At 52.8% G+C, this 57,671-nt stretch carries 53 protein-coding genes, 3 tRNA genes and 1 pseudogene (1 of these 57 running past the window's edge); 42 read left to right on the top strand and 15 right to left on the bottom strand.

Features of this window, described 5'->3' with window-relative positions:
• The 14 genes from ftsA to IM700_RS04040 all read left to right on the top strand — a co-directional run.
• On the top strand, nucleotides 1–949 hold the 3' portion of the coding sequence (gene ftsA / locus IM700_RS04105) for a cell division protein FtsA (protein WP_155607747.1). Its footprint begins 302 nt before the window's first position; only the last 949 of its 1,251 coding nucleotides appear in the window; its start codon lies beyond the left edge, outside the window; the stop codon is at nucleotides 947–949.
• Nucleotides 950–1,005: 56 nt separating this feature from the next.
• The gene (ftsZ, locus tag IM700_RS04100) at nucleotides 1,006–2,121 is read left to right on the top strand and encodes a cell division protein FtsZ (protein ID WP_155607746.1); all 1,116 of its coding nucleotides are present in this window, start codon (nucleotides 1,006–1,008) and stop codon (nucleotides 2,119–2,121) included.
• 192 nt (nucleotides 2,122–2,313) lie between these two features.
• A complete protein-coding gene (spoIIGA, locus tag IM700_RS04095) occupies nucleotides 2,314–3,279 on the top strand; it encodes a sigma-E processing peptidase SpoIIGA (protein WP_239483609.1) in 966 nt (321 codons plus the stop codon).
• Between the two features lie 19 nt (nucleotides 3,280–3,298).
• Nucleotides 3,299–4,021: an RNA polymerase sporulation sigma factor SigE gene (gene sigE / locus IM700_RS04090; RefSeq protein ID WP_009225609.1), complete on the top strand. Its 723-nt coding sequence runs from the start codon at nucleotides 3,299–3,301 to the stop codon at nucleotides 4,019–4,021.
• A 104-nt stretch (nucleotides 4,022–4,125) separates the two neighbouring features.
• On the top strand, nucleotides 4,126–4,908 hold the full coding sequence (gene sigG, locus IM700_RS04085) for an RNA polymerase sporulation sigma factor SigG (RefSeq protein WP_036621413.1): 783 nt from the start codon (nucleotides 4,126–4,128) through the stop codon (nucleotides 4,906–4,908).
• A gap of 124 nt (nucleotides 4,909–5,032) precedes the next feature.
• Nucleotides 5,033–5,851 (top strand): MerR family transcriptional regulator, encoded by an 819-nt coding sequence (locus IM700_RS04080; protein WP_193416347.1) that lies wholly within the window; start codon nucleotides 5,033–5,035, stop codon nucleotides 5,849–5,851.
• 106 nt (nucleotides 5,852–5,957) lie between these two features.
• The gene (locus IM700_RS04075) at nucleotides 5,958–7,904 is read left to right on the top strand and encodes an FAD-dependent oxidoreductase (protein WP_193416346.1); all 1,947 of its coding nucleotides are present in this window, start codon (nucleotides 5,958–5,960) and stop codon (nucleotides 7,902–7,904) included.
• A 184-nt stretch (nucleotides 7,905–8,088) separates the two neighbouring features.
• A complete protein-coding gene (locus IM700_RS04070) occupies nucleotides 8,089–8,424 on the top strand; it encodes a YlmC/YmxH family sporulation protein (protein ID WP_193416345.1) in 336 nt (111 codons plus the stop codon).
• A gap of 126 nt (nucleotides 8,425–8,550) precedes the next feature.
• Complete coding sequence (pgeF, locus tag IM700_RS04065; RefSeq protein WP_193416344.1) at nucleotides 8,551–9,402, top strand: peptidoglycan editing factor PgeF; 852 nt, start codon at nucleotides 8,551–8,553, stop codon at nucleotides 9,400–9,402.
• Nucleotides 9,403–9,410: 8 nt separating this feature from the next.
• Nucleotides 9,411–10,103: a YggS family pyridoxal phosphate-dependent enzyme gene (locus IM700_RS04060; RefSeq protein WP_193416343.1), complete on the top strand. Its 693-nt coding sequence runs from the start codon at nucleotides 9,411–9,413 to the stop codon at nucleotides 10,101–10,103.
• The gene (locus IM700_RS04055; protein ID WP_155607739.1) at nucleotides 10,103–10,552 is read left to right on the top strand and encodes a cell division protein SepF; all 450 of its coding nucleotides are present in this window, start codon (nucleotides 10,103–10,105) and stop codon (nucleotides 10,550–10,552) included. The genes IM700_RS04060 and IM700_RS04055 overlap by 1 nt, the downstream gene beginning before the upstream one ends.
• Before the next feature lie 7 nt (nucleotides 10,553–10,559).
• On the top strand, nucleotides 10,560–10,835 hold the full coding sequence (locus IM700_RS04050) for a YggT family protein (protein WP_155607738.1): 276 nt from the start codon (nucleotides 10,560–10,562) through the stop codon (nucleotides 10,833–10,835).
• A 1-nt stretch (nucleotide 10,836) separates the two neighbouring features.
• On the top strand, nucleotides 10,837–11,619 hold the full coding sequence (locus tag IM700_RS04045; protein WP_155607737.1) for a YlmH family RNA-binding protein: 783 nt from the start codon (nucleotides 10,837–10,839) through the stop codon (nucleotides 11,617–11,619).
• 237 nt (nucleotides 11,620–11,856) lie between these two features.
• Nucleotides 11,857–12,363, top strand: coding sequence for a DivIVA domain-containing protein (locus IM700_RS04040; protein ID WP_155607736.1), 507 nt, complete (start codon nucleotides 11,857–11,859; stop codon nucleotides 12,361–12,363).
• A 49-nt stretch (nucleotides 12,364–12,412) separates the two neighbouring features.
• Here IM700_RS04040 and IM700_RS04035 read toward each other — a convergent pair whose 3' ends face one another.
• Both IM700_RS04035 and IM700_RS04030 read right to left on the bottom strand, forming a co-directional pair.
• On the bottom strand, nucleotides 12,413–13,336 hold the full coding sequence (locus tag IM700_RS04035) for an AraC family transcriptional regulator (protein ID WP_193416342.1): 924 nt from the start codon (nucleotides 13,334–13,336) through the stop codon (nucleotides 12,413–12,415).
• A gap of 61 nt (nucleotides 13,337–13,397) precedes the next feature.
• On the bottom strand, nucleotides 13,398–16,433 hold the full coding sequence (locus IM700_RS04030; RefSeq protein ID WP_193416341.1) for a family 78 glycoside hydrolase catalytic domain: 3,036 nt from the start codon (nucleotides 16,431–16,433) through the stop codon (nucleotides 13,398–13,400).
• Nucleotides 16,434–17,147: 714 nt separating this feature from the next.
• On the opposite strand from IM700_RS04030, the gene ileS reads away from it, so the two are divergent.
• Nucleotides 17,148–20,243, top strand: a complete 3,096-nt coding sequence (gene ileS / locus IM700_RS04025; RefSeq protein WP_193416340.1) for an isoleucine--tRNA ligase — start codon at nucleotides 17,148–17,150, stop codon at nucleotides 20,241–20,243.
• Between the two features lie 132 nt (nucleotides 20,244–20,375).
• A complete protein-coding gene (locus IM700_RS04020; RefSeq protein ID WP_155607732.1) occupies nucleotides 20,376–20,726 on the top strand; it encodes a DUF5665 domain-containing protein in 351 nt (116 codons plus the stop codon).
• Here the strand turns inward: IM700_RS04020 and IM700_RS04015 are convergent.
• Nucleotides 20,713–21,450 (bottom strand): TraR/DksA C4-type zinc finger protein, encoded by a 738-nt coding sequence (locus tag IM700_RS04015; RefSeq protein ID WP_155607731.1) that lies wholly within the window; start codon nucleotides 21,448–21,450, stop codon nucleotides 20,713–20,715. The two genes, IM700_RS04020 and IM700_RS04015, sit on opposite strands and share 14 nt — an antisense overlap.
• A gap of 211 nt (nucleotides 21,451–21,661) precedes the next feature.
• Between IM700_RS04015 and lspA the strand changes: the two genes are divergently transcribed.
• From lspA to pyrE, 10 genes are all read left to right on the top strand, one after another.
• Nucleotides 21,662–22,156 carry a signal peptidase II gene (gene lspA / locus IM700_RS04010; RefSeq protein WP_193416339.1) on the top strand — a complete coding sequence of 165 codons (495 nt, stop codon included), beginning with the start codon at nucleotides 21,662–21,664 and terminating at the stop codon, nucleotides 22,154–22,156.
• Between the two features lie 11 nt (nucleotides 22,157–22,167).
• Complete coding sequence (locus IM700_RS04005; protein ID WP_418888763.1) at nucleotides 22,168–23,100, top strand: RluA family pseudouridine synthase; 933 nt, start codon at nucleotides 22,168–22,170, stop codon at nucleotides 23,098–23,100.
• 168 nt (nucleotides 23,101–23,268) lie between these two features.
• Nucleotides 23,269–24,522: an LL-diaminopimelate aminotransferase gene (locus tag IM700_RS04000; protein WP_193416338.1), complete on the top strand. Its 1,254-nt coding sequence runs from the start codon at nucleotides 23,269–23,271 to the stop codon at nucleotides 24,520–24,522.
• A gap of 722 nt (nucleotides 24,523–25,244) precedes the next feature.
• Nucleotides 25,245–25,790 (top strand): bifunctional pyr operon transcriptional regulator/uracil phosphoribosyltransferase PyrR, encoded by a 546-nt coding sequence (gene pyrR, locus IM700_RS03995; protein ID WP_193416337.1) that lies wholly within the window; start codon nucleotides 25,245–25,247, stop codon nucleotides 25,788–25,790.
• A gap of 1 nt (nucleotide 25,791) precedes the next feature.
• Entirely contained in the window at nucleotides 25,792–26,703 is a 912-nt protein-coding gene (locus IM700_RS03990; protein ID WP_193416336.1) for an aspartate carbamoyltransferase catalytic subunit, read from the top strand.
• Between the two features lie 81 nt (nucleotides 26,704–26,784).
• Nucleotides 26,785–28,092, top strand: coding sequence for a dihydroorotase (locus IM700_RS03985; protein WP_193416335.1), 1,308 nt, complete (start codon nucleotides 26,785–26,787; stop codon nucleotides 28,090–28,092).
• A 52-nt stretch (nucleotides 28,093–28,144) separates the two neighbouring features.
• Nucleotides 28,145–29,281: a glutamine-hydrolyzing carbamoyl-phosphate synthase small subunit gene (gene carA / locus IM700_RS03980; protein WP_193416334.1), complete on the top strand. Its 1,137-nt coding sequence runs from the start codon at nucleotides 28,145–28,147 to the stop codon at nucleotides 29,279–29,281.
• 4 nt (nucleotides 29,282–29,285) lie between these two features.
• Nucleotides 29,286–32,498: a carbamoyl-phosphate synthase large subunit gene (gene carB, locus IM700_RS03975; RefSeq protein ID WP_193416333.1), complete on the top strand. Its 3,213-nt coding sequence runs from the start codon at nucleotides 29,286–29,288 to the stop codon at nucleotides 32,496–32,498.
• A 114-nt stretch (nucleotides 32,499–32,612) separates the two neighbouring features.
• Nucleotides 32,613–33,347 carry an orotidine-5'-phosphate decarboxylase gene (gene pyrF, locus IM700_RS03970; RefSeq protein WP_239483581.1) on the top strand — a complete coding sequence of 245 codons (735 nt, stop codon included), beginning with the start codon at nucleotides 32,613–32,615 and terminating at the stop codon, nucleotides 33,345–33,347.
• The gene (gene pyrE, locus IM700_RS03965; protein WP_193416332.1) at nucleotides 33,344–33,991 is read left to right on the top strand and encodes an orotate phosphoribosyltransferase; all 648 of its coding nucleotides are present in this window, start codon (nucleotides 33,344–33,346) and stop codon (nucleotides 33,989–33,991) included. Before pyrF ends, pyrE begins: the two co-directional genes overlap by 4 nt.
• An 82-nt stretch (nucleotides 33,992–34,073) precedes the next feature.
• Here pyrE and IM700_RS03960 read toward each other — a convergent pair whose 3' ends face one another.
• Complete coding sequence (locus IM700_RS03960; RefSeq protein ID WP_193416331.1) at nucleotides 34,074–35,675, bottom strand: S-layer homology domain-containing protein; 1,602 nt, start codon at nucleotides 35,673–35,675, stop codon at nucleotides 34,074–34,076.
• A 233-nt stretch (nucleotides 35,676–35,908) separates the two neighbouring features.
• Here IM700_RS03960 and IM700_RS03955 point away from each other — a divergent pair, with 233 nt between their 5' ends.
• The 8 genes from IM700_RS03955 (at nucleotide 35,909) to IM700_RS03920 (ending at nucleotide 43,644) form a co-directional block, all read left to right on the top strand.
• Nucleotides 35,909–36,754, top strand: a complete 846-nt coding sequence (locus tag IM700_RS03955) for an ABC transporter ATP-binding protein (protein WP_193416330.1) — start codon at nucleotides 35,909–35,911, stop codon at nucleotides 36,752–36,754.
• A complete protein-coding gene (locus IM700_RS03950; protein WP_193416329.1) occupies nucleotides 36,717–37,826 on the top strand; it encodes an efflux RND transporter periplasmic adaptor subunit in 1,110 nt (369 codons plus the stop codon). The genes IM700_RS03955 and IM700_RS03950 overlap by 38 nt, the downstream gene beginning before the upstream one ends.
• Complete coding sequence (locus tag IM700_RS03945) at nucleotides 37,826–40,726, top strand: ABC transporter permease (protein WP_193416328.1); 2,901 nt, start codon at nucleotides 37,826–37,828, stop codon at nucleotides 40,724–40,726. Before IM700_RS03950 ends, IM700_RS03945 begins: the two co-directional genes overlap by 1 nt.
• Nucleotides 40,727–40,729: 3 nt before the next feature.
• Nucleotides 40,730–41,617 carry an ABC transporter ATP-binding protein gene (locus IM700_RS03940; protein ID WP_155607717.1) on the top strand — a complete coding sequence of 296 codons (888 nt, stop codon included), beginning with the start codon at nucleotides 40,730–40,732 and terminating at the stop codon, nucleotides 41,615–41,617.
• Nucleotides 41,614–43,116, top strand: coding sequence for an ABC transporter substrate-binding protein (locus IM700_RS03935; protein WP_193416327.1), 1,503 nt, complete (start codon nucleotides 41,614–41,616; stop codon nucleotides 43,114–43,116). Before IM700_RS03940 ends, IM700_RS03935 begins: the two co-directional genes overlap by 4 nt.
• A gap of 142 nt (nucleotides 43,117–43,258) precedes the next feature.
• On the top strand, nucleotides 43,259–43,423 hold the full coding sequence (locus IM700_RS03930; protein WP_167521270.1) for a hypothetical protein: 165 nt from the start codon (nucleotides 43,259–43,261) through the stop codon (nucleotides 43,421–43,423).
• A gap of 60 nt (nucleotides 43,424–43,483) precedes the next feature.
• Nucleotides 43,484–43,557: transfer RNA gene (locus IM700_RS03925), tRNA-Met, on the top strand.
• Nucleotides 43,558–43,570: 13 nt separating this feature from the next.
• Nucleotides 43,571–43,644, top strand: a tRNA-Ile gene (locus IM700_RS03920).
• 153 nt (nucleotides 43,645–43,797) lie between these two features.
• Here the strand turns inward: IM700_RS03920 and IM700_RS03915 are convergent.
• The 6 genes and pseudogenes from IM700_RS03915 to IM700_RS03895 all read right to left on the bottom strand — a co-directional run bounded on the left by IM700_RS03915 (nucleotide 43,798) and on the right by IM700_RS03895 (nucleotide 46,323).
• A complete protein-coding gene (locus tag IM700_RS03915; protein WP_155607715.1) occupies nucleotides 43,798–44,106 on the bottom strand; it encodes an SH3 domain-containing protein in 309 nt (102 codons plus the stop codon).
• 245 nt (nucleotides 44,107–44,351) lie between these two features.
• Nucleotides 44,352–44,499, bottom strand: a pseudogene (locus tag IM700_RS23060) (YkvA family protein); the annotation flags it as partial.
• 43 nt (nucleotides 44,500–44,542) lie between these two features.
• Nucleotides 44,543–44,755, bottom strand: coding sequence for a DUF6199 family natural product biosynthesis protein (locus tag IM700_RS23425; RefSeq protein WP_336244879.1), 213 nt, complete (start codon nucleotides 44,753–44,755; stop codon nucleotides 44,543–44,545).
• Nucleotides 44,756–44,966: 211 nt separating this feature from the next.
• Nucleotides 44,967–45,125, bottom strand: a complete 159-nt coding sequence (locus IM700_RS03905; RefSeq protein ID WP_204801116.1) for an aspartyl-phosphate phosphatase Spo0E family protein — start codon at nucleotides 45,123–45,125, stop codon at nucleotides 44,967–44,969.
• 264 nt (nucleotides 45,126–45,389) lie between these two features.
• Nucleotides 45,390–46,052 carry an S-layer homology domain-containing protein gene (locus IM700_RS03900; protein WP_155607712.1) on the bottom strand — a complete coding sequence of 221 codons (663 nt, stop codon included), beginning with the start codon at nucleotides 46,050–46,052 and terminating at the stop codon, nucleotides 45,390–45,392.
• Between the two features lie 67 nt (nucleotides 46,053–46,119).
• Nucleotides 46,120–46,323: a hypothetical protein gene (locus tag IM700_RS03895; protein ID WP_239483580.1), complete on the bottom strand. Its 204-nt coding sequence runs from the start codon at nucleotides 46,321–46,323 to the stop codon at nucleotides 46,120–46,122.
• Nucleotides 46,324–46,488: 165 nt separating this feature from the next.
• Here IM700_RS03895 and IM700_RS03890 point away from each other — a divergent pair.
• The 5 genes from IM700_RS03890 to IM700_RS03870 all read left to right on the top strand — a co-directional run bounded on the left by IM700_RS03890 (nucleotide 46,489) and on the right by IM700_RS03870 (nucleotide 50,867).
• A tRNA-Leu gene (locus IM700_RS03890) sits at nucleotides 46,489–46,574 on the top strand.
• A gap of 172 nt (nucleotides 46,575–46,746) precedes the next feature.
• A complete protein-coding gene (locus IM700_RS03885) occupies nucleotides 46,747–49,029 on the top strand; it encodes an Ig-like domain-containing protein (protein ID WP_193416324.1) in 2,283 nt (760 codons plus the stop codon).
• Nucleotides 49,030–49,164: 135 nt separating this feature from the next.
• Nucleotides 49,165–50,070, top strand: coding sequence for a ComEC/Rec2 family competence protein (locus tag IM700_RS03880; protein WP_155607709.1), 906 nt, complete (start codon nucleotides 49,165–49,167; stop codon nucleotides 50,068–50,070).
• Between the two features lie 8 nt (nucleotides 50,071–50,078).
• Nucleotides 50,079–50,294 (top strand): DUF3006 domain-containing protein, encoded by a 216-nt coding sequence (locus IM700_RS03875; RefSeq protein WP_193416323.1) that lies wholly within the window; start codon nucleotides 50,079–50,081, stop codon nucleotides 50,292–50,294.
• Nucleotides 50,295–50,342: 48 nt separating this feature from the next.
• Nucleotides 50,343–50,867: a DinB family protein gene (locus tag IM700_RS03870; protein WP_193416322.1), complete on the top strand. Its 525-nt coding sequence runs from the start codon at nucleotides 50,343–50,345 to the stop codon at nucleotides 50,865–50,867.
• Between the two features lie 81 nt (nucleotides 50,868–50,948).
• On the opposite strand, the gene manA is transcribed toward IM700_RS03870, so the two are convergent.
• Together manA and IM700_RS03860 are read right to left on the bottom strand one after the other, a co-directional pair.
• Nucleotides 50,949–51,896, bottom strand: a complete 948-nt coding sequence (manA, locus tag IM700_RS03865) for a mannose-6-phosphate isomerase, class I (protein ID WP_193416321.1) — start codon at nucleotides 51,894–51,896, stop codon at nucleotides 50,949–50,951.
• Nucleotides 51,897–51,922: 26 nt separating this feature from the next.
• On the bottom strand, nucleotides 51,923–52,837 hold the full coding sequence (locus IM700_RS03860; protein WP_155607705.1) for an ROK family protein: 915 nt from the start codon (nucleotides 52,835–52,837) through the stop codon (nucleotides 51,923–51,925).
• Nucleotides 52,838–52,954: 117 nt separating this feature from the next.
• Between IM700_RS03860 and IM700_RS03855 the strand changes: the two genes are divergently transcribed.
• Complete coding sequence (locus IM700_RS03855) at nucleotides 52,955–53,980, top strand: LacI family DNA-binding transcriptional regulator (protein ID WP_193416320.1); 1,026 nt, start codon at nucleotides 52,955–52,957, stop codon at nucleotides 53,978–53,980.
• Nucleotides 53,981–54,097: 117 nt separating this feature from the next.
• Here the strand turns inward: IM700_RS03855 and IM700_RS03850 are convergent, their stop codons facing one another.
• On the bottom strand, nucleotides 54,098–54,715 hold the full coding sequence (locus IM700_RS03850) for a superoxide dismutase (RefSeq protein WP_155607703.1): 618 nt from the start codon (nucleotides 54,713–54,715) through the stop codon (nucleotides 54,098–54,100).
• Nucleotides 54,716–54,909: 194 nt separating this feature from the next.
• On the opposite strand from IM700_RS03850, the gene IM700_RS03845 reads away from it, so the two are divergent.
• A complete protein-coding gene (locus tag IM700_RS03845; protein WP_193416319.1) occupies nucleotides 54,910–55,161 on the top strand; it encodes a YuzB family protein in 252 nt (83 codons plus the stop codon).
• Between the two features lie 35 nt (nucleotides 55,162–55,196).
• Here IM700_RS03845 and IM700_RS03840 read toward each other — a convergent pair whose 3' ends face one another.
• Nucleotides 55,197–55,835, bottom strand: a complete 639-nt coding sequence (locus IM700_RS03840; RefSeq protein ID WP_155607702.1) for a helix-turn-helix transcriptional regulator — start codon at nucleotides 55,833–55,835, stop codon at nucleotides 55,197–55,199.
• 39 nt (nucleotides 55,836–55,874) lie between these two features.
• Nucleotides 55,875–56,768: an oxygen-dependent tRNA uridine(34) hydroxylase TrhO gene (gene trhO / locus IM700_RS03835; RefSeq protein ID WP_193416318.1), complete on the bottom strand. Its 894-nt coding sequence runs from the start codon at nucleotides 56,766–56,768 to the stop codon at nucleotides 55,875–55,877.
• Between the two features lie 230 nt (nucleotides 56,769–56,998).
• Here trhO and IM700_RS03830 point away from each other — a divergent pair, with 230 nt between their 5' ends.
• Nucleotides 56,999–57,607, top strand: coding sequence for a phosphatase PAP2 family protein (locus IM700_RS03830; RefSeq protein ID WP_193416317.1), 609 nt, complete (start codon nucleotides 56,999–57,001; stop codon nucleotides 57,605–57,607).
• Nucleotides 57,608–57,671 lie beyond the last annotated feature (64 nt).

Genomic DNA, 57,671 nt, shown 5'->3' with positions numbered 1-57,671 from the left:
GATCGGTGAAGAGGACATTGAACGTGTCCTGAAGGCAGCCGAAGTTATTGCGCTGCCGCCGGAACGCGAAATCATCGATGTTGTAGCCAAACAGTATATCGTAGACGGGTTGGAAGGCATTTCGGATCCGCGCGGTATGATCGGCGTGCGACTGGAAGTTGAAGCGACGATTGTCACGGGATCCAAAACGGCGATTCATAACTTGCTTCGCTGTGTGGAGAAGGCCGGACTTAAAATTCGCGATCTGGTTTTGCTGTCGTTAGCATCGGGACAATTGGCGTTGTCAAAGGACGAAAAAACGATGGGATCCGTCTTGGTGGACATCGGTGCGGGTTCCACAACGATCGCTGTATTCGAAAGCGGCACGATCGTAGCGACATCCACGCTTCCGATTGGGGGAGAATTTATAACGAACGACATTGCTTACGGACTTCGGACGTTAACGGACCACGCGGAAAAAGCGAAGCTGAAATACGGCTGTGCTGCGATCGAGGACGCGGCGTCGGACGTGACCTTCAAGGTGACGCGGATCGGAAGCAATGTGGACAAGGAGTTTACGCAGGAGGATCTGGCCGCTATTGCGGAGCCACGTGTACAGGAGATTTTCCAACTGATTCGTCAGGAAGTGAAACGTCTTGGCTACAGCGAGCAGCCGGGGGGATATATCCTCATCGGCGGAACCGTATCTATGCCGGGACTGCTCAAGATTGCCCAGCAGGAGCTGGAAGCTTCCGTACGGATTGCCGTGCCCGATTTCATCGGCGTTCGCGATCCGGCTTTTACCGGCGGGGTAGGGATTTTGCATAAGGTCATCAAGAACATACGCGTCCGCAGCAGCGCAAGTCCCAAGAAGAACGCGAACCGGAGCAAGGCTCCGGGACCGCAGGAAACCGCTCGGAAGACGGGCTTGATGGAACGACTTAAGAACTTGTTTAGCGAATTTATATAGTGGTTTAGGAATGATGCACGGGCCATCCATGCATATTGAGGGGGAGATGGAAGAGTATGTTGGAATTTGATTTCGAAATGGAGAGCTTGGCACAGATCAAGGTAATCGGGGTTGGCGGCGGCGGTAGCAACGCCGTAAACCGGATGATCGAGAACGGTGTGCAGGGCGTGGAATTTATTACGGTCAACACGGACGCGCAAGCGCTGCATTTAGCCAAGTCTGAGCATAAATTGCAAATCGGGGACAAGCTTACCCGCGGTCTAGGCGCCGGTGCTAATCCGGATGTCGGTAAGAAAGCGGCGGAAGAATCCCGCGATTTGATCGCCAATACGTTAAAGGGCGCGGACATGGTGTTCGTAACCGCTGGCATGGGCGGCGGAACCGGGACCGGTGCTGCACCGGTCATCGCCGAGATCGCCAGAGAATGCGGCGCGCTGACGGTTGGCGTCGTAACCCGTCCGTTTACCTTTGAGGGCCGTAAGCGCTCTTCGCAAGCAGAACTCGGTATCGAAGCCTTGAAAGAGAAGGTCGATACCCTGATCGTGATTCCGAACGACCGTTTGCTTGAGATTGTGGATAAGAAAACGCCGATGCTGGAAGCGTTCCGCGAAGCGGACAACGTATTGCGTCAGGCGGTTCAAGGGATTTCCGACCTGATCGCTGTGCCGGGTCTGATCAACCTCGACTTTGCCGACGTGAAGACGATCATGACCGAACGCGGCTCCGCCTTGATGGGTATCGGTCTTGCGACCGGCGAGAACCGTGCAGCTGAAGCTGCGCGTAAAGCGATCATGAGTCCGCTGCTCGAGACTTCGATCGAAGGCGCGCGCGGTGTCATTATGAACATTACCGGCGGGGGCAACTTGTCACTGTACGAGGTAAATGAAGCCGCCGAGATCGTAATTTCCGCTTCCGATCCAGAAGTGAACATGATCTTTGGTGCGATCATTGACGAGAACATGAAGGAAGAGATCAAAGTGACGGTGATCGCCACGGGGTTCGAGAACAAGCCGTTGCCTAACCGCAAGCCGGCGGCATCCGCTCCTGGCGCGCCAGAACCGCAGGATTCCCGTCAAGCTTCCACGCTGAGACCTTTTGGCAACCAGCCTAGCGGCGACCAACTGGATATTCCGACGTTTCTCCGTAACCGTTCGCGGAACAATAACGAATAGGTTATCAATCTTTAGATGTCTTCCCCAAGACCTTGTCCCGAAGTTGGACAAGGTCTTTTTTCTACGCCTCGATTATGCGAATCTCTTCGGTTATGTCGACAAAAATAGTGGCATTCTACTTTCAATTTTAGACAGACTTTCTCGTTCGTTCTCTTTATACTGATAACCATCTACCCAGGCAGGTGAATGCCGTTGATTGTCTATATCGATCTCCTATTCCTCATGAACCTATTGATCGATGCAAGCTTACTCCTGGTCACGGCTTGGATGCGAAAGCAAAAAATCATCTTCTGGCGTCTGGCCTTGTCGGCAGGCGTTGGAGCGATGTACGTCGTGATGATGTTTTTGCCGGAGCTCTCGTTTCTGTACACGTTTCTGGTGAAGTTTCTATTCTCTGTCGTGATGCTTTGGATCGCATTCGGATTTGGAAGTTTGCAAAATTACTTAAGGAATATGGGAGCTTTTTATATTGTCAATTTTGCGGCGGCCGGCGGGATACTGGGAGTGCATTATTTGCTGCAGGACTCCGGTGAAATCTGGAGTGGGATTTGGTATTCGGCGTCCGGCGGGCTTTCGTTTTCGATCAAAATCGGAGCGTTCTTTATCCTGGTATGTTTTTTTGTCGTTTTGTTTTGGTTTAAACGGGTGATCGCTGCACGCCAGCGTCAGGAGCGGATTCACTCCTTTCTGGCCGAGATGGAGGTGCGTATCGGAGATACGACGATTGCCTGCACGGGATTGATCGACACAGGCAATCAGTTAACGGATCCGCTCAGCCGGCTTCCGGTAACGGTGATGGAAGCTTCGCTTTGGGAGCGGGTTCTCCCCCCATCGTATCGGGGGAAGCTGGCTGACGAGCGTGCGGACAACCTCATCCTGGAGTTGACGGAAGCCGGTGATTTTCCTTGGCCGGAGCGGTTGCGGCTGGTTCCTTATCGGGGCATCAACAAAGGCACGCAATTTATGCTGGCGCTCAAACCCGATGAGGTGACGGTGCGTCTGGAAGGACGGGAACATCGTACGACTCGAGTGCTGATCGGCTTGGACGGGGGGCGATTATCGACGGAAGGGACTTACCGGGCGATCGTTCATCCCGCCCTGATTGAGTCAGCGGAGACGAAGGATAACTCAGACACCATCAGTAAAACGGGAACGTAACTTAGGAGGACATGAAACCATGCATGTTAAGTGGAAAATGATGCTGCAGCTCCAGTATTACCGGCTGCTGTTTCTTTTTGGGCTAAAAAGCGAAGAAATCTATTATATCGGGGGTAGCGAAGCGCTGCCACCTCCCTTAACGCGCGAAGAGGAAGAATACTTGCTTCAGCGACTGCCTAGCGGCGATTCGGCGATTCGGGCCATGTTGATCGAGCGCAACCTGCGACTCGTCGTATATATCGCCCGGAAGTTCGAGAATACGGGAATTAACATTGAGGACTTGGTATCCATCGGTGCGATCGGGTTGATCAAGGCGGTCAACACTTTTGACCCTGAGAAGAAGATCAAGCTGGCCACCTACGCTTCTCGATGCATCGAGAACGAAATTCTGATGTATTTGCGCCGGAACAGCAAAATTCGCACCGAGGTGAGCTTTGATGAGCCGCTTAACATCGATTGGGACGGCAACGAGCTGCTACTCTCCGACGTCTTAGGCACGGAGAACGATACGATCTATCGTAACATCGAAGAGCAGGTAGACCGCAAGCTGCTGCACAAAGCGCTCGACAAATTGACCGAGCGGGAACGCATGATCATGGAGCTGCGGTTCGGTCTGGTCGACGGAGACGAAAAGACGCAAAAGGATGTGGCCGATCTGCTAGGCATCTCGCAATCCTACATTTCGCGCTTGGAGAAACGAATCATTAAACGGCTGCGCAAGGAATTTAACAAGATGGTCTAAATCGGCGTCGAGATTTTGCTTGGTCATGGAAGGATGGCTGCGGAATAAAAATACAGTCCCGGGAGATACTGTTCATTAGTTTCTCCTTGGGAGGTTTAGACACGATGACCCGAAACAAAGTCGAAATTTGCGGTGTCGATACCGCAAAATTGCCCGTTCTAACCAATGCGGAAATGCGTGAATTGTTCCACTCGTTGCAGCAGGACCACGTAAGATCAGCCAGAGAAAAGTTAGTAAATGGCAATCTGAGACTCGTGCTGAGCGTCATCCAACGGTTCAACAATCGGGGGGAGTATGTGGACGACCTGTTCCAGGTTGGCTGCATCGGACTCATGAAAGCCATCGATAATTTCGATTTATCGCAAAACGTCAAATTCTCCACTTACGCCGTGCCGATGATTATTGGGGAAATTCGGCGATACCTTCGGGACAACAACCCGATCCGCGTCTCTCGCAGTCTGCGAGACATCGCCTATAAGGCGTTGCAAATGCGGGACAACCTGACCAATCAGAACTCGCGTGAGCCCACGATTTTTGAAATCTCCGAGGCATTAGGCTTGCCGAAGGAAGACGTTGTCTTTGCCCTCGACGCCATCCAGGATCCGGTCTCCTTGTTCGAACCGATCTACCATGATGGCGGTGACCCGATCTACGTGATGGATCAAATCAGCGATGACAAGAACAAGGACGTTTCCTGGATCGAGGAGATCGCACTGCGCGAAGCGATGCAGCGGTTGGGCCGCCGCGAGAAAATGATCTTGTCCATGCGTTTCTTTGAAGGAAAAACGCAAATGGAGGTTGCCGACGAAATTGGGATCTCCCAGGCTCAAGTGTCCAGGCTCGAGAAATCCGCCATTTTACAAATGCAAAAGCATGTGAAGTCGTAAGTCCGGTCCCTGCGGGGACCTTTTTTAATGTGAACATTTCCATATCTCGATTCTCTTCTCCTTCGGTATCATAGAAGTGGTGCGATAGGCTTGCTGACGTGAGATACGCTGGGAGGGAAGGAACATGAAATATTGCATAGGCGAGTTTTCCTCGTTGCTGGGTATCACCCGGGATACGCTAAGGTTGTATGAAAAGCATGACATCGTCAAGCCGATGAAGGATCGTCACAACAGATACCGCTATTTCAACGACCTTGATGCTCGGGATCTATTGATGAGCCGTTGGTATCGAAGCCTGCAGATTCCGCTGCAGGACGTAGCTGAACTCATTCAAAACGCCTCGCTTGACGACATTCTCGATAAGATGGAGAACAGCAAGCAGGAGCTGACGGAAGAGATTCGCAAAAGCACAATGTTGCTGCATAAGCTAAGCGAATTGAGCCGAGAAGTTCAGAGTATGGAGAATCGGTTATACCAATGCACGCTTGTGGAAAGGCCGGGACTTTATCGATTAAAGCAAACGGATAAAAACAACCTGCTGAACACAAAGGGTTTGGAAGGCACTATAAACGCTTTGATGGAGCTGTTGCCTTACTCTTTTTATTGCTTCCGCATCGAGCAGAACTCCATCGAATCGGAGGAGGAGCTTTTGGATTACAGCTGGGGCTTGTCGATCTCGGATGAAGACGTGCGTGAGCTTGGGATTGGATTTGACGAGCATCTGGAGCATATTCCTCCGTCCCGTTGCTTGTCTTCGGTGATTTTGTCGCCGCAGAGCGAGCACCTTTCCATAGAGGCATTCCGATTTATGCTGGATTACATGGTTGAACATCAATATGTAATTTCCGGCGCCACAACCGGACGGTTGATGTTGACCGAAAATCATGAAGGCCAGAAACGATCGTTCTTGGAAATACATATCCCCATAGAGGAATCCTATTGACCTTGGTGCCGCACCAAGGTTTATGCTTGTAGAGAAGCCTTAGTTCATCCGTTTATGTGAAAACAATCACAAAAGGCTTCAATATGCAGTAAGGGGAGAAGAGGGAATGCGCAGCAATCGTTTTAACAAAATGCTCATGTTTTCCATCTGCATCGTATTGGTCGCATCGATGTTCGGCTGGGGGTGGCAATCCGGGAAGCTGGTAAACAGCCCTTCAACAGCGGCGGCGGCCTCGGCATTTAAAGCCGGGACGTATACCGGAGAAGCCGAAGGCAAAGACGGCGTGATCAAGGTGCAAGTGACGATGGAGCAAGCGGATCGGATCAAAGATATCAAAATCCTCAGTCAAACCGAAACCGAAGGTCTGGGCGATTCGGCGCTAAACAAAGTCAAGGAGCAAATCCTGGCTAACCAATCGCTGGCCATTGACGCGGTAAGCGGTGCAAGCGTATCGAGCGATGCCATGCTGAAAGCGGTAGAGAACGCCGTGAAGAAAGCAGGCGGCGATGTGAACGCTTTGAAATCGGTTAGCGTCAAGAAACCTGGCGTAGGGAAGACGGAGAAGCTCCAAGCGGACGTCGTTGTCGTTGGCGCTGGTGCTTCCGGCGTATCGGCAGCGGTGACGGCAGCGGACAAAGGGGCCAAAGTCGTGATCATCGAAAAGACCAGTGTGATCGGCGGTGCCAGCAACCTGTCTTGGGCAGGTAAATTCTATAACTCTTCCGCCGCGGTTGACGGCGGGTTAAAGGTGAACGTGGAACAGGAAATCTCCAACTGGATCGTCAATAACCACTGGAGAGTGGATGCGGCGGCTGTCCGCCAATACGTCACGAAATCCGGTGACACTTACGATTGGCTGAAGAGCAAAGGTTACGTTACGACCTTTATGAACTTTGGCGGAGAACAGCTTCATCTGCTTCCGGCTTATAACACCCGCGAACAGACGCTTCGCAAGATGCTGGCAGCTTCCGTAGAGAAGAACGGCGGCAAGGTCATTACCGAAACGACCGCGAAGAAACTGATGACCGACGCGAAAGGAACCGTAACCGGCGTCGTAGCGGAGAAGGCGGACGGAACAACGCTGGAAATCAGCGCAAAAAGCGTCGTCATGGCGACGGGCGGATACGCCGGCAATAAAGAAATGGTGAAGGAAGCCTTTGGCTTTGAGGGCGTTAACGGCGGACTCGCGCAGAACATTGGCGAAGGTCTGAAAATGTCCTGGGCGGCAGGCGCGAAGGTCCCGGATAACTTCGGCGGGCAAATGCTGCACCAGACGTTGGCCAGAGCGACCGGAGATTTGAAGAAGCAGTATACGTCTTTTGAAGCGACCTATCCAATGATGTTGAGTTATCTGCCGACTTTGATGAACGTCGGTCCTTCGGGAGCCCGGTTCAGAGACGAGACGGCTACCCTAACGGCGGTTGCGGCAGCCAATACAAGCGCCTTTAACGGGCCTTACCATCTGGTGATCGTTTCACAATCACAGCTGAAAGCTTTGGAATCGAAGGGCATGAACGGCGTTAACGCGTCGAAGTTACCTGGACTTCCTCCCGAATTTTATGCGGATTTCAAGGATGAGTTCAAGCTGGACACCCCTTGGAAAAACGTCGTATCCGTATTCGATACGATGGTGAAAAACGGAGACGGCTATAAAGGCAACACGATCGAGGAATTAGCCAAAAACGCCGGAATGGACGTAGAAGTGTTCAAGGATGCATTTAATAAATACACCCAAGCAACCAAAACTGGCGTAGACACAGAATTTGGCAAAACCAAAGATTATTTACTGCCAATGGGCGAAGGCCCATACTACGCGATCATTGCCGAGATCAACAACCTGGGTTCGGTTGGCGGCTTGCTCGTAAACCCTAAATTCCAAGTGCTGAACGACAAACGCGTGCCGGTGAAAGGACTTTATGCCGTCGGGCTTGAATCCGAAGGCGTGTTGTTTAATGACACTTACGTCGGCAATGGCGTAGGCATTGGCTATTCGTTCACTTCCGGACGTCTGGGCGGCGAAAACGCGGCTGCCGGGGCGCTGGGCAAAAAATAGAAAAAGATAGAACGCGACAGATCAAAAGGACGGCTTCTTCCGGTATCAAACGATTCCGGAGGGGCAGTCCTTTTTTGCATTGCCGGAGCGTCTCTTTTCCCGTGGCCAAGGGCGCATGCGCCGAATTCCTCGCACATATAGTAAAGGGACGGAGTGAAACAGACGGGATGGGGGCGGTAAAACCATGGACAATGTGGTGAGGGCGAGTATGAAAATATCCGATTTCCAGACAAAAGACGTCATCAATGTCGTGGACGGGAAGCGGCTCGGGCATATCAGCGACCTGGAGCTGGATCTTCGGCAAGGGGTTATCGAGGCGATCGTCGTGCCCGTCGGGTCGAAATTTATGGGGTTGTTCGGCGGCGGCAGCGATTTGATCATCCCCTGGAAAAATATCGTGAAGATCGGATCCGACGTCGTTCTGGTTAAAATGGAGGAATTACGCGAATCCAGAACGCAGACGACCTACGATACGACCGTGTACATCGACCGGGACGGACGGGCAGAGCGGCGGAGCTAGAAACCGCAAGCGACGCCTGGCCGGTTTGTGGTAGACTTGAAGGAAAAGCAGTGTGAGTGACTTGAAATTTTACGAACCTCAGAGGCGTTATTCTGGCACTGATTAATTACCTTAAGGAGATGGATGATGGAACCGTTTGTAAGGAATGCTAAAGATGAACAAGTGGAACGGTTCGAGTTGGCTCCGTGGTTGGACCTGATCCCGGGGATCAGCGTCGGTTTTACCGGCCGGTCAGGCGGAGTCAGCGAGCCGCCGTACGATCGCTTGAATCTCGCATATCATGTCGGCGACGAACCGTTGCATGTCCTGGAGAACCGGCGCCGGTTATCCGAGGCCCTGGGTTTCTCGCCTGAAGGCTGGACCTGCGGCGAGCAGGTCCACGGCAGCGCCGTTGCCGTGGTCCGAGCCGAAGATCGCGGCAAGGGGTATCTGGATCGCAGCAGCGCTTTCCAGGAAACGGACGGGCTGGTGACGAACGTGCCGGGAATCCTGCTGACTTCGTTTTATGCGGATTGCGTACCGCTTTATTTTGTCGATCCTGTGCAGAGGGTCGTCGGTTTGGCCCATGCGGGCTGGAAGGGCACCGTCCGCCACATTGCCGCGGAAATGATCGAGACAATGGAACGTAAGTTTGGCAGTCAGCGCAGCGAGATTCGCACCGCGATCGGCCCCAGCATCGGTGGATGCTGCTACGAGGTGGATGAAGCGGTGATGGAGAAAGTCCGCGAGGCACTGCCCGATGAGGGAGGCTCTGCGAAGGAGAAGCCCTATGCTTCGGCGTCAGACCATGCAGGGAAAACGATGCTGAACTTGAAAGAATTGAATCGAATCATTATGATTAAAGCAGGAATATTGCCGACTCATATCGAATGTACAAGGTGGTGTACAAGCTGTCATCCGGAGTATTTTTACTCCTACCGGGCGCAAGGTGGCGTCACAGGAAGAATGGCAAGCTGGATAGGCATAAAAGAGAGGTGATCCTTCCCGTGTCGCTGAAGGAACGAATACAGCACGTGGAAGAGCGGATTAAAGCTGCCTGCGAGCGGAGCGGAAGAAAGCGCGAGGAGGTCCATGTCGTCGCCGTAACCAAATATGTGTCGACTGAAGCCACCCGTGAAGTTCTGGCGGAGGGAATTGAGCATATCGGCGAGAATCGTCCGCAAATCGCCGTCCCCAAATGGGAAGCCCTCGGTGGGCAAGGGACTTGGCATTTTATCGGCCATCTGCAGAGCAAGAAGGTCAAGGACGTCATCGGTAAATTTCAATATATTCATTCGTTGGACCGGCTGTCGCTGGCCCGGGAATTGGAGAAGCGGGCCGCGGCACTGGGAACGAACGTGACTGCATTCTTGCAGGTGAACGTATCGGGCGAGGAGTCGAAGCAGGGAATTACGCCGGATACGGCGGCCGACTTTCTAAGGGAAACCGCTGAATTGAAGCATATTCGTATCGCCGGGCTGATGACGATGGCTCCGATTGAGGATGATCCAGAGCGGACAAGACCGGTCTTTCGCCGGCTGCGCGAGCTGCGTGATCAACTGAACGCCTTGTCGATTACTGCGGAGCCATTGACAGAATTATCGATGGGGATGTCGGGAGATTTTGAAGTGGCGATTGAAGAGGGGGCGACCTGGGTGCGCCTCGGAACGCTTTTAGTGGGGAAAGGGGAATTGACGTAATGGGAGTAATGAACCGGTTTATGAACTTTCTGGGCTTGCAGGAAGAAGAAGAGATTGTGGAGCGCGAACGGTTTTCCGGCCAAGAGGACGCGGAAATTGAAACCCCAAGCTTTGAATCCCGTAAAAATCAGAGAGGAAACAACGTGGTCAGCATTCACTCCCAGAAGAACGTCAAGGTGATCCTGTATGAACCTCGCTCATATGAAGAGGCGCAGGAAATCGCTGACCATTTGCGTTCTCATCGGTCGGTCGTGGTTAATTTGCAGCGGGTTCGCAATGATCAGGCGATGCGCATCATCGACTTCTTGAGCGGAACGATTTACGCGCTGAGCGGGAGCATATCCAAGGTCGGGGCGAATATTTTTCTGTGCACGCCGGATACCGTCGAGATTCAGGGATCTATAACCGAGATTTTATCGGAGGATTCCGATTACAACAGAATGAGGTGATGACAGCTTGGTAGGCTATATCGATTCCATTGTTGGGCTGCTATACAATATTTATTTTTATATGATCCTGGTTTACATTTTGATGTCTTGGGTACCTAATGTCCGTGAGAGTTTCATCGGCGAGCTGCTCGGCAAGCTGGTTGAACCTTATTTGGCTCCTTTCCGGCGGTTTATTCCTCCGATCATGGGGATGATCGACATATCTCCGATTATTGCCTTGTTCGTACTCCGCTTAGCTGCCTTCGGATTGATCAGCGTTCTGCACTATATCTTCGGGTATTGAGATGAAAGCGGATGTTTATGAACATTTTAAACCGGAGGAACGGCCGTTCGTCGACCGGGCCTGGGAATGGGTCGTGAATGCCGGGGATTACCATGAGGTCAAGCTAAGTGACTTCCTGGATCCGCGGCAGTGTTATATTCTGGAGTCTTTGGCCAATCGTCATCCAGACGCGATCATCCGGCTGGACGGCGGTTATGAAGGCGCGGAACGGCGTCGTGCACTCATTGCTCCGGATTACCGGGACCTAAGCGAGGAACCGATGGAAATGAAGGTGCTCGATATCTCGTCGGGAGACCAGAAGTTTCTTACCCTTCAGCACGGCGATTATTTGGGAGCGATTCTGGGATTGGGCCTCAAGCGCGATAAAATCGGCGATATTCATGTCCGCGAGGACGGATGCCATGTGGTGATCGCCGAAGAGATTGCACCATTCCTGCAACTGAACCTTCATCAGGTGCATCGCGTTAGCGTTTTTACAGAGGTGCTGAACCTTAGCGAATTGAGAACGATGGAGAAAGAGCTTGAGCCGCTGGAATTGACGGTGGCTTCTTTGCGACTGGATGGCATTGTCAGCGATGTGTTCCGCTTAAGTCGCAGTAAAGTGCTAATTCCGATCAAAGCGGGGCGTTGCCGGGTGAACTGGAGAACGGAGGAGGATCCCTCTACACCGCTGAAGGCCGGTGACGTAATCGCCTTGCAAGGCTTTGGGCGGTTTAAAGTGCTCGAGGCAGGCGGCCTGACCAAAAAAGGCAGACATCGTGTCAAAATCGGTAAATTTGTGTGAGGTCTATTGCAGGAGATGGCGGATTCTTGTCGAATAAGATAGTTCGAACTGTTATGAAGGGTTCTCGTAACTGTATTGACCACGTCTTCCCGCTGAAGTGCGAGTTCAAAAAAGTCAGGTTTTTAGCAATTCAAGATTCGATGTCGAATTCGCTTCTCGAGTTACCTCGTGATCAAAAGTTGACTTTTTGAACAACTACTTTAAGGGAAGTTTCGAAATTTCTAGGAGGTGGGGATCATGCCATTAACGCCGCTGGATATACATAACAAAGAGTTCTCCAGACGTATTCGCGGTTACGACGAAGATGAAGTCAACGAGTTTCTCGACCAAGTGATCAAAGACTATGAGATCGTGATCCGGGAGAACAAGGAGCTTCACAACCAGTTGATGACTTTGCAAGAGAAACTGGATCATTTTGCGAATATTGAGGATACGCTGAGCAAAACGATTATCGTTGCGCAGGAAGCGGCCGATGAAGTGAAGAACAATGCGAAGAAGGAAGCGCAGTTGATCGTGAAGGAAGCGGAGAAGAACGCGGATCGAATCGTCAACGAATCGCTCTCGAAATCACGTAAAATCGCCATGGAAGTGGAAGAGCTCAAGAAACAGGCTTCTATCTACCGGGCGCGGTTCCGTACGCTGGTGGAAGCGCAGTTGGATTTGCTCGGAAGCGACGGCTGGGATACGCTGGAGACCCGCGAACGCGCTACCGAAAAAGGGCAAGAGGTGCAAGAGTTGTATTAATCAAAAAACGCCATTTGGCTTCCTAGTAAGGAGCGCCAAATGGCGTTTTTTATATCCCCCCGTTAAGCCAGTCGGTTTGGCGGGTTTGCCGGCGATATACCGAAGGAGAGAGGCCGGTGGTTTGCTTGAAAAGGGTCAAAAAATGCTTCCTGTCCGCATATCCGACATTCCGCATGATCTCGTTCACGGGCAGCCAGGTGGAGGTCAGCAGCTCGCAGCTCCTTTCGATCCTTTTCTTCTGTACGTAATCGTTAAATGTGCAGCCAACGTATTGCCGGAATAAGCGATGAAAATGGCGTTCGCTTAAATGGCTGGCGGCGGCAAGGTTGCGGGCAGTTAAGGGGTTCTGAAAGGACGTATTGATCTGGCGAACGACTTCCTTGATGACCTGATTGTCTTGTGCAGCGGGAGGACTGGACTCCCCGAACTCTAGCTGGCGTTCCAGCATGACGGCTAGCTCGATGAACAGACTGTACAGCTTGATGAGATAGCCGGGGGCTCTATCTGTAAATTCGCGGTAGGCGGTTCGGAACCAAGCATTCCATTGGCCGTCGCTATCTCTCAAATGGAGCCACCCCGGCCCCGGCAGAACTGCAGCATCCTCCCCGAACAGACAGAGACTGGAGCGGCCCAGTTCCTCAAAGCCTGGGAGGTGCTGCAGACAGGACCGAAGTTTGCTCGGCTCATACAAGCAATTGTATACGGTCAGCGGCCGATGCGGGCCCGTGTGGACAGGGCGAAATACATGCTTTGCTCCGGCTGGGAGCAGGAACAAATCGTTTTTCGCGACGCGTACGACCTCATCGTCGATAAAGTGAAACCCTTCTCCATCGTTCACGAGCACGATCTCCACAAATCGATGGCTGTGCATCTGCAGATCAAATGTCTCCTCGGCCCGGTTAAAGTAAAAGGGCAGCGTATCTGTAAAAAAGGCAGTCCCGTCCAATACCCTCTCCCCTCGGTATAAAGACAACCTGGATCCCTCCTTCGCTGCGGTTGCCCCTATTATAGGCGTCGGCCCCGGCAGGGGTCAATTAAGGCCGAGTTTCTTGCATCGAATCGGAGCATAAGGCTACACGAATATGCTCGATGACGACCTCCACCTCTCCCGGAGGTTGAACCTCGATATGAACCGCCTCTGGGGAAACGATGCGCAGATGCATCCGGACGGGAATGGTTGGCGTATGTTCTTGACCCGCTGTGACACCGGTGGAATTCGGCAACTCAAGCCGCCAGGAGACGTCGATTCGACCGCCACCCGGAACGGGAACTGTGCCACGTGCCCAAGATAATCCGCCGCAAGGCTGGGGTGCGATGAGGACCCGGCTCCAACCAGGCTCAAGACTGCGCACCCCGAGAACGTAGGCGCCCAGGAAGTAAGCCGGTCCTGCGGACCAGGCATGGCAATGGCTTCGGGTCAACAGGTCCGGGTTCGCCCGATTTTCGGAGAAATGCGGATACATCTCCCAGCAGGTTGTGGCCCCCCAATCGATCATCTGCCCGTACTGGTTGCGGATGTCTTCGATCATGACCTCCCATTCGCCCAACTTGGCTAGCGCTTCGTAATAGAAGAAGGACATAAATGGGCTGCCGATTTGCACGAAGGAGCTGGGTTGCCGCCGGATGTGGCTTTCGATGGTCGCGAGCCTGCTCGTTTTGGAATCGGCTTGCTCGGGAATGCCGCACAACAATGCCACCACTTGCGTTTGAACGCTGAAGATGTCGGAGGGGCGTCCATCCGCATGGATGCAGTCGAGATAAGCCTGGCGCTCATCCGACCATAAATGCGCATTGATGGCGGCTGATAAGCGGCTTGCCTGGACGGAGTAGAACGCTTCGGCTTCGACATTGCCAAGGACCGTAGCGAAAGCGGCGGCGGCCGACAACGCTTTGACAAGGAACATGTTCTGGTGCGAAACGATGCCGTCGTTCGGTTGGTCGATCGGAGCCCAGTCGAGCAGGTTCCAACTGCGAATCTGAAGCAGTCCCTGGTCATTCAGCCGGCTTAAATAATGCTTCAGCGTGTACTCGATATGCGGGAAAATGTCCGCGGCAAAGGATTTGTCACCATTTTGGCGATAGAGCTCCAAGCAAGCGATAACCCAGAAGAAGGTCCAGTTTGGAATCACGCTGTTCCATCCGCTTGGCACTTGGTTCGCGTATAACGGGGTTTGGAATTTTGAGCCGGGGACTAATCGTAGGCATCGTTCCACGATCCGGTCAGCTCCAAACAAATAATAATTGATGAGCGCCTCATTTCGGGCATCGCCAACCCAGAAGGTCTGCTCGTACATCGGACAGTCGACGAAAGTATCCTCCATGCAGAGCCGGGTCGTATGTTGACTGATTTGCCAAATCTCATTTAAGCGTGGATCCGAAGACTGGAACTGCCCGATCTCGGCGATGGGGTAGTTGCTTTGCAGCATACGAAGGTAATAGATGCGAACAGGGGCAACCGCGTTTCGTACCGTAACCTGACAGTAACGCAAACCTCTTCTTACCGGAGAAGTGTAGCGACGGCGTCCGCCCGCGCAGATGTATCGAAGCGTGTGATCCAATCCATAGGTATCCTGGCGTTGGCCCTCATGCATAAATTCAAATCCATAGAAATCAAGAACTGCCCCTTCCGGCGCTTCCACCTCAAACTCCAAATACCCTGACAGCTCTTTGCCAAAATCAATCACCAGCTCAGTATCCGCGTCAGGAAACCAGGGGACTTCAGCAGGCTCCGGTCCAGGAATGACCGCATTCTGCAAGGTGCCGGGAATGGACAAGGGGACTTCATGCCTTTTCCATACGGAGAGGATAAAGACATCCTCCCGGCTGACCAGCGCTTCGGGTACGGACCGGACCCAAGAGGCAAACGGTAGAAGACCGGCTACATCCGAGATCTCTTTGGCACGTAAATAGTCCGGGTGCCCTTCATCCATCGGCGGGCTCGGCAGATGATCGTAACGGATGCCGCCGTCGAAGGGGCCTAGGGTCACAAAGGCGGTTTTATCGTCTTCTTGGGTGAGGTTGCCAGCCGGAAGGAACATAAGGGGAGACAGGAACTCTAACGTCTCTTCCGCATCCATCGCAAAATGATACCCGCCTCCGTGCGTACCTCCACTTACATCGATCAGCAGAAAATGATCGCCAGGCTCAAGGTCAAAGTGAATAAAGCGTTCTGGGGCTTCTCCCGTTAATGAGGACTCATCGTAATGAACTCCGTCCAGGCTGCAACCCCGAAAAGTCCCCCCAACATCGATAAGCGCTAGCGTGGCCTTGCAATGTTGTTTACAGCGTACGACCGTTGCCAGCATGCCGAGAAATTCTGCAGGGTTAGCCGTATTCGTGCTCTCTGCGTAAAAATGGTTGCGCAGGTCGATCGCCGCGGTAAACTGGACCGGCTTGACCTTGCCCAAACGTTCGACGCGCCGAGGATAGACGGGCTCCTCCGTCAAATAAGGAATGTCCCTCGATACCGGTATTCCCCAAGGCTCGCATCCCACTGGCCCAATTACGGCAGCAGCATGCCACTCCGAACCGGGTTTGTAATCCGACTCCGTCCAGGCTTCGTCCCAAAGTCGGGCATCGATTTTCTCGGCAAAAGCGTGCTGGCAGGACATTCTGGGAGAACGACGGTCATGACCCGGGTGAGTTACGGTTAACCACGTGTCGTCGGTTACGGCCATCACATAGGGTTGCCCTTCGCCTTGAAGAGGCGAGTTGCTTTCGACCTCCAATTGGGCAAGCAGCCCACCGCGCCCCCGCAGATAATAGAAATTACTGATGCCAAAATGCATCACCATTACAGCTATGGCATTGGTCTGTCCCGGTTTCAGCAGATGGCTGATCTCGTATTCGTCATAGGCTAATCTGAACGGCCAGGACCGCGGGGGGCCTTGCCCGACCCGGTGTCCATTGACATATAGCACATATCTGGAGTCAGCCGTCAATTTTAGACTTACTCGCCGCCCGTTCTCCTCATCCGGCCACGCAAATGTTTTGCGAAAACAACTCCAATCGTTACGTGGGCTAGCCTCGCCGGGGTGCCAGATCCATTTGGCTTGCCAGAGGGTTTCCATCAATTTACTCGCTCCTTTTCGCGTCAAATCATATCCCTTTCATTATAAAAGAGGAGTGGCTGGAACAGAGGAGGGGGAAACCGTACCCGTGAGGGGGAAAACGGACATTTCAGAATTCATGATTCGATGCCGGGTCGTCCACTGGGTCTGCTTCGAGATCTAAATCCGATGATGTTGACATGGGGGAGGCAATACGATATAACTAATTACATATTGTACTTGCATAATGGAATCATTCGATGATGGGAACCAGTACGCTGCGATTTTGTTCTCCAGAGAGTTGGCATCCTGCTGAAAGCCAACGTTCAAAGCGCGGACGGAAAATCATCCCGGAGAAGCAAGGCTGAACTCTTCTTAGTCGGATTTTCAGCACCGAGAAGGTTGGATGAAACTAGGGACTGAGTAGTGGAGCGTAGCTGGAAGCTACGTGAGCAACGGAAGGCCCGGTTGAATTCAAGATTCGACGTCGAATTATCTACTTGATCTGCTTCGTGATCAAAATCCGATTCAGTAAGCTTTGCCGGTTGTTGGCCGTTATACCAACCCCATATGAAGCGTATGGGATCAAGGTGTCATGTCCTTTTGCGGCCTCGTCCAGACGGCGGCTGCTTTCAGAGCGTGAAACAAGGGTGGTAACGCGAGCAAACGTCTCGTCCCTTCTAGGGACGGGGCTTTTTTGATTTTCCAGGCTGAATTGAAGAAAGGAAGAGAAACATGAAGAAAGTCGACGTCAAAGAAAATGCGCGTACGCGCGACTTGCGGATTCTGGACAAATGGAGCCGCGAAAATACGTTTAAACGGAGTATCGAAAATCGGGCGGGTCGGCCAAACTACGTCTTCTTCGAAGGACCGCCAACCGCCAACGGCTTGCCGCATATCGGGCATGTGCTGGGGCGCGTCATCAAGGACTTCGTTGGCCGCTATCAAACGATGAAGGGCTACCGCGTCGTCCGCAAAGCGGGCTGGGATACGCACGGATTGCCGGTTGAACTGGGCGTGGAGAAGGAGCTGGGCATCTCCGGCAAGCAAGAGATCGAGAAATACGGCATTGAGGAATTCGTGAAAAAATGTAAAGACAGCGTCTTCGGTTATGAGAAGCAATGGCGCGAATTTACCGAAGCGATTGCTTATTGGGTCGACTTGGATGATCCGTATATCACCCTGAATAACAGCTACATTGAAAGCGTCTGGAACATCCTGGCGACGATCCACGACAAGGGTTTGCTGTACCGCGGACACCGCGTCAGCCCGTATTGCCCTTGCTGCCAAACGTCGCTGAGCTCCCACGAAGTGGCGCAAGGTTATGAAGACGTGAAAGACCTCAGCGCCACGGCTAAGTTCAAGCTGAATGACTCCGGCGAATATGTGTTAGCCTGGACGACTACGCCTTGGACGCTGCCATCCCACGTGGCCCTCGCTATGAATCCGGACATGGAATACGCCCGAGTAAAACAGGAGGACGGCGTATACATCGTCGCCAAGAACTTGGTCGAGAAAGTCATGAAAGGCGATTACACGGTATTGTCGACGCATAAAGGTTCGGAATTCGTGGGCAAATCCTATACGCCGCCGTTCACCTACATTCAAGCCGAGAACATCAACGTGATCGTAGGCGCATCGTTCGTTACCGACGCCAGCGGTACGGGGATCGTACACATGGCTCCGGCACATGGCGAAGACGACTACCGCGTCTGCCGCGAGAACGGCATCAGCTTTGTCAGTGTTGTTAATGGCCAAGGGCGTTATACCGACGTGGTGACCGATTTTGCCGGCCGTTTCGTAAAGGATTGTGACCTCGACATCGTTAAGATGCTGTCCGAGCAAGGGACCCTGTACAGCAAAGAGAAATACGAGCATAGCTATCCGTTCTGCTGGCGTTGTAAATCGCCGCTGCTCTACTATGCAATGGAGAGCTGGTTTATCGAAACGACTGCGGTGAAGGATCAACTGATCGCCAACAACAATTCGGTTGAATGGTATCCAGGGCATGTCCGTGAAGGCCGCTTCGGCAAGTTCCTCGAAGAACTGGTCGATTGGAACATCAGCCGGAACCGCTATTGGGGCACGCCGCTGAACGTGTGGGTTTGCCCAGACTGCGGCGGGCAGTTTGCGCCGCACAGCATCGCCGAGCTGCGGGAACATGCGGTAGGTCATGTCAGTGAAGATCTTGAGCTGCATAAACCGTATGTGGATGAAGTGAAGGTCCATTGCCCGCACTGCGAAGGCGGAGTGATGGAACGGACGAGCGAAGTGATCGACGTGTGGTTCGACAGCGGTTCGATGCCGTTTGCACAACATCATTATCCGTTCGAGAACCAGGAGACATTCGGCGATCAATTCCCGGCGGACATGATCTGCGAAGGGATCGACCAAACGCGCGGCTGGTTTTACAGCTTGCTGGCCGTGTCCACGCTGTTCACCGGTAAAGCGCCGTACAAAGCGGTCATCGCCACCGGTCACGTGCTGGACGAAAACGGGCAGAAGATGTCCAAATCCAAAGGTAACGTTATCGATCCTTGGGAAATCATCAAAGAGTTCGGCACGGACGCCTTCCGTTGGGCCCTCCTGTCCGACAGTGCGCCTTGGAACAGCAAACGGTTCTCCAAAGGAATCGTTGCTGAAGCCAAGTCCAAAGTGGTCGACACGCTCGTGAACACCCATGCGTTCTTGACGCTGTACGCCGGCATCGACGGCTACAATCCCGAGGAGCATGCATACCGGCCTTCGGAGAATAAGCTGGATCGCTGGGTCCTGTCCCGTCTGAACAGCTTGATTCCAGTCGTTGACAAAGGATTGGCGGTTAATGATTTCGTCAACTCCTCGCAAGCGATTGAAGGGTTTATCGACGAGCTGAGCAACTGGTATATCCGTCGTTCTCGCGACCGCTTCTGGGGCAGCGGCTTGACGGAGGACAAATTGTCCGCCTACCAGACGCTGACCCACGTGCTTCTTACAGTATCCAAGCTAATCGCGCCATTTGCGCCAATGATCGCCGAGGATATTTACACCAACCTGGGCGGCGGGGAGAGCGTTCACTTGGCCGACTATCCGCAGGCGGATGAATCGCTGATCGATCTGGATCTGGAAAAAGACATGGAAAGCGCACGTCAAATCGTCGAGCTGGCTCGTAATGTTCGCAACGAGAGTGGCATCAAGACGCGTCAACCGTTGTCTAGCCTGATCGTTTCCATGGATCGCGAGTTTGCAGTTAGCGAATATGAAGACATCATCAAGGAAGAGATTAACGTCAAGGCGATCGACATCGAAACCAGCGACAGCGGCTTCGTTGATTTCACCTTGAAAATGAACCTAAAAGTGGCCGGCAAGAAATACGGTAAAAACATCGGTTTCCTGCAAGGATACCTGAAGAACCTTGCGGCGGAACAAACCCGTGCGATCGTAGAGCAAGGTCAATTCACCGTAACTTCTCCGGAAGGCGAAGAACTGGTTGTAACCGCGGATGAACTGCTCGTTGAGAAGCAGGCGAAGCCGGGATACGCTTCTGCTTCCGGTTACGGGTTGACTGTAGCGCTGAATACGGATATCACACCGGAGCTGGAGCAAGAGGGATGGGTACGCGAAGTCGTGCGCGCCGTTCAAGATACCCGCAAGAAGCTGGATCTGCCGATCGAGAAGCGGGTGCATCTCACCCTGGATGTTGACGACGAATTGAAAGCTGCCATCACCGCGTTTGAGCATGTGCTGCGCGAAAACGTACTGATTACGGACGTCGCCTTTGGCAAGCCGCAGGGCTCTGTTGAAACGGTGGATCTCGGCAGCAAATCGATCGGGATTGCGATTGACGCCTAAACGCTTGAATGGAGCTTTTCCATCAAGGCCATAATAATAGCAATTGAAGCAAACGAGCCTGCGGTCTCCTTCTAGGAAGACCGGGCTCGTTTGTGTTTTAGGATACTCTGGGGAGCAAAGGATGGGGTGTAAATGACTCGTCATAAACCGGCGCCCGAATCCACTGTGGAGCCTATACCGGGCACGCCGGAGGAACAAATGAATGCCGTATATCGCCTAACCTTGAACTGGACCAGGCAACTGGAGAGATCGCGCATCGCTGAATACACCGAATTGTTGAATCGACCCTGGCGTCTTATTTGGTTGAATGTGTTGTCCGGTACGGCCCGTGGGGTTGGCGTGGCGATCGGTTTTACCTTTTTTGCGGCAACGATCATTTACGTTCTGCAGGTACTTGGGGCGTTGAATTTGCCGATCATCGGCGATTATATCGCGGACATCGTGCGCATCGTGCAAAGACAGCTTGAGCTTAATACTTATTAGAGCCGGTTCCCAGCGAGTCCTCGCTTTCCAAATGCTCCGTGGCACTCATATGTTTCCGGTAGACCCCGTTACGGAAAAAGCAAACGTTTTGGCCATAGATATCGGTAGCAATGAACGATTCATAAGGCTCGACAAATCCGTCCAGCTCTTCGGACGCTTCGATTTCCATGTCATTGTAATCATCGATTTCTGAATCCTCGGCCATTGCCGGCGAATTCGAGGTCCCGAAGCTCTCGACGATCTGCCAGGCATCCTCTCCGTCGAACCCGTTTTGGTCGTCGCGTTCATCCAAGCTCGTTCGTCCGAACGGAGGAGACAAGAAGATCTCTTCGATCGGTCGTTTGGCGGAAACGAACGTTTGCGGGCTGTGATCCTTACAGTACGCCGTTTCAGGGATAGCGCTGAGCCGTTCGAAGCTGATTGGTTTGCCGCAGGTCGCGCAGTAACCGTAGCTGCCTTCCTCGATCCGTTCAAGCGCATCTTCTACCCGAGCCAGGTGAAGTTCATGATGCTCGGCGAGCGCCAGGTCTTTTCCCCGTTCATATACTTCTGAACCAAGGTCTCCGGGATGATTATCGATCGGGCTGAGCTCATTCGTATTATCGCGCATCGATTCATTCATTCCATAGTGATCATTATCCGACAATTGTTCGACTAAAGCGGACTGAGTTTCCTTCAGCTTCGCGGTGAGTTCCGCCAGCTGGGTCTTCGTTAAATGCGGCATAAGGTTGCTCCTTCCTTTCTGTGTCTAGAGCGGTTGTTTGAAACGTCTCCTCTAGCGGTATTTTGTGCAGAACCATGACGAAATACCTAAGGAAAATCCTTTCGCGCATGGACGGGTCATTTCCGGCTGTGCTACAATAAACAAGGCTTAGAAGAGGAATATCCTGCCGCTTAGTTGCGGGCAGGAAATGAAAAACGAGGTGACTGACCGCGTGGTATATTTTTTGATTGCATTAATCGTTTTTCTGGTGGATCAAGGCACGAAATATTGGATTGCGACCGGACTTACGATCGGGGAACAGATTCCGGTGATCGGCGACTTCTTTATCATTACCTCCCATCGGAACCGCGGCGCAGCGTTTGGCATTTTGCAGGATCAACGCTGGTTTTTTATCGTGGTGACTACGGTTGTGGTAGTAGGGATTGTCTGGTATTTGCTTAAAGTAAGAAAACAACCAAACAAGCTTCTGCCGGTTGCATTGTCCCTGGTCCTCGGCGGGGCGATCGGCAACTTCCTGGATCGTGCTGTCAGTGGGGAAGTCGTCGATTTTCTGATGTTCAATTTCGGGACGTATACCTTTCCGATTTTTAATGTTGCGGATTCCTGCATTGTTGTCGGTGTTGCCCTGATCATTTTGGATTCGCTGTTGGAAATCCGTCGAGAGAAGCAAGCCGCAGCCCATCAGGAGCATGAGGAAAACGTATGAGTTTGAACAAAATGTCAGAGGAATTCGAAGAAGAGAAGCTCGAGTGGGTGGCTGGATCGGCCGACGCGAAAGAGCGAATCGATAAATATGCAAAAACGCTGCTGGGAGAGGACGTCTCCCGCAGCCAGATTCAATTGTGGATTGAAGCGGGGAACCTGGTCGTAAACGATGCGCCGGTCAAAGCGAATTACAAGCTGGCAGAAGGCGATCGAGTGGAATTGACCATACCCGAGGCAGAACCTGCGGAAATCGAGCCGGAGAACATTCCGCTCGATATTTATTATGAAGACGGGGATGCCATCGTCGTTAACAAGCCGCGAGGCATGGTTGTGCATCCTGCGCCGGGTCATTCTTCGGGCACACTCGTCAACGCCTTGATGTACCACTGCAAGGACTTATCGGGGATCAATGGCGAGCTCCGGCCCGGTATCGTGCATCGCATCGATAAGGACACGTCGGGGCTGATTATGGCAGCCAAGAACGATAAGGCGCATGCCTCGTTGGCAGCTCAGCTCAAAGCACACAGCGTGACACGGAAATATTATGCCCTGGTGCACGGCAATGTCAGCCATGATCAAGGAACGGTGGATGCACCGATCGGCCGCGATCCCCATGACCGCAAAATGTACACGGTGATCGAACGGAACAGCAAACAGGCGGTGACGCATTTTCAAGTCGTTGAACGGTTCGGGGACTATACACTGCTTGAGCTCAAGCTGGAAACCGGTCGAACGCATCAAATTCGGGTTCATATGAAGTTCATTGGCCATCCGTTGGTGGGAGACCCGCTATATGGCCGCAGCAAAGGAATCAAGATGGACGGACAAGCGTTGCACGCCGCCGTATTAGGGTTTGAACACCCTGACGATGGGCGTTATTTAGAATTCAGCGCTCCAATTCCTGCAGATATGGAAGCGGTGCTGCAATCGCTCCGAAACCGTTAAGCAACCATTCAATTGTTCACCTCCAGGAGACAGCTTGATCAAAAAGTACAAACGATCAGGTGATTAATCCATTCTCTAAATGGGCCGAATTCCTGCATATTTAAAGTGCGAGTTCGAACCATTCGAGAATGGATTTTTTAATGTATACAAAGGAGATGGACGTCTGATATGAGTACGCTGAACGGACAAGAAACCTATATTCAACAACAATTTGCGGAGCGCATTGGCGGGGCGAATTACGGCAAAGACACCGCTATTTATAAATTTGAGAAAATCAAACGGGCTAAAGCGGCGGCGAAGAAGGATTTCCCCGAGGTCGAGCTGATCGATATGGGCGTCGGTGAGCCGGATGACATGGCCGATGCCGGTATCGTGGCAAAGCTGGCGGAGGAAGCGGCCAAACGCGAGAACCGTGGTTACGCCGACAACGGGATTGCTGAGCTCAAGGAGGCGGCAGCGAAGTACCTCCATGATGTATTTGGCGTCGAAGGCATTGATCCCGTCGCAGAGGTCGTACACTCGATCGGCTCAAAACCGGCGATTGCCATGCTGCCTTCCTGCTTCATCAATCCCGGCGATATCACGATTATGACCGTACCGGGTTACCCGATCATCGGAACGCACACGAAGTACCTCGGCGGCGAGGTTTATACGGTGCAGTTGACCGAAGAGAACGATTTCCTGCCGAATCTGGATGCAATTCCGGAAGAGATCGCCCGTAAGGCCAAACTGCTGTATTTGAATTATCCGAACAATCCGACGGGTGCGAGCGCGACAAGAGAGTTTTTTGCCAAAGTGGTGGATTGGGCGAAGAAATATCAAGTTGTCATCGTACATGACGCGCCTTATGCGGCATTAACCTATGATGGGCTGAAGCCGCTAAGTTTCCTTTCCGTCCCAGGTGCGAAGGATGTGGGCGTCGAGCTGCACTCGTTGTCCAAGTCGTACAACATGACGGGGTGGAGAATCGGATTTGTGGCCGGGAACCCGCTGGTTGTTAAGGCGTTCAGCGACGTGAAAGACAACAACGATTCGGGTCAATTCATTGCGATTCAAAAAGCAGCCGCTTATGGGCTTGCCCATCCGGAGATTACGGAGCGGATCGCTGCCAAATACTCGCGCCGTCACGAACTGCTGGTGAGCGCGCTGAATGATTTGGGCTTCAACGCGAAGAAGCCAAAGGGATCGTTTTTCCTCTACGTTGAAGCGCCGAAAGGCGTGGAAGGCGGACCGACATTTGCGACGGCCGAAGATTTTTCGCAGTTTTTGATCCGTGAGAAGCTGATTTCCACGGTGCCGTGGGACGATGCGGGGCATTACGTCCGTTTCTCCGTCACGTTCATCGCCGACGGCGAGGACGAAGAGCATCGCGTTATTTCCGAAATCAAACGCCGCCTAGGCGACTTGAAGTTCATATTCTAACCGACGACTTGTACTAACCAAGCCGCTCCAAGGGTTTTATGCCCGAGGGGCGGTTTTTCTGTTTTGTCTAATTGCCCGCCGAATTGCCGGGGTTGTCCTTGTTGCCACCTTTTCACGATTATCCCTTTCGTTCAGTGGCTGGAGTTGGCGACGAGGAAAAGAAAAAGGTATTAGTACAAGATGTCTCGCCAATCGAGTTTAGGTGGTACTGATCTGCTGCTGCCTAATCTTTACCTGACATATTGGTTAAATATGCGTGTTAACAATAGAAACATACAAAATGATCAGGCGAATACTAAAGGGAATATAGCGATTCAATGCGGATAAGCCGACAAAACTCAGGGTTGAATAAATATAACATACTATGTATAATTATAAACAATCATCAACACAGCAGGCTTTCAAAGGGAGTTGGAATAAACCTCAGCATTGGGGATGTATGAACTGGGTTGGGTGTCTTGACAGGCTAGCCTCATTCTGTCATAATTCATGTAAACCATAAGCACCTTTAATTCAGTCCCGTGAGGCTGGCAAGGTAACGTGAATGGGGAATTGGGCGGACTTCGCTTCTTTGTGGCGGAACCATATACCCAAGACCTACATGACAGTCATAGTATAACTGTGGCTAAAGACTCCTTGCCTGGATTTCCGGCAAGGAGTTTTTTTATGCGCCTATCACGGACGATGCAAGGTGACCCTATCCCTTAAGGAGGTCGCAGGCTGTGAGCAACGAAAGTCATATCATAATGGACGAAACGGCGATTCGGAGGGCACTGACAAGAATTGCGCATGAAATTTTGGAAAGAAACAAAGGCATTGAGGGATGTGTACTGGCCGGCATCAAAACAAGAGGTGTCTACCTCGCGAAACGACTGGCTGAACGCCTAGAGAGCATCGAAGGAACAGCTATTCCATGGGGTGAGCTTGACGTAACGAACTACCGTGACGATAAAGAGGAATCCGCTCTGGGGTCTGGCAAAGCAACTTTCCCGGTATCGATTCAAGGCAAGAAAGTGATCCTGTTCGACGATGTGCTGTACACTGGCCGTACGATTCGGGCAGCGATGGATGCGATCATGGATTGCGGTCGTCCCGAGTCGATCCAACTAGCGGTACTCGCCGACCGGGGGCACCGAGAACTTCCGATCCGTGCTGACTACATCGGTAAGAACGTGCCGACCTCGCGGGCGGAAGAAATCGAAGTTCTCCTGACGGAGCATGACGGCACCGATCTGGTTCAGATCCTGCAGGCACGGGAGGGGAACTAGGATGGCGCTGACGGTAACCGCTGTGAAGGAACGTAGCCTTCTCGGACTAAAGGATTTGAGCGCGGCGGAAATTTCCGCGATCCTCGACCGAGCGGCCTACTGGGATGCAAAGGAAGAGAAGATGATCCCGGTGCTGAAGGATCATTTCGTCGCAAATATGTTTTTTGAAAATAGTACGCGCACCCGCTTCTCCTTCGAGATGGCGGAGAAACGGTTAGGCGCTCAGGTGCTCAACTTCGCGGCAGCCGCTTCCAGCGTGGAGAAGGGCGAATCGATATACGATACCGTCCGCACGCTGGAATCCATGGGGATCGACGCCGGCGTGATCCGGCTGAAGCCCATCGGTATGCTGGAGGAACTAGCCAAGCGGGTATCGGTGCCGCTGGTCAATGCCGGCGACGGCAATAACGAGCATCCGACGCAAGCGTTGCTGGATCTATATACGATGAAACAACACTTCGGAGAACTCAGCGGACTAAAAGTGTCGATTATCGGAGATATCAAGCATAGCCGGGTCGCTCGCTCCAATTTGTGGGCGTTGCAGAAATTCGGCGCCGAAGTGAAGCTCTGCGCGCCGGAGAATATGCAAGCGCCGGAACTGAGTACGCACGCATCTTACATTCCGATGGACGAAGCGCTTTGTGCCGATGTGGTCATGATGCTGCGAGTTCAGTTGGAACGCCATACAGACGGGCTGATCAAGTCGGCCGAAGAATACCGCTTGCAATACGGCTTGACGGAAGAACGGGCCGCAGCGCTTGCGCCGCATGCGCTGATCATGCATCCAGCTCCGGTGAACCGGGGCGTGGAGATCGACGATGCGGTGGTGGAACATCCGCAATCCCGAATTTTTAAGCAGATGCAAAACGGGGTTCCGATTCGCATGGCGGTTATGGAACGCGCTTTGCTGTAAGCGATAGCGGAGTAGTAGAGGCTGCAAGACGGTCGATGGACGTTTTTCGGTACGTACTCAAATCAGCGGGGGGATTAAAGCATGCGGCTTGTCATTATCAATGCCAACATCTTAGACGAACTAGGGGAGCAAGAGTTATCTCAAATCACGATCGAAGACGGAGTCATCGCCAAGGTTGAGAAAGCAGGGCAACTTGGTCAGGCAAACGCAGAAGCCGGGACCCAGGTCATCGATGCCGGCGGCAGACTGGTCACTCCGGGATTTATCGATATGCACGTTCATTTGCGTGAACCGGGGTTCGAGCATAAAGAGACGATCGAAACCGGCTCAAGGTCAGCAGCTCAAGGCGGATTTACCACGATCGCCTGTATGCCGAACACTCGGCCGGTGACTGACAACCCGGATACCGTACGGTTTGTGTTACAGAAGGCCACAGAAGCCGGACTGGTGAACGTGCTGCCTTATGCGGCCATCACCAAAAGCGAGCTTGGCCGGGAGCTGACCGACTTCGCAGCTTTGAAAGACGCCGGGGCCATCGGCTTCACCGATGACGGCGTCGGCGTGCAAAATGCGCAGATGATGAAGGATGCAATGCGGCAGGCAGCCTCACTGGGGATGCCCGTGATCGCCCACTGCGAAGACAATTCACTTGTGGAAGGAGCACCGGTGGCTGAAGGGGAATTCGCCCGAAAGCATGGTCTAAAGGGAATTCCGAATGAATCGGAGGCGATTCATGTCGGGCGGGATATTTTGCTCGCGGAAGCGACCGGGGTTCACTACCATGTGTGCCACGTAAGCACAGAGCAGTCGATTAGGCTGATCCGCCAAGCGAAGCAAATCGGCATCAACGTCACTGCGGAGGTATGCCCTCACCATCTGATTTTGTCCGAAGAGGATATTCCGGGCCTTGATGCCAACTGGAAAATGAATCCACCGCTGCGTTCGCGCCGAGATGTCGAAGCATGCATCGCTGCGTTGGAAGACGGTACGCTCGATATTGTCGTAACCGACCATGCCCCGCATAGCGAAGAGGAGAAAGCGAAAGGCATGCAGCAAGCGCCGTTTGGCATCGTGGGTTTCGAGACGGCCTTCCCGCTGCTGTACACGAAGTTCGTGGCCACGGGTCGCTGGAGCCTGGCGATGCTGGTGCAGCGGATGACGGCGGATCCGGCCCGTGTGTTCGGCTTGGAAGCGGGACGGTTGGTATCGGGAGCTCCAGCCGACCTGACGATCGTGGATCTGAACGCGGAACGAACGGTTGATCCGGCGGCTTTTGCCTCGAAAGGGCGGAACACCCCATTTACGGGGTGGGATCTAAAAGGCTGGCCTGTCGCAACGATCGTCAAAGGGAAGCTGGTATGGAACGACGCGCTCGAACTAGCCCGTTAATGGGCGGATGTGAATATAGTAATTCAGCTTATGGATAAAGGAGTGCTGCAGGATGCAGGCAAGACTATTGTTGGAAGACGGCACGCTGTTTACCGGAACCTCATTTGGAGCGGAAGGGGAAAAGACGGGGGAGGTCGTTTTTAATACGGGAATTACGGGGTACCAAGAGGTGCTGTCCGATCCTTCTTACTGCGGGCAAATCGTCACGATGACGTATCCGCTGATCGGGAACTATGGCATTTCGCGCGACGACTTTGAATCCGTTGCACCATCGATTCACGGCTTTGTGGTTCGCCGCTATGAACCGACCCCAAGCAACTGGCGGGCCCAATACAATTTGGGTGACCTGCTCAAGGAATACGGCATTCCCGGCATTACCGACATCGATACGCGCATGCTGACGCGCCTTATCCGCCATCAGGGAACGATGAGAGGAATTCTGACCACCTCGGCGAAATCGATCGACGAGTTAAAGGAAATGATGCTGGCCACCAGCATTGCCGAGTTGCGCAATCAAGTCGCGCAAACTTCAACGCATCATGTATACAGTAGTCCGGGATCCAAGGAACGGATCGTGCTGGTCGACTTCGGCGCAAAAAGCGGGATTCTGCGCGAGCTGAACAAACGCGATTGCGATGTAGTGATCGTGCCGCATAATACGACCGCGGATGAAATCCGCCGCCTTCACCCGGACGGCATCCAACTGTCCAACGGACCTGGGGACCCGAAAGACGTTCCTTACGCCGCGGAGATGATCGCCGAGCTGCTCGGTGAGTATCCGATTTTTGGGATTTGCCTGGGCCACCAGCTGTTCGCCTTGGCTTGCGGCGCCGATACGGAGAAGCTGAAATTCGGCCATCGCGGCGGTAACCATCCCGTCAAGGAGCTGGAGTCCGGCCGCTGCTACATTACGTCGCAAAACCACGGCTACACCGTAAACGAAGCGTCCATTGCCGGCACGGAGCTGGAAGTGACGCATATCAACAATAATGACAAAACGATCGAAGGACTTAAGCATAAGAAATATCCGGCCTTTTCTGTCCAATATCATCCGGAGGCGGCTCCGGGACCTTACGACAATAGCTACTTGTTCGACCGGTTCATTGAGATGATCCGCGAACATAAGCGGCAGAACCCGCAAAAGCCCCGCCAAGCCAAACTGATGGCCGCTGCGAAAGGAGAACTGTAAACCTATGCCGATCAACAAAGACCTTAAGAAAATACTCGTCATCGGCTCTGGACCGATCGTGATCGGCCAGGCAGCCGAGTTCGATTACGCCGGAACGCAAGCCTGTCAGGCGCTGAAAGAAGAAGGCGTCGAGGTGGTGCTGATCAACAGCAACCCGGCGACGATCATGACCGATACGAACATGGCCGACAAGGTTTACATCGAACCCATCACCCTGGAATTCGTAACGCAAATCATTCGTCAGGAGCGGCCTGACGGCTTGCTTCCAACGCTTGGCGGGCAAACCGGCCTGAACATGGCGGTTGAGCTGGCCCGCGCAGGTGTACTGGAACGCGAAAATGTGAAGCTCCTCGGCACGCAGCTGACTTCGATCGAAAAAGCGGAGGACCGCGACTTGTTCCGCGAGCTGATGCGTGAACTGGAGCAACCGGTGCCGGAAAGCTCTATTATCACCACAGTGGATGAAGCGCTGCAATTCGCTAATGAGATCGGCTACCCGGTCATTGTCCGTCCGGCGTATACGCTTGGAGGTACCGGCGGCGGGATCTGTGCCACGGAAGAGGAACTCCGCGAGACGGTAGCTTCAGGCATTCGCTACAGCCCGATCGGTCAATGCTTGATCGAGAAATCGATCGCCGGCATGAAGGAAGTCGAATACGAAGTCATGCGAGACGCCAACGACAACTGCATCGTGGTCTGCAACATGGAGAACTTTGATCCGGTGGGCGTACATACCGGGGACAGCATCGTTGTCGCGCCGAGCCAAACGCTCTCCGACCGTGAATATCAGATGCTGCGTTCGGCCTCGCTTAAGATCATCCGGGCGCTGAACATCGAAGGCGGCTGCAACGTGCAGTTTGCGCTGGATCCGCAGAGCTTCCAATACTATGTCATCGAAGTAAATCCGCGGGTCAGCCGTTCTTCGGCGCTTGCGTCTAAAGCGACAGGCTACCCGATCGCTAAAATGGCGGCTAAAATCGCGATGGGTTACACGCTCGACGAAATCGTCAACCCGGTCACAGGGCAGACCTACGCTTGCTTCGAGCCGACGCTTGATTACATCGTCAGCAAAATCCCACGCTGGCCGTTCGATAAATTCATCCACGCGAACCGTAAGCTAGGTACGCAGATGAAGGCGACCGGCGAAGTGATGGCCATCGGCCGCACATTTGAGGAGTCCATTCATAAAGCGGTCCGGTCGCTCGAGATCGGCACGCATCGCCTGTACCTGAAAGGCGCGGAGAAAATCGACGAAGAGACGTTAAACAACCGTCTGATCAAGGCGGACGACGAGCGGCTATTCTTGATCGCCGAAGCATTCCGCCGGGGCTACAAGCTGCAGCAAATCCAGGAATTAACCGGAATCGACTGGTGGTTCCTCGACAAAATCGAACGCTTGGTGGAATTCGAGAAGCAAATTGCGGGGGAAGAGTTCTTTTCCTATGATACGCTGTACGAAGCGAAGCGCTTAGGGTTTACCGACCGGGCTATCGCCGAGCTGCGTACTGCCGGGCAGCCATCAGGCACGCACCGGACCGAAGCTGAAGTAAGAAGCTTCCGCAAAGAGCACGGGTTGAAGCCGGTTTACAAAATGGTCGACACGTGTGCAGCCGAGTTTGAGGCCTCCACGCCTTACTACTACTCGACCTATGAAACGGAAAATGAAGTCCTCCAAACCGACAAAGAAAAGATCGTCGTGCTTGGCTCCGGACCGATCCGGATCGGGCAAGGGATTGAATTTGACTACTCGACGGTACATGCGGTATGGGCGATTCAAAAAGCCGGTTACGAAGCCGTCATCATCAACAACAATCCGGAGACGGTATCCACTGACTTTAACACGTCGGATCGCCTGTACTTCGAGCCGTTATTCTTCGAGGACGTGATGAACGTAATCGAAGAGGAGAAGCCGGTGGGCGTCATCGTGCAATTCGGCGGCCAAACGGCGATCAACCTGGCGGCGCCGCTACAAGCGGAGGGCGTGCGCATTCTCGGCACCTCCCTCGAGAGCATTGACGAAGCCGAGGATCGGAAGAAGTTCGAAGCTCTCTTGTCGAAGCTCGACATCGCGCAACCGAAGGGCAGCACGGTCACTTCTGTGGAAGAAGCCGTGGGGACGGCACAGTCCCTTGGTTATCCGGTGCTAGTCAGACCGTCGTATGTACTCGGGGGCCGGGCGATGGAAATTGTCTACTCCGATGAGGAACTGCTCCGCTACATGGAGGAAGCGGTGAACATTAACCCGCAGCATCCGGTACTGATCGACCGCTACATGCTGGGCAAGGAAGTGGAAGTTGACGCCATCTGTGACGGGGAGACGGTGCTCATCCCGGGGATCATGGAGCATATCGAACGCGCTGGGGTACACTCGGGCGACTCGATTGCGGTTTACCCACCTCAGCATTTGTCCGAGGAATTGAAGGGGAAAATCGCCGAGATCACGATGAAGATCGCCCGTGAGCTGAAGACGATTGGCTTGGTCAACATCCAATTCGTCATCTACAAAAACGAAGTGTACGTCATCGAAGTCAACCCGCGCTCGTCGCGGACGGTACCGTTCCTGAGCAAAGTGACGAACATTCCGATGGCGAACGTGGCCACCCAATGTATCCTCGGTACGAAGCTTAGCGATCTTGGCTACCAAAACGGCCTGTGGCCGGAAAGCACCCAGGTTGCGGTCAAGGTTCCCGTGTTCTCCTTCGCCAAGCTGCGCCGTGTTGAGCCGACGCTTGGACCGGAAATGAAATCGACCGGCGAGGTGATGGGCCGCGATCCGCAATATGCCAAAGCGCTGTATAAAGGTTTGATTGGCGCGGGCATGAAGATCCCTGCTACCGGAGCGATCATCGCCACGGTAGCCGATAAAGATAAGCAGGAAGCGGTTGACTTGCTGCGCGGCTTCTACCGCCTGGGCTACAAGATCATCGCTACGGACGGCACGGCTTCCGCGCTGATTGAGGCAGGCATCCACGTAACGACCGTCTACAAGCTGTCGGAAGGGGTGCCGAACATCCTGGATCTGATCCGAAACGGCGAAGCTCACTTTGTCATCAATACGCTGACCAAAGGTAAAGAGCCGGAACGCGACGGCTTCCGCATCCGCCGGGAAGCGGTGGAGAACGGCGTCGTCTGCATGACCTCGCTGGATACGGTCCGGGCACTGCTGGAGATGTTGGAGACGATCAACTTCTCCTCCCAAGCCATGCCTACGCTTTAAAGAGGAAGTTCAAAAATCGACTTTTGATCACGAAGCTGGGTAAAACGAAACATTAAGCGGCGGCTCGGAAGCATCATGCTTCGGAGCCGCAAGCATGAATGGAGGAGAGCGGATTTGCGTTCGTTTGAAGATGCGGCAGGGAAACTGATCGTCGGCCTGGACTTCCCCGATGCGGATCAGGCGCGGAAGCTGCTGAAGGAGCTGGAGGGGATCCCTTGTTACATGAAGGTGGGGCTGCAGCTGTTTTACGCGGCTGGTCCAGAATTGATCCGCGAATTGAAGCAGCGGGGGTACTCCGTTTTTCTAGACGTGAAAATGCATGACATCCCGAACACGGTCAAGGGCGGGGCAAACAGTGTCACGAAGCTAGGCGTGGATCTGTTTAACGTGCATGCCGGAGGCGGGCTGGACATGATGAAAGCGGCCCGGGAGGGGGCTTTGGCCGCGCTGGAGAGCGACCGTTCGCTGACGATGCCGAAGATCATCGCGGTCACGCAACTGACGAGCACGAGCCGCCAAGTGATGAACGAGGAAATCGGCATTCCGGGCGAAGTGGAGCGAGCTGTTGTGCATTACGCGGAATTGGCCCGCCAAGCCGGTCTGGACGGCGTTGTCGCTTCGCCTCTTGAGGTGACGGCGATCAAAGCGCAATGCGGACAAGCCTTCCTGACCGTGACGCCGGGAATTCGCCCGGCGAACAGCCCGCAAGGCGATCAGTCGCGCACTTTGACACCAGGCGAGGCGATGGCCCAAGGCACGGATTACATCGTCGTTGCGCGGCCGATCATTGCTGCCCCAAATCCGCGTGAAGCGGCGGAATCGATCATTAAGGAGATGATGTTGTCATGACTAACACTCAATCGGTAGAAGCGCAAATCGCCGGAAGTCTGCTGGACATCGGGGCGGTGGCGCTCCGTCCGCATCAGCCGTTCACTTGGACCTCAGGTATCAAGTCGCCGATTTATTGCGACAACCGGCTTACGATGTCGTACCCTGAAATCCGCGACTTGATCGCTGAATCGTTTGCAGCCATGATTCGCGAAACGTACCCGGATGCCGAGGTGATCGCCGGAACGGCAACGGCCGGCATCCCGCACGCGGCGTTCGCTTCGCAGAAGCTGGGCCTGCCGATGGCCTACATTCGCGATAAGGCCAAAGGGCACGGCAAAGAGAATCAAATCGAAGGTTTGATCAAACCGGGGCAAAAGGTTGTCGTCATCGAGGATTTGATCTCCACCGGCGGCAGCTCGATTAAGGCGGCGCAAGCCGTTCGCGACGCCGGGGCGGAGCCGTTGGCCGTATTGGCGATCTTCAGCTATCAGTTGGACAAAGCCGTGCAGGCCTTTGCCGATGCGGGCTTCCCGCTGCAAACCCTGTCCAACTATACGGCGCTGATTGACGTTGCCGTGAAGCGCGGCGACATCCAGTCGGAAGATCTGGAACTCCTCCAGTCTTGGCGGAAGGACCCCGCTTCTTTCGGTAACGCGGAATAGACGTGTGAATCAGACTATTGTTATACAGAAAAGAACCACCCCTGAGAAGCGCGCATTCGCTTATCTCACGGGTGGCCTTTTTTTACTTAAACGAAAATCCCTCGTATTTCTCCGCATTCTTCAGGCTGGTCCATACGTCCGGCGAGTCTCCGCCGATATGCCAGTAGGCATACCCGGCGATGCCGTATTTCGCCCCTAACCGGTATTTCTCGGATAGAGAACGGGCGTCCTCCAGCCATATTTTGTGCAGCGTGCCGTTCTTCCGATATTCCACGGTATACTGGCCTGCCGCCGCGTTCCATTTCGGCTTTACTCCATATTGGCTGACCCGGTTATTTTGCTCGGGGAGGGAAATGTCCTCCGATGACAAAGTAGCCCCATTGCCACTCAGGCTCCAATCCCGCGTGTATAGCGGCATTCCAAGGACGAGCTGGTCGGCGGGTACCTTGGCGAGCAGTTTGTCGAGGTGCTTTTGTACCCAGCCGAGCGAAGCGACCGAACCGGCCGAAGCTCCGCTCCAGTGCTCGTCATAGGCCATAACGACCAGGTAATCTGCGCTCTTGGCCAATTCGGCGTAATTGTACGCATCCGACCAGTCGGTGCCAAGATCAGGCGGAAGATCGACGGACAATACGGCGGAAACGGAGTGAAGCTCCTGGGCTAGCTTGCTGATAAATGACGTAAACAAGCTCCGGTCGGAGGCCGCAATATTCTCGAAATCTACGTTAATGCCGTTCAACCCGTATTTTTGTACATAGGACTTCAAACTCTGAATCGCATCCGAGGACAACGAGCTGGAAGCGAGCATCTTGTGCGTTGTTTCCTGATCAAACCGGTTGCCGACCATGGCCCATACCTGTTTGCCGTTACTTTTGGCCCAGGTTATTAGGGGAGGAACGCTGGAATCGGAGATTTTGCCGGTACTTTCGAGAAAATACCACCTAGGCGCAAGCACGTTTACGTTCGATTGCAGAACCGACTTCTTATAAGCTTCAGTGGATTGTCCATATTGCCAGCCGATGCGAATCCCCGGATTACTGTTCGCTGCAATCGCATCGGTCCAGCGCTTGTCCTGCAGCAACCGGTCCAGGATGACCGCAGTCTCCTGACGGGTGATCGCCTGCGCCGGGTAGAACATTCCGCCGCTGCCCTGCATCAGTCCCAACTGCGAAATCGAGCCGATATACGGTTTGGCCCAGACGGCGATCGACGTTTCGTCCTTGTAGCTGGTCGGTGCGTTAGCCGACGACACTGTTTGCTTCAGCGCGCGAACTAGCCAAGCCGCGGCCTCCTGGCGGGTCAGCGGCTGTTCGGGCTGGAAAATGCCGTCGCCCATACCCTCCGTCAGGCCAAGCTCGGTTGCAGCCTGGATCGTACCGTAATACCAAGCGCTCTTCGGAACGTCGCGATAGGCCGGAACGGCGGATTCCGCCGGATTGACTTGGAAGATCCGCGTTAGTGTCGTCATGAATTCCGCCCGAGTTATCGAGCGGGTAGGGGAAAACAAAGACTCGGATGTTCCTTTCATCACGTTATTGGCATGTAATCGAATGATCGCATCTTTGGCATAGCTGGCCGATATATCCGTATACGGGAGTTTGTCGGCAGCTGCCGGCTGCAGGCGGAAAACAGCGGCGGTAAGCAATAACGTCACTGCAAGCAAAGGGGGAATCAATTTTTTCATGAAGTAGTTCTCCTTGCCGATTCTAGTAGAATTCTCCTTAATTCTAACAGGATTGTAACCTAGCATCAGCGCTTAAAATCTGGAAGAAAAATGTTCCCGTTCGTTCATTTCGTTGTAACTTTTTGCCATAGTATTTCGTTTATAATGCAAGACGTAAATGAATTGCTAGACAAGGTCAAGAAGAGCAAGACGAGGCAGAATCACAAATTAGGAAAATGGGAGAACGATACACGATGATGCGATGGCTTCGTAAACCAGAAAAAGTCGAAGTTCAGTCCGGAGCGGACTCTCCGGTCCCGCAGGCGGAAGCGGAAGTCGCTATCTCCTCGGAGGAGACGGCCATAGAGGATGCAACCGCCGAGGTCATTGCAACTCGTGCGCTAGAAGAAGAACCGGAGAAAGAGACCGGACCCATCTTGTCGGTCAGAGAAGTTCGGCGTTCTTTTCCGGTTGGCGGAGGAGAAATCCAGGTTTTGAAAGGGATCAACATGGAGGTGCTTTCCGGTCAGTTGGTGATGCTTAAAGGGCGTTCCGGCTCGGGCAAAACGACGCTGCTCAATATGCTCGGCGGATTGGACCAGCCGACGTCGGGCGAAATTTGGTTCCGAGGCCAGCCGCTTCATGAGTTGAACGACGATAAACGGACGCTGCTGCGCCGGGATCAGATTGGCTTTATTTTCCAAGCGTATGCTTTACTTCCGTTGCTGTCTGCCTGGGAGAATGTCGAGCTGTCGCTCCGAATGGCGGGAGTTCCGCCCCAAGAATGGAAGCGGCGCGTAACCCACTGCTTGGAGCTCGTAGGGCTGGGCAAGCGGATGTTCCACCGTCCGTTCGAACTGTCCGGGGGGGAACAGCAGCGGGTGGCGATCGCCAAAGCGATCGCTCACCGTCCAAAGCTACTGTTGGCGGATGAACCGACGGCCAATCTCGATTCGCAAATGGGAGCACAAGTCATGGCAGTATTCAAGAACATCATACAGACCGAACACGTGACAATCTGTATGACCACACACGATCCTACAATCCTGGAGGTAGCGGACCATGTTTACGAAATGGTGGATGGCAAATTTATCGGGTAAAGGAGGGAAATCGGGGCTATTTCGAACGCTGGGGATTTTATCCCTAAGCTTGTCTTTGGTGGCATCCACGGGCTGTGCCTTGCTGCCGAACGAAGAAGCGGAGGAGGACCTGCCGGTCATCACGCCGCCGACGATCTCGAAGAAACCGGAGTATGAGGTACGCACGGAGACGATAGAGCTCAAAGTCAGTGCGGTTGGCAAGATCATGAGCCAGCGGGAGGAGCCGTTATTTTTTACGGAGGATAATCTCCACGTGAAGGAAGTCATGGTCAAGGCGGGAGATAAGGTCAAGCAGGGCGACGCTCTGATTCAACTGGACGTAGAAGACCTGCAGAAGGATTTGCGCAAGAAGAAGCTGGAATTCCGCAAGCAGGAAATCTCCATGAAGGAGCTGCTGCGTACGAAGGATGAGAAGGACCCGATCGAATTCGAGGAAGCCTCTATCGTTTTTGAGGAACAGCGCCAAGCGCTGGAGGATTTGGAGAAAACGATTGCGGACGGTACCTTGCGGGCGCCGTTCTCCGGCACGGTAGTTTCCGTCTCCGCCCAGAAGGGTGCGGCGATTAAAGCTTACGACACGGTAGCGGTGTTGTCCGATACATCGTCACTGGTGGTAGCGGCTCAGTTTGCCAAGGAAGATTTGGCGAAGGTCGCCGTTGGCATGAAGGCGAAGGTCGACATCAATGCGGCCGGCGTATTCGACGGTAAAGTAAAAGTGATGCCGGTCGATACCGGTTCATCCGATAACGGAAACGGTAACGGCGGCGGGGGTGGAGCCACTCCTCCAGAGAAAGATACGATCGATAAATATCTGGTCGTTCAACTCGATAAATGGCCGGAGGGCATTGAACGCGGCCGTCCGCTTAGCGTGTCCATCGTGACGGAACGCAAGGAAAACGCCGTATTGATTCCGATTTCCGCCCTGCGGACGATCGGCTCGCGCACTTACGTCCAGGTCGTAGAGGAGGACGGAACGAAACGCGAAGCCGATGTTGAGGTAGGCATTCAAACCTCGACCGACGTGGAAATCGTTAAAGGACTCACGCCGGGACAGAAAGTAGTGGGTCGTTAATGGGAGTACCTTTATTACGATTGCTGTTCCGCAAAATGTGGAACACGAAATGGCTGACGTTAAGTACTTTACTGGGCCTGATCGTCGCCGTCTCGTTTACGGTCAGCATTCCGATGTATTCCGACGGGTCGTTGAAACGGGTCGTCGCGACCACCCTGAAAGCCGAAAGCGAAGGGCTTCCTGCGGGTTCGCTGATCATGAGCTATCAGGCTTCGGGCGGCACGAAGACGGATCCCGCTGCTCTTGCGGCCGTTAATCAATATATCGTCGACGAGGTGCCGAAAGAAATCGGCTTCCCTCATGACGCCTACGTCAATACGCGGTCGATCCGGAGCACGGAGGTATTCCCGGAGGATCCAACCAAAGTGGATGCAAGCCGTACCCGGACGATGTCGATTGTGTCTATGAGCGGATTGCAGGATCATATTTCCCTATCCGGCGGCCAGCTGTACTCAGATCGAGCCGACGGCGATACGCTTGAGGCTCTGATGCTGGAGGAGGCGATGTACCGCCAGGACCTGCACGTTGGCGACGTGATGGAGTATCCTGTGTACAGCGGCGTTGACGTGACGCTGAAAGTTAAGATCGTCGGCACCTTCCAACTGGCTAATGAAAATGATCCGTATTGGTACCAGGGTTTTGAAGGGATGATGAACAACTTCTACGTCCCGGATCAAGTGTTTAACGAAAACTTGCTGAATCGTTTATCGATTCCGCTGCATAATTCCAGCTGGTATTACGCTTTCGATCTCGGTGAGATCAAAACGAGTCAGCTGTCTCCATTGTCGGACACGTTGGACCGACTGAATGTGGAGTTGTACCAGAAGCTGAAAGACACAAAGGTGGACGTTTCCTTCGGCAGTCTGTTGAATGATTTCCGCAAGCAAAGCTTGCAGATGCAGACCCTGTTGTTTACGCTGGCGGCACCGATGATTGCTATGGTGTTCTATTATATCGTCATGAACGCCCGCCAAGCCCTCGACAAGCAGCAGAGCGATATCGCCGTGCTGCGAAGCCGCGGAGCTTCCACGAAGCAGATTATCTTGATCTATTTATTTGAAAGCTTGATTCTGGGTGCGGTCGCGTTGATCGCGGGCCCATTGCTTGGTTGGTTTATGTCGAAGAGCATCGGATCGGCGGACGGCTTCCTGACCTTCGTGAATCGAAAGTCCATTCCGGTCGGATTCAATTTCGACGCTCTGGCATTAGGCGCGGCGGCGGTCATTATCGCCATCCTGGCTACTTTGCTGCCTGCGGTCTCGTTCGCCCGATCTTCGATCGTCAAGACCAAGCAGAAGCAAGCCCGCTCCGATCGGGCTCCGTTCTGGCAGCGGTGGTTCCTGGATATCGTCCTGATGGGGATTTCGGGTTACGGCTATTACATGTTTAATCAGCGCCAGATGTTGACGTTCCAGACGGGGATGACGACGGATGAGTTGCAAGTACAGCCGTTTTTGTTCTTCGTTCCGGCGTTGGCGATTTTCTCGATCGGGCTATTTTTCCTGCGGGTATTCCCGTGGTTGCTGAAGTTGATCGGCTGGATCGGCAAGAAGTGGTTGCCGGTTCCGTACTACCTAAGCTTGACCCAATTATCCAGGTCGTCTTCCTCCTATTATCCGTTGATGATCCTGCTCGTGTTAACGCTGGGACTAGGGGTATATAACGCCTCGGCAGCCCGGACGATCGACCTGAATTCGACGGAGCGGACGCTGTATAAATACGGAGCGGACGTGATCATGCGGACGGTATGGGAAGGCACGCCTGAGATTACTCGCCCTTCCCAAGGAGGCTCCGGCCAAGGTCAAGGCGGGGGCTCTGGAGGTTCAGGCGGCGGCGGGAACCCGGGAGGAAGACCGGGTGGCGGACCGGGCGGCGGTGGGCAGAACCCCACTCCGACAAAGGTGAATTATTCCGAGCCCCCGTTCGAGGTCTTCCGAAAACTGGATGGGGTCGAGCATGCGGCGCGCGTGCTGCAGACGAAAGGGAATATCATCGTCTCCGGCCGTTCGGCGGGCCAAGGCAACGTGATGGGGATCGACAATGTTGATTTCGCCCAGGTGGCTTGGTTCCGGAACGATCTGTTTCCGACGCACCCATTCAACTATCTGAATTTTCTCGGCATGAATGAAAGCGCGGCTTTGGTACCGTCTACCTTGGCGGAGAAATACAAATTGAAGCCGGGCGACGTGTTTACGGTGGCCTTGGGTGAGCAGACGGTGGAATTTGCCGTTTATGGAATCTTGCCATATTGGCCTAGCCAATACCCGGACCAAACGCCGTTTATTATCGCGAATTTGGATTATATCTACGACCAGGTTCCCCTCATTCCGTATGAGGTATGGCTCAAAATGAAGCCGGGAGCCAAGGTTGCGCCGTTGATTACCAAGCTGGCGAACGAAGGGATCGAACTTTATTCGGTTGACGATGTACGCAGCGAATTAGCGGCCCAGAGCAAGCACCCGACTCGGGGCGGCGTATTCGGGATATTAAGCCTCGGCTTTCTCGTCTCGGTGATCGTTTCGTTGATTGGGTATGTGCTTTACTGGTTTTTCAATTTGTCGGGCCGGGTCGTCCAATTCGGGATCTTGCGGGCAATGGGCTTATCTCGTAAGCAGTTGACGTTTATGCTGCTGGCTGAACAAATCCTAACCGCAGGCCTGTCGATCGTGCTTGGGATCGTCATCGGGAAAATCGCCGGTAAGCTGTACTTGCCATTCCTGCAAACGGCAGACAACGTGACAACGCAAGTGCCTCCGTTTCGGATCGTGTTCGATTCCCAAGACACCCTGCAGTTGTACGTCGTCGTGTTCGTGATGCTGTTGATGGGAGCCGGTCTGCTCTTCTGGCAAATCCGGCGACTGCGCGTGCATCAGGCGGTAAAAATGGGAGAGGAGCGCTAAGGGATGATTCATTGCGAAGGACTTGTCAAAATTTTTAAATCCGAAGATATCGAAGTTGTTGCGCTCCAAGGCCTGAACTTAACCGTAGAACAGGGCGAGATGATGGCGATCATCGGCAATAGCGGTAGCGGCAAATCGACGCTCTTGAACATCCTCGGCGGTTTGGATCGCCCGTCGGCCGGTCAAGTTACCGTCGGAGGTTGGGATTTGCTCAAGATCCGCGATGACCAGTTGGTGGAGTATAAACGGAATACGGTGGGCTTTGTTTGGCAAAATAACGCCCGCAACCTGCTTCCTTATTTGACCGCACTGGAGAACGTGGAAATGCCGATGCTGCTCACCGGCAAGCTGGATCGGGCTTATGCAAGAGAACTGCTGGAACGAGTGGGTCTGAAAGACCGAATGCATAACAAGCTGCATCAGCTCTCCGGCGGGGAACAGCAGCGGGTCGCGATTGCCATCTCGCTATCCAACCGGCCGAAGTTGCTGTTGGCCGACGAACCGACGGGTTCGGTCGACACGGCAACCTCCGATCAGATCATGCAGATCTTTCGCGAGGTGAATCGGGAGCTTGGAATCACGGTTGTCATCGTCACGCACGATTTAACGCTCGCAGGGAAAGTGGACCGCGTGGTCGCTATCCGCGACGGATTGACGAGCACTGAATTCTTGAAGCGGAATCCGAATCTCGATTTGGCGGCAGCGGAACTCGGTGCGGGCGGACTTCAGGAGGTTCACGAAGCCTTCGTCGTTGTCGACCGCGTGGGGCGCTTGCAGGTTCCGAAGGAATATTTGGAATCCGTCGGGATCAGCGGCCGGGCGAGCATGGAATTTGACGGGGAGAAAATCATTATTACCGCACCTAAATCATTGGAGGGGGATCCATCATGAGGTTGAAAAAATTATTATCCGTTTCGCTAGCGGCAACGCTGGCATTAGGCCTGCTGGCTGGCTGCAACGGCAGCAAGGCAGCGGACCCTGAACAGGAGAAAGTGCTGCGTATCGGCGTGCTTTATGGCAGTTATGACGATTCTTATTTCCGGCAGCAATATACCGATGTCTATGAGTTTACGCATCAAAACGTACGTATCGAGGTTGTGCCTGCCATCGACCAGTCGCAATACCGTTATCAAGATAACTCGCAGCCTTACGTGCAACCCGATTATCTGGATAATATGAAGAAAATTATGACGGGCAGCAATCCAGTCGACGTTGTCGTAACCGATACATCGGTGCTGAACCAACTGATCAAGGAAAATATGGTGAAGCAGCTGGATCCCTTGATTCAGGAAGACAAATTCGATACGTCCGACTATGTCCCGGCAGTCATTGACGGAATTAAGGATCTCGGGGAAGGCAGCTTGTACGCCTTAACGCCTAGCTTCTCTTCTTCGGCCCTGTACTACAATAAAAAGATGTTCACGGATGCCGGCGTAGAGCCGCCAACCGATAACATGACTTGGGATGACGTGTTTAACCTGGCACGGCGGGTGGCTAAAGGGGAAGGTAAAGACCGAGTTTACGGATTCTCCTTCAACCGTTATGTAGGCAATGACCCATTCTGGGATATGCAATACAGCTACGTCAACTCGCTGCAGTTGAAGACTTACGACGACAAAGCCGAAACGATGACGGTCAACACGCCGCAGTGGACCAAGGTTTGGGAAACGATCAGCAAGCTATCGAAAGACAAAGTAATTCCGGACAACACCAGCAATCCGATGGACGGTAGTGATTGGTCTTCGATCAGCAGCGATCTGTTCCTATCTGGGAAAGTCGCCATGACCATTGGCGAGAGCTACTACATCAATGAAATTTCCGATGCCAATAACAATGCTTCGAAAATCAAAAACTTCAAGCCCGTAGATTGGGATGTCGTGACTTTGCCGTCTCATCCAGAGAAGCCGGGCGTTGGCGGCAACATTTGGCTCAGCAATACGTTCGCAATTAACAGCGCGGCTCCTAATGCGGATACGGCCTGGGACTTTATCAAATTCATTAATGGAGAAGATTGGGCGAAATTGAAATCGCGCAGCAACTCGTATGAGATGCTGGCCCGTAAATCGTATATCAAGCCGAAATCCGGGCTCGATTACAATATCCAGGCGTTTTATTTGCTGAAGCCAACACCTCCTAACGATCCGAAGCAGGATAAGCTGATGAGCGAGAAACCAGGGCTTTACAGCGTGACGGACAGTGGGCGTAAGTTCTTCCAGGAGGTCCTGGAGAACAAGAAAACGCCGGCAGAGGCGCTCAAGGAATGGGAAGAAAAGGGCAACAAGATGCTGCAGGAGATTAAGAACAATCCGAAGACCCAATTCCAGGAGGATGGTACGCCATTCGTTCCGCAAGAAGGAGCTGCCGCTGACGGAACCATTATTAAAGGTTAATCCGCAGTTCCAGGAAAGAACAGAAATTACCAGAGCAATCCGAGGCCGCCGGGCAGAATCCGGCGGCTTTTTTTGTTAAGGTTGGGTATTCTATAGGCAAGGACAATTTGCTCTAGTTGAAGAAAGGATGGACGAAAAAGTCATGCGGTGGATCTATTTCAATAAATTGTACAGAACGAAATTCCAAGCCGGATGCCTGGCTCGACGATTGGAGCAAGACGGCTGGATCTACGGTTTCGACGACATGCGGCAAATTGAAATTTTTCGCTCGCGCAAGGGCAAATACGGCGTACGCTTCATTCCATAATGTATTGCTTGACGTGCCCCGCAGGAATCGTGTATATTATTAATTGTCGCTATTTATTGACGCGGGGTGGAGCAGCCCGGTAGCTCGTCGGGCTCATAACCCGAAGGCCGCAGGTTCAAATCCTGCCCCCGCAATCCAAGCTTCCCCGGGCCCTTAGCTCAGTTGGTTAGAGCGGTCGGCTCATAACCGATTGGTCACAGGTTCGAGTCCTGTAGGGCCCATACGTGCGAAACCCCCTTGATCATCAAGGGGGTTTCTTTTTATGTGGTTATTAAGATTGGGGAATATTCGATGAAACGTCACCGGCTCGGATCCGTCGGAAAAATGAAAGCCCCACTAACACTCAAGTTAGTGGGGCTTTCATTTTCGCTCAATCAACGAAGATAGTCATTGTGACAATAGCCTGATATTGACTTGCCATTTATATCTTTGCCCCATACATAAGTCCAATCTGCAGAAGGTATAGGGTCTATAGCGCCATAATTGACGACAGTTCCATTCGCGAATTTACCTATTATGGAATAATTAGTTCCTGGACCGCTGCGTACATTCAAGTTCGATCCATCGGTTGTTACCACCGCAGTCCACTCATCACTTGCGTGAGCTTGTTGGACGGGCGCGATAGAAGGTGAAAGGAAAAGCAAGAACATGGATAAAATGATCATTGTTCCTATCTTTTTCATTGAAAAACCTCCTCTTCGAATGTGAAATTTGGAACATACATTATCATAAAAAATAGGTTGGCCAACCTTAATTTACCATAACATAATAAGGAAGGTATGTATATAGATGTTTTGGATTGTCGTGGAATATATTAACCACTAATGTCGATAAACAAGACAAATCATCCAAATGATCGCAACGATCCATACGAGTAAGATGAGGCTTCCTACAAACCAATTCTTAGGTTTGCCGCTCTTCATACGTTCTTCTGCAGCAGCTTCATGTTCCCGAATCACGGACTCGGGGATCATTTTTAAAGCGATCGTAATACCGAGCGGAATGAGTATCACATCATCCAGATACCCTAATACAGGGATAAAATCGGGTATCAAATCAATTGGACTGAAGGCAAAGGCGACGACGCAAATGGCAAATAACGATAAGACCCATCCAGTATTATAGAAAGATCACTAGCAGTGCCCAAATTAGAAAATACCCTCCGATGATCAGAGAAACGAACCCCTTGAATCTCATGGATTCCAGATAGGACTCGCTGGGTTCCGCGTCCCCTCTAACTTTCCAGGCCTCGTCCATTCGCCAGAACACATCGGGCTTCCTTCGAACGAGGACCCCTAGTCCGATAAAGACAAGTGAGATAATAACAAGCAAGAATCCGATACTAAGCCCTCCCTAACCATTATGGATTTATTTCAAAATGAGACGGGGTAGATAAGTAATAATGTCCGAGATTTCTTATCTATATATGGAAATACGACTGGACTTTTTCTGGGTTCCAGTTTCGTAGTTGCTAATATCATTAATGAGAAGGTTCGGGAAATTATCCTGATGAAAAAAGGAGCCGCTCTCGCGGCTCCCTGAATCATTTGACTTGCTTTTGGATCACCAATCGATGGTATTCGTTGAGCAACTCGTCCAGTCGTTGACTTACCATGACCAGTTCCCTATCGACCAGACGTTTGCTTCCGGCGAGTCTGTTTAGTTCCATCCGGAGCTCTTCAATTTTGAGGATAAGATCCAAGGCGAACAACTCCCAGAATTGAAGTATCTATTGTATACGTCCGCTGTGCACTGGCGACCGTCCTGCGGATCCCACTTTATATCTGTCCGCACCAGGCTAAAGTGGTAACTATACTTTCTATGTCCGTTTTTGTAAATCCTCCCTAAATCCTGAGATAATATGCAAAAAACTGTCGATTCAGTGAATTTTATTAAAATTGAAGGTTTTTCGAAAGGCAGAAAAGGACCGCGGGTGGGCGGTCCTTTATCGGCGAAAGCGACGCGATTATTTGCTATCTTGAGTCGGCGCAGGGTGCGCAGCCAAATATTCGACCGCGTTGTAAGTCAGTACGGCGGCCTCGGCCCGGGTGATTTGATCCCCCGGATGGAATTGCTTGTTCTCATCCAGCTTGGCGATCCCCAGTACGAGCGCACGCTGAACGGTTCCCTGATACGAAACGGTGAGCTGGTCGTCATCGGTAAATTCGATCGGTTTAATATTGATCTTTGGCAAATCGCCATGCTCCTCCATCGCCAAAATCAGCTGATGGGTAAATTCCTCACGCGTCATCGGCTTGTCCGGGTTCACGGCTGCTTCCAGATCAAAACCGCTATTTTTCGCGATCACGAACGCCGGGGCATACCAAGCATCTTCCTTGACGTTAGTAAAGTAGTCGCTTGCTCCCTGGTTGACCTCCGTTTTGAGCTCCAACCCCAGCAGGTTAACGATGAGCTGAACGCCTTGGCTGGTGGTCAATTGGTCGTCCGGCAGAAAACTGTCGGCGCCGACGCCGCGAACGATTCCTTTGGCCTGCAGTACAGATATACTATCTTTGGCGGTGGAGTGGCTTACGTCTTTAAAGGCGCCTGCGGCGGCAAAGCTTTCTCCGGCAAGCGACAGACTCAGAATGGCAGTGGCGGACAACAGGGCTAAATTACGTTTAAACATGGGGTCATCACCTCGTCTTGTTATTTTTGACAACTACTAGACGAGAGCTTACTGAAAATGTTGCAAACTATCCGAAAGATTTTCCAAACGGGATGATTCGCGTCACATGATTGATTTCGTCAAGCTGAACCCACACAGCTCCTTCTGTTGTTCGCAGCTGTACTTTGTCTGGTGCGGAACCCCATTTAGGCAGTCCCGTCATCATTTGTCCATCTTGGAGCTGAACGACCACTTGATGGCCGAGAGTAACCGCCATTTTTAATTCATGCATGAAACCAAACCTCACCTTTCCTGAAATTCGAGCCGATCAACGTGCTACAACTAACTTATCATAAATCCCAATCGAATAGTTTATCGGAAAAGGCTGGTCCAGATTTTTGGTTGAATTTGATTCGAAATCTGTATATAATCATAAATACGGGATTTTTCTTGACGTGCCGGGGTGGCGGAATAGGCAGACGCACAGGACTTAAAATCCTGCGATGGGTGACCATCGTACGGGTTCGACCCCCGTCCTCGGCATCTAGAACAAGAAAGAGCGTATTCGATAAACGAATGCGCTCTTTTTTTATAGGAAAAAAGGATTATTTTCGCCAAAAAACGTTACGAAATATGTACCAAATGTCGATATAAAACCCAGAGGGCTGGAAAAAGGTTCCGGTAATTTAGCAATGAAGATAAAGGAGAGAAATCAATGATTGCTAACAGGAAAATGACGTATTGGATGCTCGTCTTGACGCTGCTCCTTTCGGTAATGGTTCCGACGGGCGTGTTTGCGGCAACGGGGGACATCAACTCCATTGCGATCGATGGAGAAAATACGACCATCGAACTTGGCGTGGGTAAAACGAAACAGCTCAAGGTTTCGGCTTCGGTAGAGGGGTCCACCTCAAAGAAGGACGTGACCAGCACCGTGGTTTGGACCACTTCCGACGCGAGTATCGTCAAGGTTGACGAAGGTTTGGTGACAGCGCTCAAGAGCGGCACAGCTACCGTTACGGCGTCTTATAATAATCCGTCAACGCAAGTCGGTTCCAAATCGTTGATCACGATTAAGGTTACGGACACCTACACCGCGTTAACCTTGGATTACAAACTGGACGGGAAATATAGCCTGGACAGTTCCGCATCGGATCTAACCGTTACGGCTAAGGCGAAGGTGGACAACGCCTCGATCGAACCAAAGGATGTTACGGCCGATGCGGAATGGACCTCCTCCAATGCTGGGGTATTAACCGTTGAGAAAGGCCAAATAACGTTAACCGGTTCAGGGGAAGCCACGATTACGGCCAAATATGCCGGACTGACTGCTTCTTTTAAAGCTAAGGTAACTTCGCCGTACTCCGGTTTGAAATTGTATCAGACGGTTGGAACAACCGACACGGAGATTCAGGAGAAGGAAGACCTTGAGTTGATCATGGCCGACAAGGAAGTGAAGCTTCGGGTCAAAACAGTGTTGGCTAGCGATTCTACCACCAATAGCGACGTCTCGGATAAAGCGACTTGGGCTTCGACGGACAACGGCGTAGCTACGGTGGAAGACGGAACGGTCAAGATCGTATCCACGGGGAAAGCAACGATTACGGCATCGTATCTGGGGGAGCAAGTCAAAGTTGATATTTATGTGCGCGCTCCTTATGAGGCGATCCTGTTGACGCCATCCGGCGATCAAATGATGTTTATCGGCGAAGCGCTGGCCATGGATGCCGGCGTGCGCGTCAAAGCGAACGAAACGCAGGACGTTAGCGATGTCGCTGATTGGTCTTCTTCCAATAAATTAATCGCCACCGTGGACGACAAAGGTGTAATTTCAGCCAAGTCAACGGGGACGACCACGATTAAAGCCAGCTACCAAGGCGTAAGCAAGAGTATGAAATTAACGGTACTCCCTACAGTGACCAAACTAGAAGTCGAGAAAGACCAAATGGACGTTTATCTAGGGGGATCTGCCAGCTTGCCGAAAGTCACGGGCACGAAGTTGGACGGAGAAACCGTTGATCTGAGCAATGCAATCACTTGGACCTCAAGTCAAGAGAATATCGCGATTGTGGAAGACGGGAAAATCGTTACGAAAGAATTGGATGATTCGGTAGTATCCGCCGAGGTAACGTTAACCGGGAAGCTTACGGAAGCCGGAACAGGACTGACGCCAAACGAGAGCTTCCCGATTCGGGGGACGACCGTCGAGGTTAAGGTGAGCGTAAAGGAAAAGGTATTAACCTTGCTCGCTTCGGAAGATTCGTTGAGTATCGTCATCGGGACGGAAACTGCTCTGCCGCAAATCACGGCTGTCTACGAAAACGGGGTAGAGCAAGCGAATCCGACGGGTGTAGAGTGGACGGTATCGGGTTCCAATGCAGTGTTGAAGACGACGGTAGACGGGAAGAAGCTCAAAGGTCTCAGCAAAGGCTCCGCTACGCTGAAAGCGACTTTTGAGAACAAAACGGTCAGCTTTTCCGTGACCATCGAACCGAAAATTACCAAGATTGTTGTGGAGCCACAATCGTTCGAGCTGAATATCAAGAAATCGAAATCGATTAAGGTAACGGGGTATTACACGGACGGCAAAAAGGTAACCCTCTCCTCCAAAATGGGCTGGGTTTCCTCCGACGAGAATATCGCTACGGTTTCTTCCTCTTCGGTGAAGGCCATTGCTGAGGGTTCGGTGACATTGACCGGCTCTTACCAAGGCCAAACGGTAACCGTGAAGGTGAACGTGATTCCGAAGCTGATGAAACTGGAGGTTAGCGAGAAAAAACTGCAGTTGGCTCCAGGATCGGCTAAAACGCTCGTGCTCACGGCTACTTATGATAACGGTAAAGTAGTCTCCGTGACCGGCAGCGCCAACTGGACGAGCTCGAAGACGAATGTTGCCAAAGTGTCGGCCGGCAAGATTGAAGCGGTAGCGAAAGGCTCTGCTTCCATCAAAGCGCAATACGGCGGCAAAACGGTGACGGTTAGCGTTTCGGTAAAGTAATGTAGATCGTTTTTTCCAAGAGTCTGCCTTCGTAAAGGCGGGCTCTTTTTTTGCGAGTTAGCAAATTTTGGTTGATTTTAGGCTAGGGCTTCCCCTATAATTGGAACAAATGTTCTGGGAAGAGGACGATCATCTATGATTAGACAGAAGACAAGAAGGACGTTAGTTTGGGGATACCTGCTTTGGTTCTGCGTTCTGATTACGGGTTGCTCGCTGGAAGGCTGGGAGGCGGCTGGGGGACAACCGGGGGAGAACGCGTCATGGATTTCCAAAGAGCAGGACGAAGGTCAACTTCGCGTCCTATTTCTGGATGTCGGACAAGGCGCTTCACAATTGCTGATCAGCCCCTCCGGGCACACGATGCTCATCGATGCCGGCAACAATGATAAGGAAGATGAGATGCTAGGCTATCTGCAAGCTTATGGGGTACGCCATCTGGATCTCGTGATCGGGACGCATCCGGATGCGGATCATATTGGCGGTTTGGATCGGGTGATCGATCGCGTGGACATTGGCCAGGTGTATATGCCGAAGGTTCAGTCCAACACGAAGACGTTTGAATCGTTGTTGACTTCGATTCGCAACAAAGGATTGAAAGTCAAGACGGCCAAGGCCGGATTGGATCTTGCTTGGGACGAACAGGTACAAGTGAAGATGCTAGCCCCGGCAACGTCAACCGACGACAATAACAATATGAGCGCAGTCGTTAAGGTGACCTATGGTGATACCTCGTTTCTACTGACCGGAGATGCGGAATCCGAAAGCGAACGGGCGATGCTCGAATCAGGAGCGAACCTCCGCGCCGATGTTCTGCTAGTAGGACACCATGGCTCAAAATCGTCAACCACGGCGCGGTTCTTGAACGCGGTTAAACCAAAGTACGCGGTGATCCAAGTGGGCGAGAATTCCTATGGGCATCCGACGAAGACGATTTTGGACCGACTAGCCAAACAGAAGGTGGAAGTGTATCGCAACGATCTACAGGGTACTGTGGAGATCGTCAGTGATGGTAAAGGATATCAAATTATAACGGAAAGGTAGGAATGGGGATGGTCCATATCGTTGAAGGTTTTGAAGGCGAAGTCTGTATCCTGGAGTCGGGCGGGAACCTCCGGAACATCCCGCGGTCTCAGGTTGATCCTTCAGCCAAGCCGGGAGACGTTGTGGAATGGGATGGAGAGAAATGGGTTCCCAACAAGCAGGAGACCGAGCGGAGGACCCGCCAAATCCACGCCTTAATGGAAGAAGTGTGGGAAGAAGAATAACGCTTAATCTTTACCAGTAATCTTAAAATAAGAGGAGGAATGAAGTAAATGTTGACTAGACCGCAAACAGGGGAATACGCGGAGCATTTTGCACCCTACATTAACGAAGTGCCAGAAGGCGATCTGCTTGCCTTCCTGGAGTCGCAGACGAAGCAATTGCGCGAGGAATGGGGCGGAGCCAGCGAAACGCAGGCCAACTATCGGTACGCCGAAGGGAAATGGAGCGTCAAGGAAGTGCTGGGCCACATGGCCGATACGGAGCGGATCATGAGTTATCGAATGCTGCGGATCGCTCGCGGCGACACGACGCCGCTTGCAGGATTCGACGAGGAATTGTACGCCCGTCATGCCGGGTTTGATCGGCTGTCTCTAGAGGAACTGCTGCGCGGCTTTGAGATCGTGCGGGAAGCCACGCTGGTATTGGCTCGCCAGTTGGACGACGCTGCATGGGCCCGCACGGGAACCGCCGCCGGCGGACCTGCCTCCGCTCGTGCTTTCGCCTACATTCTCGCGGGGCATGCACAGCACCATACACGGATTTTGAGCGAACGCTATACCCAAGCCCAAGCTTAAACAGGCGGACCTAAACGCAAAAACGGACGGGATCAGCCATCCTGAGGATGGTAGCTTCCGTCCGTTTGTTTTGAATCGGGATTATTCGTGGGACATGATCATTTCCAGCTCTCCGCTTAAGCGGTAGGGGCCAAAGCCGGCTGGCAGGATGAAGTGCTCGCCTTTGGCCAAGTCGTAGCTTTGTCCGCCTGCTGTCAACGTACCGCTGCCAGCGAGTACGCTGAAGATCGTATATTTCTCGTTTGCTTGAACTTCGGTTTCCCCGCCGGAAACGTTCCATTTTTCCACGGTAAAGAAAGAGTTGGAGACGAAGGAGGTGACCGTCAGCGCGCCATTAGTTGAGGTTGCGTAGGATGCCGGAACATAGGCTTGCGGTACGGTGGTGACATCAATCGCTTTCTCCAGATGCAGCTCGCGGGTGTTGCCGTTCTTATCGCGGCGATCGTAATCATAAACGCGGTATGTCGTATCCGAGCTTTGCTGCGTTTCGAGCACCACGATGCCTTTGCCAAGCGCGTGTAGAGTACCGCTAGGGACGTAGAAGAAGTCGCCCGGCTTTACCGGTACTTTGGTCAGGAAATGTTCCCAGTCGCCGTTTTCGATCATCGTGACGAGTTCTTCCTTCGTTTTTGCCTCATGACCGTAAATGATTACAGACCCCGGTTCGGCATCCACGATGTACCAGCATTCGGTTTTGCCGAGCTCGCCGTTTTCGTGTTGGCCGGCATATTCGTCGTCCGGATGTACCTGTACCGACAAATCGTCGGAGGCGTCAAGCAGCTTCGTCAGGAGCGGGAATACGTTGGACGTGGAGCGGAACAGCTCCGGATGCGAGGTCCACAAATCCCCCAGCTTCGTGCCTTGGTAGGGTCCATTCTGAACAACGCTTTGTCCGTTAGGATGAGCGGATACGGCCCAGCATTCACCGGTACGGTCATTTGGGATGTCGTAGCCGAACAGGTCTCTTAATTTCGTCCCGCCCCAAATGCGTTCTTGAAAAATCGGCTGTAGAAAAATCGGTTCATTCATGGATTTCGCACTCCTTTATCTATAGATCAATATGAAATGTGAACTAATGCAGCGGCGCCAATTAAGCCGGCATCTTGGTGCAGCGCGGCAGGGACGATAGGTGTTTGACGACCCGAAGGGTTCAGCGCGTACTTGGACACATAGTCCCGCACCGCGTCAAACATGGGAGCACCGACTTGAGAGACGCCGCCGCCAATGACCAGCTTCTCTGGATCAAAGGTGTTGATCAGAGTTACGCAGCCTACGCCGATGTTCTCAAACACCTTGGCGACGAGCTCCTGAATCGAAGTATTCCCGGCCGCCGCCAAATCAAAAGCTTCCTTCGAGGAAACTTCCCGGCCGAGCAAGGCCGAGGCTTGTCTCGCGACCGCCGTGCCGGAGGCGACGTATTCCCAGCATCCTTTTTGCCCGCATACACAGGTGCCGGCCGAGGGATCAACGACGAAATGTCCGACGTCGCCGGCATTGCCGGAAGCGCCGGTAATGAGTTTGCCGTGGGAGTAGATCCCGGCGCCGATCCCCGTGCTGATCGTGATAAATACGAAGTGTTCGGCATCCTTAGCAGCTCCCAGCCATTTCTCGGCCAAAGCAGCGGCAGTAGCGTCATTCTCCAGCCGGATCGGGCGGCTGAAATGGCGCGCCAGCGAGGCGACGACAGGGAAGTTCCACCAGCTTCGCAAATTCGGGGGTTCGGCTATCTTCCCTTCCTTCGTATTCAACGGTCCCGGGGCCCCAACCCCGATTCCCAAGAGCTCGGCTTCCGTAATACCTTGTGCGGTAAGGATGTCCTGGATGGCAGCAGCCATTCGGTCGACCATCACCTCCGGCGTTACTGTCTGATCGGTCGGCAAGGAAACCTTGGCGCGAACCTCGCCGTCTGCGCCAACAAGCCCGATGGCGGTTTTGGTGCCGCCGATGTCGATACCAATTGCATAACTCAACGTTCATACCTCCTGTGGAAGTGAAGATTCATTAATAACTTGACAAACTTGACAAAAACCGTATTTGTAAAGTAGGATGTAGGCTAAGTGTAGCATGATTCGAAAGGAATGAAAAGAATGGGCCGCAAAAAGAAAATATCCATGCAGGATATCGCTGACCGCCTCCAGATTTCTAAAAATGCGGTGTCGCTTGCGCTGATGAATAAAAAGGGTGTTAGCGAGGAGATGCGCCGCCTCGTGCAGCAAACCGCCAGGGAGATGGGCTATGGACCCTATGCTCCCCAAGAAAGCGGAAAGGCCAACATTCTGGTGCTCGTTCCCGAGCGAATCATGAGTTATCAGGATAATGATCACTTTCAGTTTTTTCACGATATGATCTGGGGTTTGGAACGGAGTGCCCGTAAAAAAGGCTTTAACGCCGTCATAACTCCACTTGATCGCGAGACGGAAACGTCGCTTTCTTTGCCTGGACCGTTTGCCGATATTCCGTATCGTGGGGTAATTTTATTTGGCATCACGGATCGGGCTTATGCCGGGCGTATTTGGGAAATGGATACGCCGCTCGTGCTAATGGATTCCTATTACCGCGACCTGCCTTGTCCGGCGGTCACTTCGGCCAATCTGGAAGGAGCTCACGCTGCGGTAACACATTTGATTGAAGCCGGTCACAAGCGAATCGGCTTCATCGGGCCAACGAACTTGTCGACCAGTCATGAGGAGCGCTGGTTTGGGTATGAGAAGGCAATGAAGGAGCAGGGGCTTGCCATCCGAGACGCGGATTGCTTAACGATCTCTCGGGGGTATGATTACACCACGGCGGAAATGGATGCCTTTTTGGAGGGGCTTGGCGAATGGCCGACGGCGTTCTTTTGCAGCAATGACCGGATTGCTTATTTGCTTGCGGGCTTGTTGAAGGAGAGAAACCAGCGATTGCCGGAGGACGTTTCGATCGCCGGGTTTGACGATTTGCCTTACGTGAACGGCGAAGGGCTCAACATGACGACGATGCGGGTAGAGAAGGAGCGTATGTGCGACGCGGCGATCAGTCTGCTCTTGTCGGAGCTTGGCCGTACCCGGGAAGCGATTCATTGGCAGGTCCAGCCGACGTTGGTGGTGCGTGAGTCGGTGGCCCGGAGGTCATGAGGAGCCGGGAGCAGGCATGGAGTCGATGTATAAAAAAAGGGTGCCCCAGGGAGCCGGTTAACCGGTCCATCGGGACACCCTTTCTTAATCACACAGGCGCATAGCCCACATTCCCACTTATTTGTTCAACGCTGCTTCGTAACGTTTCTCAACTTCAGACCAGTTGATTACGTTAAAGAAAGCGGCGATGTAGTCAGGACGTTTGTTTTGATATTTCAGATAATAAGCGTGCTCCCATACGTCCAAACCAAGGATTGGCGTTTTGCCTTCCATGATCGGGGAGTCTTGGTTCGGCAAGCTGTATACGGACAATTTACCGCTGCCGTCTACGGCCAGGAACGCCCAGCCGCTGCCGAAACGAGTTGTCGCAGCTTTGGAGAAGTCTTCCTTAAATTTGTCGAAGCCGCCGAGCTCGCCGTTGATCGCTTCAGCCAGCTTGCCAGAAGGTTGGCCGCCGCCGTTAGGTCCGATCGTTTCCCAGAACAGGGAGTGGTTCGCGTGACCGCCGCCATTGTTGCGAACTGCGGTGCGGATGCCTTCCGGAACGCTGTCCAGATCAGCGATCAGCTCTTCAACGGATTTGGATTGCAGTTCCGGAGCGGACTCCAAAGCTGCATTCAGGTTCGTAACGTACGTATTATGGTGACGATCATGGTGAATCATCATCGTTGTTTCATCAATATGAGGCTCAAGTGCATTGTTCGGGTAAGGCAAAGCAGGCAATTGATGTGCCATTCCAAATCAATCCTTTCTTCTCCGATATGTAATAGTAATTCCGACAAATCTAATTATAGATCTGGATGCTGACTTAGTCAACATAAATGTATGTTAAGTATGTTAAATGATTCGCAAGCATTGACAAATGATTTTGGTATCCTCATAATGATGGTTCAAGCAGAGTTATCGACAAGTTTGGGGTGAAAGACGTCATGGGTTTGGGCATTGTGATCGTTGAAGTGTGCGATAGCAACCTGATGAGCGCGCTTGAGCTGGAGCAACTGGAGGAGGATTATCCGGAAATTGCCGTGATGCGCCAGGACTGTCTTAGTTTATGCGGCTTATGTAAGCTTAGACCGTATGCGCTGGTTAACGGCAAACGGGTTGCCGCCAAGACAACGGAGGAATGTATCCGGCTCGTTAAGCAAGCCATTGAGGACGAATTAAACGTCTATGACATATAACGTAGAAAAAAAGCAGCCCAAGGGCTGCTTTTTTTCTATTCGCGGTTTCGCTGACGGATTACATATACGCATTTCTTCCCTTGCTGGGCCAAGCATTCCGTGCGCTCGACGTCGGCGTCCAGCAAGGATTCGAACAAATTCAGCTCGCAGTCGCAGGCATGGTTGTAACGATTGGCGATTTGCGAGATCGGGCAGTTATGCTCCATGAGCACGTATTCGCCGCGATCGTTCTGTTCAAGCTCCGTCATATAGCCGTTATCATTTTGGATTTCCGAGAGCGTGCGCACTTTTTCGGTTAGCGATTTGCCTTGCATGTCGGCCATGTATTTACGGCTCAGCTTCTCCTTGCGCCGGTCAAATAGGCGATCCACCATTCCTTCGCCGCTTTCCTCGGCCAGTTCATCCAGCAGGTCCAGGGTGAGCGAATGATATTTTTTTGGAAAAATCCCCTCGGCCAGCTCTGTTAATCCATACACCGCCGTTGGCCGGCCCTGCGTTTGCCGGATCATCTTCGACTCGATCAGCCCGTCGCGCTCCATCGTTCCGAGATGCCGGCGTACGGCCATTTCCGTAATCTGCAGCTCTGTCGTGAGCTCTTTCGCGCTAAGAGGTCCGGCGGTTTTCATTAGATGAAGAATCCGCTCGCGGGTAGAAAGGTCTTTGTTCGTGTTCATGCGTGACACTCCCTCTCGGGTGATAGGTTCCGGCAATTCTTAGCTTTGCGGGACGGCGAGGGCTGCCTCCCGGCATGCATCCGAACAGAAGCCGTGATGCTCGTCTTCGCAATCCTCGCAGCATACATACTGAAGGTTGCACACAGGACAGTTAATGTACCGGTCATGCGTTATGCCGCAGTGGAAACAGCTGGCGATTACGATATCCTCGTCTGTGCGGTTGATCGGCACGGAGATTCGTTCGTCAAAGACATAACATTTGCCGTCAAACAAACGTCCGTTGACCTGCGGGTCTTTACCGTAAGTCACAATCCCGCCCTCCAGTTGGGCGACGTCGTTAAAACCTTCATTTAACAGGAAGCCGGTCAGCTTCTCGCAGCGGATGCCCCCGGTGCAGTAAGTCAAAATCTTCTTATCTTTGTGATCGCCAAGATTCTGCCGGATCCATTCCGGAAACTCGCGGAAGGAATCGATCTCTGGCCGAATCGCTCCGCGAAAATGGCCGATGTCGTATTCATAATCGTTGCGCCCGTCCAGAACGATCACATCATCTTGTTGCAGCTGCTCGTAAAATTCGGCAGGGGAGAGGCGTTTGCCGCTGATGACGTTCGGGTCAAGCTCCTCCTCGTAACGGAAGGTGACCAGCTCTTCTTTATGGCGAACGAACATTTTCTTAAAAGTATGGCCTTCCGCTTCGTCGATCTTGAACACGATATCGGCGAACAGCGGGTTGGTTCTGAGGTCGTTCATATACTTCTCGGTTTGCTCCACCGTACCGGACAATGTTCCGTTGATGCCCTCGGCGGCGATCAGGATGCGTCCCTTGAGGCCCAGTTCTTTGCAGTATTGCAGATGCTCGGCCGTGAAGGCGGCAGGATCCTCGATCCGGACAAACTTATAAAATAATAATACGCGGTAAGCGTGTGGCTCCATTAATTTAATCACCCATCTATTCTATGTTGAATTCTACTGCATTGTAGTTCAAGGTTCCCAACTTAGTCAATATATAAGTATAGTAAGTATATTAATGCAGGTCTAGCGGATATTCTTTCCTTGCAGAACCTAGAATGAATTAAATTTGAAATAAGGGTTGCCGACAAATCAAGATTCCCGGTAAAATAACTTGGATTCGGGTGAATGTTGGAGAGAGGGGAGAGTCGGGTTTGAAAAAATGGTTTTGGCCGGTCCTTCTGGCCGTCTTGTTTACGGTGCTGAGCGGGCTCATCCATACGGAGGGGCTGCGCTCCATTGACCGCAGTATTGGGGATTTCTTCTATGGGCTGCGAAGCGATAGCTTGACTCCTGCGGTGAACGCTCTTGCTGAGCTGGGGACGACGATCGGTTTCGTTGTGGTGCTGTTGCTCACTCTCGTCTGGACCCTGGTATACTTGCGTAACGGACGTTATGCAGTTTGGCTGACGGTCAGTTTGGTGGGTGGGTGGTTACTCAACAAAGGATTGAAAGCCTTGTACTCTCGTGAACGTCCGGACTTGTGGGACTATCTTGTCGTGCCGGACGGGTACAGCTTTCCCAGCGGAAATGCGATGATCTCCGCGGCTTTCTTCGGGCTGATCGCCCTGTTGCTGCTGCGCTCCGGCAGGGCGGGGAACCGCGTATGGGCAGTTATCGTGCTGCTGATCATTTTACTGATCGGGGTCAGTCGCTTGTATTTAGGCGTACATTATGCCAGCGATATCGTCGGCGGCTTCCTGGCAGGAGCGGTGATCGCTGAGGTTTGCTCATGGGGGGCCGTACGGCGGCGCCGCAAATAAAGAAGAGGGCCTTCCATTTGGAAGGCCCTCTTTCATTCACGCGGCTATTATGCCGTGCGTTTTG

It is taken from the genome of Paenibacillus rhizolycopersici, from assembly GCF_014947195.2.
Lineage (GTDB): Bacteria > Bacillota > Bacilli > Paenibacillales > Paenibacillaceae > Fontibacillus > Fontibacillus rhizolycopersici.
Note: the sequence above shows the minus strand (reverse complement) of the source record. Positions and strands in the feature narration are given on the sequence as shown.

What these genes read in the sequence shown, in the direction of transcription:
- IM700_RS03915 (WP_155607715.1), bottom strand. Translation starts at nt 44,106, where the DNA reads ATGAAAAAGATAGGAACAATGATCATTTTATCCATGTTCTTGCTTTTC.
- IM700_RS03870 (WP_193416322.1), top strand. Translation starts at nt 50,343, where the DNA reads ATGTTGACTAGACCGCAAACAGGGGAATACGCGGAGCATTTTGCACCC.
- pyrE (WP_193416332.1), top strand. Translation starts at nt 33,344, where the DNA reads ATGACTAACACTCAATCGGTAGAAGCGCAAATCGCCGGAAGTCTGCTG.
- IM700_RS03935 (WP_193416327.1), top strand. Translation starts at nt 41,614, where the DNA reads ATGAGGTTGAAAAAATTATTATCCGTTTCGCTAGCGGCAACGCTGGCA.
- IM700_RS03955 (WP_193416330.1), top strand. Translation starts at nt 35,909, where the DNA reads ATGATGCGATGGCTTCGTAAACCAGAAAAAGTCGAAGTTCAGTCCGGA.
- IM700_RS03855 (WP_193416320.1), top strand. Translation starts at nt 52,955, where the DNA reads ATGGGCCGCAAAAAGAAAATATCCATGCAGGATATCGCTGACCGCCTC.
- IM700_RS04045 (WP_155607737.1), top strand. Translation starts at nt 10,837, where the DNA reads ATGAAAGCGGATGTTTATGAACATTTTAAACCGGAGGAACGGCCGTTC.
- IM700_RS03990 (WP_193416336.1), top strand. Translation starts at nt 25,792, where the DNA reads ATGGCGCTGACGGTAACCGCTGTGAAGGAACGTAGCCTTCTCGGACTA.
- IM700_RS04005 (WP_418888763.1), top strand. Translation starts at nt 22,168, where the DNA reads ATGTCAGAGGAATTCGAAGAAGAGAAGCTCGAGTGGGTGGCTGGATCG.
- IM700_RS03900 (WP_155607712.1), bottom strand. Translation starts at nt 46,052, where the DNA reads ATGTTTAAACGTAATTTAGCCCTGTTGTCCGCCACTGCCATTCTGAGT.
- IM700_RS03850 (WP_155607703.1), bottom strand. Translation starts at nt 54,715, where the DNA reads ATGGCACATCAATTGCCTGCTTTGCCTTACCCGAACAATGCACTTGAG.
- IM700_RS03945 (WP_193416328.1), top strand. Translation starts at nt 37,826, where the DNA reads ATGGGAGTACCTTTATTACGATTGCTGTTCCGCAAAATGTGGAACACG.
- IM700_RS03885 (WP_193416324.1), top strand. Translation starts at nt 46,747, where the DNA reads ATGATTGCTAACAGGAAAATGACGTATTGGATGCTCGTCTTGACGCTG.
- IM700_RS03880 (WP_155607709.1), top strand. Translation starts at nt 49,165, where the DNA reads ATGATTAGACAGAAGACAAGAAGGACGTTAGTTTGGGGATACCTGCTT.
- IM700_RS04015 (WP_155607731.1), bottom strand. Translation starts at nt 21,450, where the DNA reads ATGCCGCATTTAACGAAGACCCAGCTGGCGGAACTCACCGCGAAGCTG.
- IM700_RS04055 (WP_155607739.1), top strand. Translation starts at nt 10,103, where the DNA reads ATGGGAGTAATGAACCGGTTTATGAACTTTCTGGGCTTGCAGGAAGAA.
- IM700_RS03960 (WP_193416331.1), bottom strand. Translation starts at nt 35,675, where the DNA reads ATGAAAAAATTGATTCCCCCTTTGCTTGCAGTGACGTTATTGCTTACC.
- sigG (WP_036621413.1), top strand. Translation starts at nt 4,126, where the DNA reads ATGACCCGAAACAAAGTCGAAATTTGCGGTGTCGATACCGCAAAATTG.
- IM700_RS04000 (WP_193416338.1), top strand. Translation starts at nt 23,269, where the DNA reads ATGAGTACGCTGAACGGACAAGAAACCTATATTCAACAACAATTTGCG.
- IM700_RS03845 (WP_193416319.1), top strand. Translation starts at nt 54,910, where the DNA reads ATGGGTTTGGGCATTGTGATCGTTGAAGTGTGCGATAGCAACCTGATG.
- pgeF (WP_193416344.1), top strand. Translation starts at nt 8,551, where the DNA reads ATGGAACCGTTTGTAAGGAATGCTAAAGATGAACAAGTGGAACGGTTC.
- IM700_RS04070 (WP_193416345.1), top strand. Translation starts at nt 8,089, where the DNA reads ATGGACAATGTGGTGAGGGCGAGTATGAAAATATCCGATTTCCAGACA.
- IM700_RS03930 (WP_167521270.1), top strand. Translation starts at nt 43,259, where the DNA reads ATGCGGTGGATCTATTTCAATAAATTGTACAGAACGAAATTCCAAGCC.
- ileS (WP_193416340.1), top strand. Translation starts at nt 17,148, where the DNA reads ATGAAGAAAGTCGACGTCAAAGAAAATGCGCGTACGCGCGACTTGCGG.
- IM700_RS03950 (WP_193416329.1), top strand. Translation starts at nt 36,717, where the DNA reads ATGTTTACGAAATGGTGGATGGCAAATTTATCGGGTAAAGGAGGGAAA.
- IM700_RS04030 (WP_193416341.1), bottom strand. Translation starts at nt 16,433, where the DNA reads ATGGAAACCCTCTGGCAAGCCAAATGGATCTGGCACCCCGGCGAGGCT.
- IM700_RS04040 (WP_155607736.1), top strand. Translation starts at nt 11,857, where the DNA reads ATGCCATTAACGCCGCTGGATATACATAACAAAGAGTTCTCCAGACGT.
- carB (WP_193416333.1), top strand. Translation starts at nt 29,286, where the DNA reads ATGCCGATCAACAAAGACCTTAAGAAAATACTCGTCATCGGCTCTGGA.
- IM700_RS04075 (WP_193416346.1), top strand. Translation starts at nt 5,958, where the DNA reads ATGCGCAGCAATCGTTTTAACAAAATGCTCATGTTTTCCATCTGCATC.
- IM700_RS03840 (WP_155607702.1), bottom strand. Translation starts at nt 55,835, where the DNA reads ATGAACACGAACAAAGACCTTTCTACCCGCGAGCGGATTCTTCATCTA.
- IM700_RS03940 (WP_155607717.1), top strand. Translation starts at nt 40,730, where the DNA reads ATGATTCATTGCGAAGGACTTGTCAAAATTTTTAAATCCGAAGATATC.
- carA (WP_193416334.1), top strand. Translation starts at nt 28,145, where the DNA reads ATGCAGGCAAGACTATTGTTGGAAGACGGCACGCTGTTTACCGGAACC.
- IM700_RS03875 (WP_193416323.1), top strand. Translation starts at nt 50,079, where the DNA reads ATGGTCCATATCGTTGAAGGTTTTGAAGGCGAAGTCTGTATCCTGGAG.
- ftsZ (WP_155607746.1), top strand. Translation starts at nt 1,006, where the DNA reads ATGTTGGAATTTGATTTCGAAATGGAGAGCTTGGCACAGATCAAGGTA.
- manA (WP_193416321.1), bottom strand. Translation starts at nt 51,896, where the DNA reads ATGAATGAACCGATTTTTCTACAGCCGATTTTTCAAGAACGCATTTGG.
- IM700_RS04020 (WP_155607732.1), top strand. Translation starts at nt 20,376, where the DNA reads ATGACTCGTCATAAACCGGCGCCCGAATCCACTGTGGAGCCTATACCG.
- trhO (WP_193416318.1), bottom strand. Translation starts at nt 56,768, where the DNA reads ATGGAGCCACACGCTTACCGCGTATTATTATTTTATAAGTTTGTCCGG.
- sigE (WP_009225609.1), top strand. Translation starts at nt 3,299, where the DNA reads ATGCATGTTAAGTGGAAAATGATGCTGCAGCTCCAGTATTACCGGCTG.
- IM700_RS03895 (WP_239483580.1), bottom strand. Translation starts at nt 46,323, where the DNA reads ATGCATGAATTAAAAATGGCGGTTACTCTCGGCCATCAAGTGGTCGTT.
- IM700_RS03985 (WP_193416335.1), top strand. Translation starts at nt 26,785, where the DNA reads ATGCGGCTTGTCATTATCAATGCCAACATCTTAGACGAACTAGGGGAG.
- IM700_RS04080 (WP_193416347.1), top strand. Translation starts at nt 5,033, where the DNA reads ATGAAATATTGCATAGGCGAGTTTTCCTCGTTGCTGGGTATCACCCGG.